Source organism: Flavobacterium saliperosum (assembly GCF_900100625.1).
GTDB lineage: Bacteria > Bacteroidota > Bacteroidia > Flavobacteriales > Flavobacteriaceae > Flavobacterium > Flavobacterium saliperosum.
In genome coordinates, this window is the sequence record NZ_FMTY01000001.1 from 519,045 (window position 1) to 576,715 (window position 57,671).

51 protein-coding genes, 2 tRNA genes and 1 riboswitch (2 of these 54 cut by a window edge) are annotated in these 57,671 nt (G+C 40.4%); of the genes, 30 read left to right on the forward strand and 23 right to left on the reverse strand.

Annotated features, from left to right (window positions below; all coding sequences use genetic code 11):
• Nucleotides 1-58, reverse strand: the 5' portion of a protein-coding gene (locus BLQ05_RS02460) for a (4Fe-4S)-binding protein (protein WP_023575546.1). 170 nt of this gene lie to the left of the window's left edge; 58 of the gene's 228 nt are visible here — the first part of the coding sequence; the start codon lies at nt 56-58; its stop codon lies off the left edge, out of view.
• A gap of 92 nt (nt 59-150) precedes the next feature.
• Here BLQ05_RS02460 and BLQ05_RS02465 point away from each other — a divergent pair, with 92 nt between their 5' ends.
• Entirely contained in the window at nt 151-1,560 is a 1,410-nt protein-coding gene (locus BLQ05_RS02465) for an APC family permease (RefSeq protein ID WP_023575547.1), read from the forward strand.
• A 48-nt stretch (nt 1,561-1,608) separates the two neighbouring features.
• Here the strand turns inward: BLQ05_RS02465 and BLQ05_RS02470 are convergent, their stop codons facing one another.
• The 11 genes from BLQ05_RS02470 to BLQ05_RS02520 form a co-directional block, all read right to left on the reverse strand.
• Entirely contained in the window at nt 1,609-2,127 is a 519-nt protein-coding gene (locus BLQ05_RS02470) for a MepB family protein (protein ID WP_023575548.1), read from the reverse strand.
• 185 nt (nt 2,128-2,312) lie between these two features.
• Entirely contained in the window at nt 2,313-2,717 is a 405-nt protein-coding gene (locus tag BLQ05_RS02475) for a putative quinol monooxygenase (protein WP_023575549.1), read from the reverse strand.
• 56 nt (nt 2,718-2,773) lie between these two features.
• Nucleotides 2,774-4,168: a TlpA family protein disulfide reductase gene (locus tag BLQ05_RS02480; RefSeq protein WP_035653939.1), complete on the reverse strand. Its 1,395-nt coding sequence runs from the start codon at nt 4,166-4,168 to the stop codon at nt 2,774-2,776.
• A gap of 63 nt (nt 4,169-4,231) precedes the next feature.
• Nucleotides 4,232-6,034, reverse strand: a complete 1,803-nt coding sequence (locus BLQ05_RS02485) for a cytochrome c oxidase subunit I (protein WP_023575551.1) — start codon at nt 6,032-6,034, stop codon at nt 4,232-4,234.
• 35 nt (nt 6,035-6,069) lie between these two features.
• Nucleotides 6,070-7,236, reverse strand: a complete 1,167-nt coding sequence (locus BLQ05_RS02490) for a cytochrome c oxidase subunit II (RefSeq protein WP_023575552.1) — start codon at nt 7,234-7,236, stop codon at nt 6,070-6,072.
• A gap of 20 nt (nt 7,237-7,256) precedes the next feature.
• Nucleotides 7,257-8,750 (reverse strand): cation-translocating P-type ATPase, encoded by a 1,494-nt coding sequence (locus BLQ05_RS02495; protein WP_035653941.1) that lies wholly within the window; start codon nt 8,748-8,750, stop codon nt 7,257-7,259.
• A 21-nt stretch (nt 8,751-8,771) separates the two neighbouring features.
• Entirely contained in the window at nt 8,772-9,323 is a 552-nt protein-coding gene (locus BLQ05_RS02500; protein WP_023575554.1) for a c-type cytochrome, read from the reverse strand.
• A gap of 8 nt (nt 9,324-9,331) precedes the next feature.
• The gene (locus tag BLQ05_RS02505; RefSeq protein ID WP_035653942.1) at nt 9,332-9,859 is read right to left on the reverse strand and encodes a DUF3341 domain-containing protein; all 528 of its coding nucleotides are present in this window, start codon (nt 9,857-9,859) and stop codon (nt 9,332-9,334) included.
• Between the two features lie 6 nt (nt 9,860-9,865).
• Nucleotides 9,866-11,272, reverse strand: a complete 1,407-nt coding sequence (gene nrfD, locus BLQ05_RS02510; protein WP_023575556.1) for an NrfD/PsrC family molybdoenzyme membrane anchor subunit — start codon at nt 11,270-11,272, stop codon at nt 9,866-9,868.
• 40 nt (nt 11,273-11,312) lie between these two features.
• The gene (locus BLQ05_RS02515) at nt 11,313-14,366 is read right to left on the reverse strand and encodes a TAT-variant-translocated molybdopterin oxidoreductase (RefSeq protein ID WP_023575557.1); all 3,054 of its coding nucleotides are present in this window, start codon (nt 14,364-14,366) and stop codon (nt 11,313-11,315) included.
• A gap of 31 nt (nt 14,367-14,397) precedes the next feature.
• Nucleotides 14,398-15,699, reverse strand: coding sequence for a c-type cytochrome (locus tag BLQ05_RS02520; RefSeq protein ID WP_035653943.1), 1,302 nt, complete (start codon nt 15,697-15,699; stop codon nt 14,398-14,400).
• Nucleotides 15,700-15,906: 207 nt separating this feature from the next.
• Between BLQ05_RS02520 and BLQ05_RS02525 the strand changes: the two genes are divergently transcribed.
• The gene (locus tag BLQ05_RS02525; protein WP_023575559.1) at nt 15,907-16,296 is read left to right on the forward strand and encodes a hypothetical protein; all 390 of its coding nucleotides are present in this window, start codon (nt 15,907-15,909) and stop codon (nt 16,294-16,296) included.
• A 159-nt stretch (nt 16,297-16,455) separates the two neighbouring features.
• Nucleotides 16,456-18,654 (forward strand): TonB-dependent receptor plug domain-containing protein, encoded by a 2,199-nt coding sequence (locus BLQ05_RS02530; RefSeq protein ID WP_035653945.1) that lies wholly within the window; start codon nt 16,456-16,458, stop codon nt 18,652-18,654.
• Between the two features lie 41 nt (nt 18,655-18,695).
• Here the strand turns inward: BLQ05_RS02530 and BLQ05_RS02535 are convergent, their stop codons facing one another.
• The 6 genes from BLQ05_RS02535 to rimP form a co-directional block, all read right to left on the reverse strand.
• Nucleotides 18,696-19,508 (reverse strand): hypothetical protein, encoded by an 813-nt coding sequence (locus BLQ05_RS02535; protein ID WP_023575561.1) that lies wholly within the window; start codon nt 19,506-19,508, stop codon nt 18,696-18,698.
• Between the two features lie 237 nt (nt 19,509-19,745).
• Nucleotides 19,746-20,432 carry a T9SS type A sorting domain-containing protein gene (locus BLQ05_RS02540; RefSeq protein ID WP_023575563.1) on the reverse strand — a complete coding sequence of 229 codons (687 nt, stop codon included), beginning with the start codon at nt 20,430-20,432 and terminating at the stop codon, nt 19,746-19,748.
• A gap of 9 nt (nt 20,433-20,441) precedes the next feature.
• Nucleotides 20,442-21,029: a phage tail protein gene (locus tag BLQ05_RS02545; RefSeq protein ID WP_023575564.1), complete on the reverse strand. Its 588-nt coding sequence runs from the start codon at nt 21,027-21,029 to the stop codon at nt 20,442-20,444.
• A 144-nt stretch (nt 21,030-21,173) separates the two neighbouring features.
• Nucleotides 21,174-24,062, reverse strand: a complete 2,889-nt coding sequence (gene infB, locus BLQ05_RS02550; protein WP_035653946.1) for a translation initiation factor IF-2 — start codon at nt 24,060-24,062, stop codon at nt 21,174-21,176.
• A gap of 49 nt (nt 24,063-24,111) precedes the next feature.
• A complete protein-coding gene (gene nusA, locus BLQ05_RS02555; RefSeq protein WP_023575566.1) occupies nt 24,112-25,356 on the reverse strand; it encodes a transcription termination factor NusA in 1,245 nt (414 codons plus the stop codon).
• Between the two features lie 13 nt (nt 25,357-25,369).
• Nucleotides 25,370-25,834 (reverse strand): ribosome assembly cofactor RimP, encoded by a 465-nt coding sequence (gene rimP / locus BLQ05_RS02560; RefSeq protein WP_035654074.1) that lies wholly within the window; start codon nt 25,832-25,834, stop codon nt 25,370-25,372.
• Between the two features lie 168 nt (nt 25,835-26,002).
• On the opposite strand from rimP, the gene BLQ05_RS02565 reads away from it, so the two are divergent.
• The gene (locus BLQ05_RS02565; protein WP_023575569.1) at nt 26,003-26,827 is read left to right on the forward strand and encodes a universal stress protein; all 825 of its coding nucleotides are present in this window, start codon (nt 26,003-26,005) and stop codon (nt 26,825-26,827) included.
• 106 nt (nt 26,828-26,933) lie between these two features.
• On the opposite strand, the gene BLQ05_RS02570 is transcribed toward BLQ05_RS02565, so the two are convergent.
• Both BLQ05_RS02570 and BLQ05_RS02575 read right to left on the reverse strand, forming a co-directional pair.
• A tRNA-Gln gene (locus tag BLQ05_RS02570) sits at nt 26,934-27,004 on the reverse strand.
• Between the two features lie 129 nt (nt 27,005-27,133).
• Nucleotides 27,134-27,204, reverse strand: a tRNA-Gln gene (locus BLQ05_RS02575).
• A 165-nt stretch (nt 27,205-27,369) separates the two neighbouring features.
• Between BLQ05_RS02575 and BLQ05_RS02580 the strand changes: the two genes are divergently transcribed.
• Nucleotides 27,370-30,582, forward strand: coding sequence for a glycosyltransferase family 117 protein (locus tag BLQ05_RS02580; protein ID WP_023575570.1), 3,213 nt, complete (start codon nt 27,370-27,372; stop codon nt 30,580-30,582).
• A gap of 68 nt (nt 30,583-30,650) precedes the next feature.
• Nucleotides 30,651-31,307: a polysaccharide deacetylase family protein gene (locus BLQ05_RS02585; protein ID WP_023575571.1), complete on the forward strand. Its 657-nt coding sequence runs from the start codon at nt 30,651-30,653 to the stop codon at nt 31,305-31,307.
• Here the strand turns inward: BLQ05_RS02585 and BLQ05_RS02590 are convergent.
• Nucleotides 31,304-31,600, reverse strand: coding sequence for a thioredoxin family protein (locus tag BLQ05_RS02590; protein WP_023570572.1), 297 nt, complete (start codon nt 31,598-31,600; stop codon nt 31,304-31,306). The two genes, BLQ05_RS02585 and BLQ05_RS02590, sit on opposite strands and share 4 nt — an antisense overlap.
• 74 nt (nt 31,601-31,674) lie before the next feature.
• Complete coding sequence (locus BLQ05_RS02595; RefSeq protein ID WP_023575572.1) at nt 31,675-32,904, reverse strand: metallophosphoesterase; 1,230 nt, start codon at nt 32,902-32,904, stop codon at nt 31,675-31,677.
• A 156-nt stretch (nt 32,905-33,060) separates the two neighbouring features.
• Between BLQ05_RS02595 and polA the strand changes: the two genes are divergently transcribed.
• The 7 genes from polA (at nt 33,061) to BLQ05_RS02630 (ending at nt 40,827) form a co-directional block, all read left to right on the forward strand.
• Nucleotides 33,061-35,904 (forward strand): DNA polymerase I, encoded by a 2,844-nt coding sequence (gene polA / locus BLQ05_RS02600; protein ID WP_023575573.1) that lies wholly within the window; start codon nt 33,061-33,063, stop codon nt 35,902-35,904.
• Between the two features lie 36 nt (nt 35,905-35,940).
• Nucleotides 35,941-37,245: a serine hydrolase domain-containing protein gene (locus BLQ05_RS02605; RefSeq protein WP_023575574.1), complete on the forward strand. Its 1,305-nt coding sequence runs from the start codon at nt 35,941-35,943 to the stop codon at nt 37,243-37,245.
• Between the two features lie 147 nt (nt 37,246-37,392).
• Nucleotides 37,393-37,848, forward strand: a complete 456-nt coding sequence (gene rplM / locus BLQ05_RS02610) for a 50S ribosomal protein L13 (RefSeq protein ID WP_023575575.1) — start codon at nt 37,393-37,395, stop codon at nt 37,846-37,848.
• On the forward strand, nt 37,848-38,234 hold the full coding sequence (gene rpsI, locus BLQ05_RS02615; RefSeq protein ID WP_035117710.1) for a 30S ribosomal protein S9: 387 nt from the start codon (nt 37,848-37,850) through the stop codon (nt 38,232-38,234). The genes rplM and rpsI overlap by 1 nt, the downstream gene beginning before the upstream one ends.
• A gap of 156 nt (nt 38,235-38,390) precedes the next feature.
• Nucleotides 38,391-39,158, forward strand: a complete 768-nt coding sequence (rpsB, locus tag BLQ05_RS02620; RefSeq protein WP_035654075.1) for a 30S ribosomal protein S2 — start codon at nt 38,391-38,393, stop codon at nt 39,156-39,158.
• Nucleotides 39,159-39,261: 103 nt separating this feature from the next.
• Nucleotides 39,262-40,083, forward strand: a complete 822-nt coding sequence (tsf, locus tag BLQ05_RS02625) for a translation elongation factor Ts (RefSeq protein WP_023575577.1) — start codon at nt 39,262-39,264, stop codon at nt 40,081-40,083.
• Nucleotides 40,084-40,176: 93 nt separating this feature from the next.
• On the forward strand, nt 40,177-40,827 hold the full coding sequence (locus tag BLQ05_RS02630; protein WP_023575578.1) for a queuosine precursor transporter: 651 nt from the start codon (nt 40,177-40,179) through the stop codon (nt 40,825-40,827).
• Between the two features lie 35 nt (nt 40,828-40,862).
• Here BLQ05_RS02630 and BLQ05_RS02635 read toward each other — a convergent pair whose 3' ends face one another.
• Nucleotides 40,863-41,225: a helix-turn-helix domain-containing protein gene (locus tag BLQ05_RS02635; RefSeq protein WP_051365718.1), complete on the reverse strand. Its 363-nt coding sequence runs from the start codon at nt 41,223-41,225 to the stop codon at nt 40,863-40,865.
• Nucleotides 41,226-41,323: 98 nt separating this feature from the next.
• On the opposite strand from BLQ05_RS02635, the gene BLQ05_RS02640 reads away from it, so the two are divergent.
• From BLQ05_RS02640 to BLQ05_RS02720, 17 genes are all read left to right on the forward strand, one after another.
• Nucleotides 41,324-41,551 carry a hypothetical protein gene (locus BLQ05_RS02640; protein WP_035653949.1) on the forward strand — a complete coding sequence of 76 codons (228 nt, stop codon included), beginning with the start codon at nt 41,324-41,326 and terminating at the stop codon, nt 41,549-41,551.
• Between the two features lie 32 nt (nt 41,552-41,583).
• Complete coding sequence (locus BLQ05_RS02645) at nt 41,584-41,802, forward strand: hypothetical protein (RefSeq protein ID WP_023575581.1); 219 nt, start codon at nt 41,584-41,586, stop codon at nt 41,800-41,802.
• Between the two features lie 139 nt (nt 41,803-41,941).
• Nucleotides 41,942-43,123 (forward strand): zinc metalloprotease, encoded by a 1,182-nt coding sequence (locus BLQ05_RS02650; protein WP_143000893.1) that lies wholly within the window; start codon nt 41,942-41,944, stop codon nt 43,121-43,123.
• Nucleotides 43,098-44,426 (forward strand): radical SAM/SPASM domain-containing protein, encoded by a 1,329-nt coding sequence (locus tag BLQ05_RS02655; protein ID WP_023575582.1) that lies wholly within the window; start codon nt 43,098-43,100, stop codon nt 44,424-44,426. Before BLQ05_RS02650 ends, BLQ05_RS02655 begins: the two co-directional genes overlap by 26 nt.
• Nucleotides 44,419-46,386, forward strand: coding sequence for a hypothetical protein (locus tag BLQ05_RS02660; protein ID WP_035653955.1), 1,968 nt, complete (start codon nt 44,419-44,421; stop codon nt 46,384-46,386). Before BLQ05_RS02655 ends, BLQ05_RS02660 begins: the two co-directional genes overlap by 8 nt.
• On the forward strand, nt 46,364-46,609 hold the full coding sequence (locus BLQ05_RS02665) for a hypothetical protein (RefSeq protein ID WP_035653957.1): 246 nt from the start codon (nt 46,364-46,366) through the stop codon (nt 46,607-46,609). The genes BLQ05_RS02660 and BLQ05_RS02665 overlap by 23 nt, the downstream gene beginning before the upstream one ends.
• A 19-nt stretch (nt 46,610-46,628) precedes the next feature.
• Nucleotides 46,629-49,067 carry a TonB-dependent receptor gene (locus BLQ05_RS02670; RefSeq protein WP_074460082.1) on the forward strand — a complete coding sequence of 813 codons (2,439 nt, stop codon included), beginning with the start codon at nt 46,629-46,631 and terminating at the stop codon, nt 49,065-49,067.
• Nucleotides 49,068-49,075: 8 nt separating this feature from the next.
• The gene (locus BLQ05_RS02675; protein WP_023575585.1) at nt 49,076-49,639 is read left to right on the forward strand and encodes a DNA-3-methyladenine glycosylase I; all 564 of its coding nucleotides are present in this window, start codon (nt 49,076-49,078) and stop codon (nt 49,637-49,639) included.
• A gap of 113 nt (nt 49,640-49,752) precedes the next feature.
• Nucleotides 49,753-49,849, forward strand: a riboswitch (TPP riboswitch).
• A gap of 67 nt (nt 49,850-49,916) precedes the next feature.
• Nucleotides 49,917-50,123, forward strand: a complete 207-nt coding sequence (thiS, locus tag BLQ05_RS02680) for a sulfur carrier protein ThiS (protein WP_023575586.1) — start codon at nt 49,917-49,919, stop codon at nt 50,121-50,123.
• 300 nt (nt 50,124-50,423) lie between these two features.
• A complete protein-coding gene (thiC, locus tag BLQ05_RS02685) occupies nt 50,424-52,247 on the forward strand; it encodes a phosphomethylpyrimidine synthase ThiC (protein ID WP_023575587.1) in 1,824 nt (607 codons plus the stop codon).
• 122 nt (nt 52,248-52,369) lie between these two features.
• Nucleotides 52,370-52,948 carry a thiamine phosphate synthase gene (locus tag BLQ05_RS02690; protein ID WP_023575588.1) on the forward strand — a complete coding sequence of 193 codons (579 nt, stop codon included), beginning with the start codon at nt 52,370-52,372 and terminating at the stop codon, nt 52,946-52,948.
• Nucleotides 52,921-53,676, forward strand: a complete 756-nt coding sequence (locus tag BLQ05_RS02695; RefSeq protein ID WP_035653960.1) for a hydroxymethylpyrimidine/phosphomethylpyrimidine kinase — start codon at nt 52,921-52,923, stop codon at nt 53,674-53,676. Before BLQ05_RS02690 ends, BLQ05_RS02695 begins: the two co-directional genes overlap by 28 nt.
• Nucleotides 53,669-54,292: a thiamine phosphate synthase gene (locus BLQ05_RS02700; protein WP_035653962.1), complete on the forward strand. Its 624-nt coding sequence runs from the start codon at nt 53,669-53,671 to the stop codon at nt 54,290-54,292. The genes BLQ05_RS02695 and BLQ05_RS02700 overlap by 8 nt, the downstream gene beginning before the upstream one ends.
• Complete coding sequence (locus tag BLQ05_RS02705) at nt 54,279-55,049, forward strand: thiazole synthase (protein WP_035653964.1); 771 nt, start codon at nt 54,279-54,281, stop codon at nt 55,047-55,049. Before BLQ05_RS02700 ends, BLQ05_RS02705 begins: the two co-directional genes overlap by 14 nt.
• A gap of 122 nt (nt 55,050-55,171) precedes the next feature.
• Complete coding sequence (thiH, locus tag BLQ05_RS02710) at nt 55,172-56,287, forward strand: 2-iminoacetate synthase ThiH (RefSeq protein WP_023575592.1); 1,116 nt, start codon at nt 55,172-55,174, stop codon at nt 56,285-56,287.
• 1 nt (nt 56,288) lies between these two features.
• Nucleotides 56,289-56,999 (forward strand): HesA/MoeB/ThiF family protein, encoded by a 711-nt coding sequence (locus BLQ05_RS02715; protein WP_023575593.1) that lies wholly within the window; start codon nt 56,289-56,291, stop codon nt 56,997-56,999.
• Between the two features lie 45 nt (nt 57,000-57,044).
• Nucleotides 57,045-57,671 carry the 5' portion of a YoaK family protein gene (locus tag BLQ05_RS02720; RefSeq protein ID WP_023575594.1) on the forward strand. Its footprint extends 114 nt past the window's final position, so only the first 627 of its 741 coding nucleotides appear in the window; it begins with the start codon at nt 57,045-57,047; its stop codon lies beyond the right edge, outside the window.

Genomic DNA, 57,671 nt, shown 5'->3' on the forward strand with positions numbered 1-57,671 from the left:
AATGCTGTTTCCAAACCACAGTAATTTCACCGTTGGTGTATTCTTTTTCACTATCCATAATCGTAAGAATTTAGCTTTATGAAAGTTACAAAAAAAGTAGCAGTAAAAAGTTATGTTTTTATATCTTTAGCAAGATTTAACACAAATTATATGCAAGACGAAAACCAACATTTAAAACGGGAATTGGGATTATTGGACGGCACCATGCTGGTGGTGGGTTCCATGATTGGCTCCGGAATTTTTATTGTAAGTGCCGATATTGCCCGACAAGTGGGCTCGACTGCCTGGTTATTACTGATCTGGCTGTTGTCCGGACTGATTACGATTATAGCCGCGGTGAGTTATGGCGAATTGAGTGCCATGTTCCCCAAAGCCGGAGGACAATATGTTTATTTGAAAGAAGCTTATAACAAATTAATCGCGTTTTTATACGGATGGAGTTTCTTCGGCGTGATTCAAACCGGTACGATAGCAGCCGTTGGTGTTGCTTTTTCGAAATTCGCCGCCTATCTGGTTCCTTTTGTAAGTGATGAAAATATCTTGTATGAAATCGGTTCCTTTAAATTGAATGCGGCACAGTTTGTTTCCATTTTTACGATTATTCTTTTAACGTATATCAACAGTCGTGGGGTGAAAAACAGCAAAATGCTGCAAACGGTTTTGACGATTATTAAAATTGCTTCGCTGGTTGGACTGATTGTTTTCGGTTTGACATTAGGAGCCAAAGCGGAAATCTGGAATGCGAACTGGACGGACGTTTGGGCTACGAAAACCTTTAATGCTGAAACCGGAACGTGGTTACCTATTTCAGGAACGGCTTTGATTACCGGAATTTCCGCAGCGATGGTAGGCTCTTTGTTTTCGAGTGATGCCTGGAACGGCGTTACCTTTATTGCCGGCGAGATTAAAAATCCGCAACGTAATGTGGGGCTGAGTTTGTTTTTGGGGACCTTTATCGTAACGATTATTTATGTTTTGGCTAATGTGATGTATGTGGCTGTGGTGCCTTTGGAAGATATTGCTTTTGCCAAATCCGACCGGGTGGCGGTAGTAGCGGCGAATAACATCTTCGGCAACATCGGCACCCTGATAATTGCGGTCATGATTATGATTTCCACTTTTGCCTGCAACAACGGACTGATTATGGCGGGAGCACGCGTATACTATACGATGGCAAAAGATGGCTTATTCTTCAAGAAAGCGGCGCATCTGAACGAATTCAGCGTTCCGGCTTGGGCACTTTGGGCGCAGTGCGTTTGGGCTTCGGCATTATGCCTTACCGGGAAGTATGGTGACCTTTTGGACTTCGTGGTTATCATCGTATTGATTTTTTACATCCTGACCATTTACGGCATCTTTATACTACGCAAAAAACAACCCGATGCGGAACGACCGTACAAAGCGTTTGGCTATCCTTACCTGCCCTTATTTTATATCGTGGTGGCTTCGGCAATCAGCATTTCCCTTTTAATCACCAAGTTCTCCACTTGTGGCTGGGGCGTATTGATTATGCTGGCGGGTATTCCGGTCTATTATTTAACCAAAGGAAAAGAGCAATAAGCACTCACTATAAGACAAAAAACCCGCAGCAAGATGTTGCGGGTTTTTTTATTCGTTAGCACCATATAAAGATTGGGCACGACTGACATCTACCGAACCATCGCAAGGAAGATTCAAGAAGTACTGCAATTGCCACCGCTGTGTTTTTTGAGCCTGCTTGCTGAGCGTTACATCCCAAGGCGGATAGACCCGAATCGCCCGTTTTCCAACTTTTAGTTCAGACGTAAGGACCCCCTGCTTCAAAAGCACCTCCTTTGGAAACACAAACTGTCCCAATCCATTGTCGGTTTCCACATTGACCACAAAAAGATCCACCGCATCCGAAAAATCAAAGGGCTGAATTGGGCCGCTTCCGATTCGTTTCCATAAGGTAACAAACTGACCGATTTTGGTTGGTGTTATTTTAGCGGTTCGGAATACTACATTCCAGTTATTCAGTTGAAATTGGTGGGCGTTGTAATCGACACTTTCCTTTTCCGGGAATGAATTTCGAAGCACAAAGCCACATTTGTCGAACAGGAGTTCTTTTAGTTCGATTAAGCTATTGGGCAAATTGATTTCATTCATTCATCTATTCATCTATAGTCCCCCGGCTTAATGCTTTGGCGGTTTCCCGCTCACGGAACTTCACAAATATATCGAAAAGAGTGAAAGAAAAACGTGAATTTTTATATAAGAAGTGCGAGCACAAACTTTCCCAAAAAATCCCAAGCCCCATCATGGGATACAACCGTTGATAGCCGCTGGCAAATTTACTTAAACTCTTTTTCAACTTTCCAAAAGGATATTTCTGGCGGTCCTGCCAGGAAGTTTTTTGAATCTCCAATAAATTTTTGCAGATGATTTGTCTGCATATGTTTTGAATTATAATATAACTCGTCATTCCATTGTTCGTAAAGTAGAATATTAGTTCTGTCTTTTGGATCAATATGAAGCTTAATATTTACGAAGTGAGGTTCTTTCTTAACATTTTCTATTAAGCTAATTAAAGCTAAAATCGTTTCATTCTCTTTTGAAGGTTGCGTTTTATATTTGACCAACACAACAATGCTTTTCGTATTATCGATTTCTGTCTTATTTTTTAAACCCCAGCCTACAAAAAGTAAAGTGGTAAGAATAAGAATTGATTTCAAAAACAATCTATTTTCAGTTTTCATATCTTAAAATATTTATGTTAATAATCAAATTTACGCACAATTTTGGTTGGTTGCTGCTATCTGTTTAAAAGTTGTACTATTTCAGCTTTACACTTGACTTCCTTTGGTCCGGATGCATCTGCATTAACAAGTTTACCTTCTTTATCAAACAGCATATACCTTGGAATGGAATTCAGCTTTATCTTTCGGATGAATTCGGAAGCCTTTGGATTGATCAGATAAAAACTACTTGACTCTGAAAGGTTCTCTTTAGTAGTCGCTTTCATCCAGATGTCAAAATTATCATCGGTAGAAATAAACAGAAAAACGACATCATTTCCTTTCAACTCTTGCTGCAGCTTAAGAGAATATGGAAAGGAGGCCCGGCAAGGCGCACACCAGCTTGCCCAAAAATCCACATAAACCACTTTTCCTTTGTGTTTGGCAACGAATTCCTTGAGAGATGTTTTTCTCTTCATGGAGTCTAAAAGAAGTACTTCCTTTTCTTCTTTCTTAAGCACATTTAAGTCGAGCAAATAGCTATCCTTAATCCATTGACTCAGTTCGTTTCCGTTTTCGAACGCTTGAAACTTTTCGAAGTATACTGGCAATAGCTCTTTATCTTTGGAATTGGCTATATTATTCAGAAACAGAAACAAGAGATATTCCTTTGTCTTATACGAAAGTTTACTATCCGACAGAGCAGCATCAAAGGCCTGTTTGAAATCATAATCAAAATCATTCACTTTTCCCACTTTGTACTTTCCGATAATATAATTCTCAAGAAAGTATTTATATGTTTTTACCGGCAATAAATTATCGAGAGCTAAATCAGATTCAGGCACTGTACCAAAGGAATAATTCGCTTTGCTCAGATTGATTTTCAAGAACTTATTTCTTGCTTTGTGGATCGTATAAATAGTTGACGAAAGTAACTTTTCATGAAACAATACGTCGAGTTTTTCATCTCTGGCTACAAAATAATCGTTCAATTCTTTTTCATACATCAGATTTTCTTCCTTAGAACGCGGTCTTTTGTTATCCAATCTAAAAACCGATGGTTCCGATGGTCGTTTGATGGCTTTGAAATCGTCTTCAAAATTGAGATCATGTTTTAAAACAGGTCTCTTATTGGATAACGAAACTCTGGGCAACCCGTTTTTATAATCCAACTTAACCGTGTCCCCCTTATGAAACTCGTAGATATAATTCGCACCTAAACTAAAGACATGAGTCAGCACCACTGTGCTTTCAATACCATTGATAACTAAAGTGTCATTAGTACTCTTCGGACAAATAAAATGGTTTCTGAAATCATTCGCTTTGGAATAGTAGATATCACTCTCCATTCCAGAGGGGCTTTTAACATATCCATCAAAAACCAACACCACCTTGTTACCACTTAAAGGCTGAGCAATAACGACCGCGCCATCAATCAAAAAAAGGGAAACGGAAAGAAAAATTGTACGCATTTAAAAAAAGTTACAAAAAAGCCTCTCCAAAAGGAAAGGCTTCTTCTATGTGAATTTATAATCTTAGTGATGAAGTTGTTCTTCGCCGTCTTTATATGGAACGGTTTGCGGAACGAAGTCCTCGTCATGACCCGGCTTACTGTAATCGTAAGGCCAACGGTATACGTGAGGGATTTCACCCGGCCAGTTGCCATGCATGTGTTCTACAGGAGCGGTCCATTCCAATGTATTTGATCTCCAAGGGTTCATCGGTGCTCTCTTACCGTAGAAAATACTGTAGAAGAAATTCCAGATAAACACTAATTGGAAAGCGGCACCCACTAAAGCGAATACGGTAATCAATACGTTAACATCGGCTAAATCGTCGAATAACGGGAATGCGGTGTTTGTGTAATAACGTCTTGGTAAACCAGCCATACCGATGAAGTGCATTGGAAAGAAAACTCCGTAAGCACAAACTGCAGTCACCCAGAAGTGAATGTAACCTAAGTTTTTATTCATCATTCTTCCGAACATTTTAGGGAACCAGTGGTAAACACCCGCGAAGAATCCGTAAAGTGCAGAGATACCCATTACCAAGTGGAAGTGTGCCACTACGAAATACGTATCGTGAACGTTGATATCCAAAGTAGAGTCTCCAAGAATGATTCCCGTTAAACCTCCAGTGATGAAGGTAGACACCAATCCGATAGAGAACAACATTGCAGGGTTTAACTGTAGGTTACCTTTCCATAATGTTGTAATATAGTTGAATGCTTTTACCGCTGAAGGAATCGCAATCAATAAGGTTGTAAATGTAAATACCGATCCTAGGAATGGGTTCATACCAGAGATAAACATGTGGTGACCCCAAACAATCGTCGATAAGAAAGCAATTGCTAAAATAGATGCAATCATCGCACGGTAACCAAAAATTGGTTTACGGGAATTGGTTGCAATAATTTCAGAGGTGATACCTAATGCAGGTAACAATACGATGTAAACTTCAGGGTGTCCTAAGAACCAGAACAAGTGTTCGAACAATACTGGTGACCCCCCTTGGTAATGTAAAACTTCACCTGAAATAAAGATATCGGATAAGAAGAACGACGTACCGAAACTTCTATCGAAAATTAACAATAAAGCAGCAGACAATAAAACCGGGAACGAAACGATACCGATAATTGCCGTTACGAAGAACGCCCAGATTGTTAATGGCAATCTTGTCATGGACATTCCTTTTGTTCTCAGGTTGATAACCGTTACGACGTAGTTCAATGAACCCATCAAAGACGAAGCGATGAAAATAGCCATAGACACTAACCATAGCGTCATACCTGTTCCTGAACCCGGAATTGCCTGAGGCAAGGCGCTTAACGGCGGATAAATTGTCCATCCTGCCGAAGCCGGTCCTGATTCAACAAATAAAGAGCACAACATGATTACGGTAGAGATGAAAAACATCCAATATGAAATCATGTTCATGAAACCGGATGCCATATCACGGGCTCCGATTTGTAATGGTATCAACAAGTTACTGAAAGTTCCACTTAAACCTGCTGTTAATACGAAGAATACCATGATGGTACCGTGAATCGTAACTAACGCAAGATAAATATCATTACGCATTACTCCTCCAGGAGCAAATTTTTCACCTAAAAGAAACTTAAAGATTCCGAAAGATTCTTCCGGCCAAGCGATTTGCATACGGAATAACAACGACATCGCAACCCCAACAATACCCATGATTAAACCAGTAATCAAGTATTGTTTTGCAATCATCTTATGATCAATACTAAAGATGTATTTAGTAATGAAAGTATCCTTGTGGTGGTGTTCGTGATCGTGTCCGTGATCGTGACTTAAATCGTGTCCTACTGCTGACATATTTTTTTAATTTGAATAGTATTAAAAAACAATAATTATTTAACTTGAGCTAAAGCTTTGGTAGAATCTACTTTTACAGTTTCAGGCTTTACAGCAGGAACCGTCGCTTCAGCAGCGGGAGCTTCAGCCGCTTTTGCTTCCTTAATCACTCTGCTTGCTGTTGGTTGAACGCTTAACCATTTTTTGAAATCGGCTTCGCTTTCCACAACAATTTTCATTTGCATGTTATAGTGAGAAGGACCACAGATTTTATTACATAATAATAAATAATCAAAAGTATAGGAATCCAATGCAGCCTGACCCTTAGCGACTAATTCTGCACTTTTCTTAGCTCTGATCTTGTTGATTCTGGCCACTTTCTCCACCATATCAGGAGTGTTACGCATTTCGTCGGTAGTCATGGTAGGGGTGAAAGCAAATTGCGTCACCATACCCGGAACACAGTTCATCTGTGCTCTGAAGTGAGGCATGTAAGCTGAATGCAATACATCCTGAGAACGCATTTTGAAAACGATTTTCTTACCTACAGGCAAATGCAATTCAGCAACCTGTTTGTCATCCTGTGCGTTTGGATCTGACAAATCAATACCCAGTGTATTAACACCTTCGATATAACGGATATTCGCTTTTCCTAATGAATTGTCTTTACCGGCATAACGTGCTTCCCAACTAAATTGTTTCGCATACAATTCCACATACATAACATCTTCTTCCTCATCCACAAACATAATGTTTGTCCAAGCGTACAATCCATAAAGGATTAAACCTGCCAAAACGATTACCGGAATGATGGTCCAAATGAACTCCAATTTATCATTATCGGCAAAATACAACGCTTTATTTCCCTCTTTACCACGGTATTTGAACGCGAAGAAGTGCAATAACGCTTGGGTGATGGTCTGTACAATGAAAATCAAAATCATGGAAATCCACATCAATTGATCCACATCCTTACCATGTTCTGAAGCGGAACCGCTCATCAATGGCAAATCACCAAATTTCACAACACAATAAATAGTAGTAAGATAAATGAAGACCAAGAAGCCAAACATTAAATATCCATTTACATTATTATCGTTATCGTTGGCAATTTCAGAATTATCATTCTTTGCCCCAATCTGCGTTAAATCGAATATCTTAGTCAATTGCCAAACAGCAATTCCTAATAAAACTACAACTATAAGTACCAATAAACTTGTCATTTGTTTATTACTTTAAAATATTAATAATGGAAATGTTTACTTTCTTCGATTAACGGGTTGCGTTTTGCCAATAACGGAGCTTTCGTTAAAGCGGTAAACACTACAAAGATGAATAATCCGAAGAAGAATAACAATGAACTGATTTCTGATACCCCAATGAACCATTGGTCACCAACTGTAGCCGGCATAATCATATTGAAGAAATCGATATAGTGTCCGGTTAAGATAATGATTCCGGCCATAACTACAATCCAAGTCAGACGTTTGAAATCGGTATTGATTAAGATTAAAATCGGCAACACAAAGTTCATTACAACCATACCGAAAAACGGTAAATTATAATTCTCAATTCGTGTTACGAAATAAGTAACCTCTTCCGGAATATTGGAATACCACATCAACATGAATTGAGAGAACCACAAATACGTCCAGAAAACGGAGATACCGAACATGAATTTCGCTAAGTCATGGATATGACTTGTGTTCACATATTCCAAATATCCTTTTGATTTTAAATATAAAGTAACGAATGCAATTGTTGTAATACCACTTACGAAGAAGCTGGCAAAAACATACCATCCGAACAATGTACTGTACCAGTGCGGATCAACAGACATAATCCAGTCCCAAGAAGCAATCGATTCGGAAACGATAAAGAAGGCTAAGAAAGCAGCTGCTATCTTGAAATTCTTTTTGTAGAACGAATCATCAGAAGCATTGTCTTGCGCTAATGAGTTTTTTCTTGAGAAATAACGGTAGATATTCCATCCCGCTAAGAAAACTAAAGCTCTGATTAGGAAGAAAGGAACATTAAGGAAACCTGATTTACCAGCAATAATGGCATCATAGTTTTCACTTTTAGGATCCGTAACCCCTTCGGCCATCCATGTAAACAAATGGTTCATGTGCATACCGGATAAAACCAATAAAAGGAAAAAGATAATAGATCCCGGTAACAAATACGCAGTGATACCTTCCATAACACGGAACAATACCGGAGACCATCCTGCCTGTGCAGCCCATTGGATAGCGTAAAATGTTAATACACCCACCGAAATCAACAAAAAGAAGATACAGGCAACATACATTGCAGCCCAAGGTTTGTTTTGCAATTGGTGTAACACGTGCTCTAAATGTGCTTCGTGCTCCTTGTGAGCATCCGCTTCATGCGTATCCGCTTTAGCAGCGTGAGCGTCGTGGTGATTTTCCTCTACTACAGGAGCCACTTCCGCTTTCATTGTGTCTTTTTCAACAGTATTTACAGTATCATTAGCAACTGCCTCATGAGTTTCCGTTTTAGGGGCTTCATGGTGAGCTTCTGCAGGAGCAGCAACAGCGTGAGCGTCGTGCGCAGGAGCAGCGGCATGATGACCGTCATGATGACTTTCGGCTAATATTTTTTCTACGTCTGCAGTAGTTTTTGGTGCAGTTAAAAAACCATATGCAATTCCCAATAACCCAAGAGCCATAAGAACGAATGCAAAAGTTTTTAATTTGTTTGAAAATGTGTACATATTTAAACTTTCAAATGATTTTTACTTACTTAATTCACCTTTTAATTTCATCACGTGATCCGTAACCATCCAACGCTCTTGTTGAGTCAATTGATTTGCGTGAGAACCCATAGAGTTTAATCCATAAGTAATTACGTGAAAAACACTTCCTTCTGTAATCTCTCTGTCAGCATAATTAGGAACCCCCAAGAACTTCTCTCTTTTCACAAGAGTACCCTGACCATCTCCTTTTTCACCGTGACAAACCGCACAATAAATATTGTATAATTCGGCACCCTTTTCAGGATTAACGGACAATGAATCCAAAGGCGATTTTAATTCCGCTTTCGCTTGCATGTATCCTGCCGGAGTATTTTCATAACCGTAAGGTTCAAATCCTCTTTTTATACTTCCTTTAGCCGGTAACTGACCTTCCTTACCGCTGTTGAAAGCATCCGATTCGGAATACGTCTCGTAGGCTACTGATTCATACATGTTAGGAAAGAACTGATAGTTAGGCTTCGACTTGTCAAAGCAAGAAGTCGCCGCGATCGACACACCTACTAATGCTACTATTTTATATAAGGCTTTCATATCTTCTATTAATGCTTATCAATTACTTTAACTTCTACAGCGCCTGTATTTTTAAAGAAAGAAATCATCTCTTCTTCATTTCCGCTCACTGCAACTTCCATTAAAAAGTGGTCGTCTGTAGTGCGTACATCGGGGTTTTCAGCCTGTTTGAATGGCCATAATTTACTTCTTAAGTAAAAAGTGATTACCATTAAGTGCGCCGCAAAAAACACGGTTAACTCGAACAAAACCGGAACGAAAGCAGGCAAGTTCTGATAGAATGCAAAACTTGGTTTCCCTCCGATATCCTGAGGCCAGTCAACAATCATAATGTAATTCAGCAAATTAGCCGCAACGGTTAATCCCACAACCCCATAAAGGAAGGAAGCGATAGCAATTCGTGTTGGTGCCAAACCCATTGCTTTGTCCAATCCGTGAACTGGGAAAGGCGTGTAAATTTCTTCGATATGATGATGAGCAGCTCTTGATGCTTTTACGGCATCCATTAAGATATCATCATCAGTATATATAGCATGTATAACTTTATTCGTACTCATGATCTATTAATGATTATGTGAATGATGTCCTTCTTTTTCTCTTTCTCTTTTGTAGTTGTCCCCAGAAGTTTTCAAAATTGTTTTAACCTCTGCCTGAGCAATTACCGGGAAGCTTCTTGAATATAATAAGAATAATACGAAGAAGAAACCAATGGTACCGATATAAATACCCGCATCTACGAATGTTGGCTGGAACATTGTCCATGATGACGGTAAGTAATCTCTGTGTAATGAGGTAACGATGATTACGAAACGCTCGAACCACATACCGATGTTTACCACAATCGAGATAATGAAAGAGAACATGATGCTTGTTCTTAATTTCTTGAACCACATGAACTGTGGAGAGAACACGTTACACGTCATCATCAACCAGTACGACCACCAGTAAGGACCTGTAGCACGGTTTAAGAACGCATATTGTTCGTATTCCACACCGGAGTACCACGCCACGAATAATTCCGTGATATAGGCACATCCTACGATGGAACCCGTAATCATGATTACGATATTCATCAATTCGATATGTTGAACGGTGATATAGTCTTCTAAGTTAGACACTTTTCTCATAATGATAAGCAAGGTATTTACCATCGCGAATCCGGAGAAAATCGCACCTGCAACGAAGTACGGAGGAAGAATTGTGGTATGCCATCCCGGAATAACGGAAGTAGCAAAGTCAAAGGATACAATCGTGTGTACGGAAAGTACCAATGGAGTAGCCAAACCTGCCAATACAAGAGATACCTCTTCAAAACGTTGCCAGTCTTTTGCTCTACCCGACCATCCGAAAGAAAGGATGGAATAAATTCTTTTGTTGAAAGGCGTTACCGCTCTGTCACGGATCATAGCGAAATCCGGTAATAATCCAGTCCACCAGAAAACCAATGATACCGAAAGATACGTTGAAATCGCGAATACGTCCCAAAGTAATGGTGAGTTAAAGTTTACCCAAAGCGAACCGAATTGATTCGGAATCGGTAATACCCAGTACCCTAACCATGGACGACCCATGTGAATGATTGGGAACAAACCTGCCTGAACAACCGAGAAAATGGTCATTGCTTCCGCAGAACGGTTAATCGCCATTCTCCATTTTTGACGGAATAATAATAGTACGGCAGAAATTAGTGTTCCGGCGTGCCCGATACCAACCCACCAAACGAAGTTAGTGATATCCCAGGCCCAGCCAACTGTTTTGTTTAATCCCCAAGTTCCGATACCTGTAGTAATGGTGTATACCATACATCCTGCTCCCCAAAGGAAGGCTGCTAATGCAATGGAGAAAACGGTCCACCATAGTTTGCTTGCTTTACCTTCTACCGGTCTAGCTACATCTACTGTTACATCGTGATAAGATTTATCACCTATAACTAAAGGTTTTCTAATGGGTGCTTCGTAGTGAGACGACATAATCCTTTATATTGTTTCTTAATTAATATTTTTATTACTCTTAAGTATTTCTAACTTTTACGTGATAGAATACATTTGGTTTTGTTCCGATGTGCTCCAATAAATGATACATTCTTTCGTCTTCGGCTAACTTAGCTACCTGACCTTCTTTATCATTTACGTCTCCAAAGACCATTGCGCCGCTTGTACAAGCTGCAGAACAAGCCGTTTGGAATTCACCATCCTTAATTTCACGTCCTTCACGTTTCGCTTTAAGAATCGTAGACTGTGTCATTTGGATACACATTGAACATTTTTCCATAACCCCACGAGAACGAACGTTTACATCCGGGTTCAATACCATACGACCCAAATCATCATTCATGTGATAATCGAACTCGCTGTTTTTGCTGTATAAGAACCAGTTGAAACGACGTACTTTATACGGACAGTTGTTTGCACAGTAACGCGTACCCACACAACGGTTGTAAGCCATTTGGTTTTGCCCCTGACGACCGTGAGATGTTGCCGCTACCGGACATACTGTTTCACAAGGTGCGTGATTACAGTGCTGACACATTACCGGTTGGAAAGCTACCTGAGGGTTTTCAGAAGGATCTTCCATACCTGTTAGGGTAGTGATTGAATTCGTTAAACCTTTTGCGGTATTTTTCAACACAACGTCTTTGTCGAATGTTTCTTCAGAAGAATAGTATCTGTCAATACGCAACCAGTGCATATCACGGCTTCTTCTCACTTCCGATTTACCAACTACCGGAACATTGTTTTCAGCGTGACAAGCGATAACACATGCGCCACATCCCGTACAAGCATTTAGGTCAATTGACAAATTAAAGTGGTGACCGATGGAACGGTCAAAAGAATCCCAAAGATCCACTTCCGTAGCTGGAGTAGCTTTGTGATCTAAAGATACCATCGGAACAATGTTCCACTCCGCAGCATCCTTAGTATTGAATATTTCCAAGGTAGTTTCTTTGATGATATCACCTCTACCCATTAATGTTTTCTGTAACTGAACGCAAGCGAATTCATGATCTCCTGCGGTTTTGGTCACTTTAGCCACCTGATTTGCAACTTGGTTGGCATACAATTTATACGCATTAACCCCAACCTGCATTTCCTCTTTCATTCCTTCTTTACGACCGTATCCCAAAGCCAATCCGATAGTTCCGACAGCCTGACCCGGTTGAATAATTACTGGAACGTTTTCTAATTTGGTACCGGCGACTTCAATAGTAGTATAACTTCCGTTAAGACCACCGTTAGCCACGTTAAAGTTTTCCAATCCTAAACGCTCTGCATCTTTTTTGGAAACCGTAACGTAGTTATCCCAAGAAGCTCTTGTGATCGGATCCGGAAACTCTTGCAACCAAGGGTTGTTAGCCTGTTGACCGTCCCCCATTCCTGTTTTAGTGTACAATACCAATTCCAAACCTCCTTCATTTTTAGCTTTCGCCAAAGTAGAAGCCGCGGTAGCAAAATCAGCAGCACCACCAGTAACCGGAGCCACTTCAGAAGTATACACTCCATCGTGAACCAATTTATTCCAAGTTGTTCCTGTAGCAATTGAAGAACCAACTGCTTTTAAGAAATCATAGTAAGAAGCAGTATTACCAGTCCAAGCCATCAAGGCTTCCTGGAATTGTTTAGTATCAAACAACGGACGAATCGTCGGCTGCATGATGGCATAATGTCCTTTTGTAATCATTACGTCACCCCACGATTCCAAATAATGAGGTGCCGGAGCAGCGATAGTAGCTTTAACAGCCGTTTCATCTTCTCTTAAAGAGAATACAACAGATGTTTTAACTTTTTTCAAACCTTCGGCGAAATCGTAACTGTTTGCTAAGGTATACATCGGATTAACACCGTTCATAATTAAAGTATGAACCGAGCCCGCTTTCATATCAGCAACCAATTGCGCCACAGCTTTACTGTCACCTTTACGGATTAAACGCGCAGCCGAAGGATTGAATGCTTCTGAACTTAACGCTTTGTTAATTGCCAATACCAATAATTGTGCGTTAACATCATCCAAACCGGAAACCAAAACTCCTTTTCCGCCTGCCGCTTTTAACTGCTGCGCCGCTTTTGTCACCGCTTCATCGTACTTACCTAAATTGGCAGCACCCGCTGAAGCACCAGTAACGATACTGTATATTTTAACTAAAGCTTGTTTTTGTTCTGTAACCGTAAGCGGAATACGTTTGTCGGCATTGGCACCGGCCAAAGACATATTTGCTTCGATTTGGATATGCTTGGACATTTTTCCATTTTTAGGAACACGTCCTTTGGAATATCCTGCATCATATCCTCCTCCTTGCCAATCACCTAAGATATCCGCGCCAACCGACACGATAACATCCGCTTTTGCGAAATCGTAATCCGCTAAAGCTCTTTCACCGTATACCATTTGGAAGGCATCCAAAGCCGTGGAAGAAGAAACCGCATCATAAACAACGTGTTTTGCAGTTGGATTCTTCGCGATAAAATCAGCGATCAATCGATCGGTTGAAGGACTTGCCATTGTATTGGTTAACAATACCACCTGACCGCCTTTTGCTTTGGCTTCCGCTAAACTTTTTGCAACTGAAGCATTAACATCAGCCCAAGAAGCATCTTTACCGGAAATTTTCGGTTGTTTTAAACGCATGCTGTCATACAACGACAATACCGAAGCATGAACTCTTGCGTTAGCACCAAACTTAGCGTTTGGCAAATTATTATTTTCAACTTTAATAGGACGACCTTCGCGGGTTTTGACCAAGATATTTGCAAAATCAAATCCATCCATCATGGTTGTTGCGTAATAATCAGCAACACCAGGAATGATCTCTTCAGGTTGAACTACATAAGGTATAGACTTTACAACCGGACCTTCACACGCAGCTAAAGAAGCAGCTGCAGTAGAGAATCCAACGTATTTCAAAAAGTCACGACGAGTTGTTGATGTAGCAGACAAAGTAGCCGCGTCACCCAGGAATTCATCCGTAGGGATTTCTTCAACAAATTCATTGTTTCTTAGCGTCTCAACAATAGAGCTATTTTGGTCTAGCTCCTCAACACTTTTCCAGTATTTTTTGTTTGATGCCATTGTATATAAATATTAGCTTCTTAATTTATTATTAATAGTGACACTTACCACATTCTAAACCTCCCATTTGAGCCGCCGTCAATTTGTCGACACCATATTTCTTAGAAAGTTCATCGTGAATTTTGGCATAATAAGCGTTTCCTTCCACTTTTACGTTTGTTTCTCTGTGACAGTTCACACACCATCCCATCGTTAAAGGAGAATGCTGTCTCATCACTTCCATAGTCTCTACAGGACCGTGACATGTCTGACACTCCACACCTGCTACAGTAACGTGCTGAGAGTGGTTAAAATACGCGAAGTCAGGCAGATTATGAATTCTAACCCATTTCACAGGCTTCACTTTACCGGTGTACGACATCGTGTTTTTATCCCATCCAACGGCATCGTATAATTTTTGGATCTCAGCAGTGTAAAATTCTTTTGAATACTCTACATAAGTAGAATCTTTATCACCCTGGAATTCGGAAATATTCTTATGACAGTTCATACAAACATTCAATGAAGGAATACCCGCATTCTTACTGACTCTGGCAGAAGAGTGACAATACTTACACTCAATTTTGTTGTCACCCGCGTGAATTTTATGCGAATAATGGATTGGCTGAATTGGCTCATAGTTCTGATCCACTCCAATCTGCATTAAGTATCCGTAGATAAAATACATCCCGATTAAAATCATCATAATGGATGACACTAACACTAAAAACTGATTTTTAGCGAACGCTTTCCAAATTGGCAATGATTTTTCTTTGACAGGAAGCGCCACCCCGTTTGCAGATGCGATTTTCCCAAGTATGTTTTTAACAAAAAACAACATGGCAATCAACATTGTCAAAACAACCGCAAGCACTCCCAGAATAAGGTTATTGGAAACCCCTCCTTCTTGAGCAGCAGTTGCTCCAGCAGCAGCAGTTGGAGTTGGAGCAGGCTGTTCGATAGGCGCTGATGTATAAGCAAGGATATTATCAATGTCTTCATTTGACAATTGAGGGAAAGCCGTCATCGGTACTTTACCGTTTGCCTCGAAGACTTTAATCGCCTCAGCATCACCTGATTTTATTAATTCAGCACTGTTCTTAATCCATTTGTACAACCATTCTTTGTCGTATTTATCCGCAACACCACGCAAGGCAGGCCCCGTGGCTTTTGCATCAAGTTTATGACAAGCTGCACAATTTGTGTTAAAAATAGCTTTCCCTTTAGCAGGATCACCTGCACCGGCGGCTGGCGCCGCATCTTGGGCTAAAGAACTCAGCGACAACGACAATACCATCGCAAGGCTGAATATTAATTTTTTTGAAAACGAATTATGGTTACCCACTTTTTTCATAATTAAAATGATTATCAAGTAAATTTGGCACAGTTTTTACGTGAAATAAGAACAGACCTTATTTATAAACTCGGACAAAAATACGACTTATGTGTTATTATCAAAACCTTAAATTTATCTTAAATTGTAATTTATACCAATTCTAAATAAATTAAGGTTTTCAGATTCTTTTTTTTAATTGTATTTTTGTTTCAAACATACTTCATTATGAGAATTTTAAGAGCCAGCTCCCTTTTTACTTTACTTTTCCTGTGCGTTTTTTCAGGTCAGAAAACCTATTCACAGCCCTCAAAAATTAACATTATTCAGAATCCGAAATTCGAAATGTTGCTGAGTGAAAAAAGAAAAATCAACTCTTCCATCACGGTTAACGACCGATACAAAGTGCAGATCTTCTATGGAACCAATGAAGAAGCAAAGAAAACACTGTCTGTTTTCAAAAAGGAGTTCAGGCAGCTGGATGGCACCATTATTTACTCTAATCCGAACTATAAAGTTTGGGTTGGCACTTTCAAAACCAGGATTGAAGCAGAAAAAAACTACAAAGAAATTCTGAAAAAATACCCAACCGCTTTATTGATTCGACCTAACAAATAGATGAGAACCAAGAAAAACAATAATTGCAATTTTCGCATTAATTCAATGTATTCAAAATCACACTCACAAAACACATATCACCCACCGTGCTATTTTGAATTGACAACGCAAATTTCGATTTAAAAAATCGCAACACAATTCAATTTGATTCACCTAAACATGAAACCATACCTATATATAGTGTCACTACTGACAATAACGACTTATGCCCAAACCCAAAAAGACACCACTAAGGTGAAACATTTGGAAGAGGTCGTAATTGCCACCCAAAAATATCTAAAACCTAAAAAAGAGATTCCGCAACAAGTGGAATCGATTTCGAGAAAGGAAATCGAGTTTCAGAATTTTCAAAACACGGCTGACATTCTGGCCAGCTCCGGAAATGCCGCCGTTCAAAAGTCACAACAAGGAGGCGGAAGCCCTGTAATCAGGGGATTTGAAGCCAGCAGAATCCTATTGCTGGTAGACGGAATCCGAATGAACAACCTTATTTTCAGAGCCGGACATTTGCAAAACATCCTTACGGTGGACAAAAACAGTATCGAAAACATGGATATTTTTTTCGGACCTTCCTCTACCGTTTTCGGAAGTGATGCCTTGGGTGGCGCAATCAACATGGAAACAAAAAAAGCAAAACTGTTCTCGGATACCAAGAAGGCATTTTCCGGAAATGCCTTAACCCGATATTCAACGGTAAACGAAGAAAAATCGATCTATTTTGATTTGAACTATGCCAAAGAAAACTGGGCTTCCTTGACTTCCGTATCCTTCAATGAATTCGGGGATTTGAAGATGGGTAAAAACAGAAACCGCAACAATCCCTTTTTCGGAGAAAGAGAGCAGTATATTGAAACCGTCAACGGAGTGGACACGTATGTAACCAACGCGGATAAGTATGTTCAGAAATTTTCTGGATATACACAGTACAACCTTATGCAGAAGTTGGTTTACAAACAATCCAACGGCAACCTGCATGATCTGAATTTTCAATTCTCCACCACATCCGACATACCGCGTTATGACCGTTTAACAGACTCCAATGCGACAGGATTGCGAAATGCGGAATGGTTTTACGGTCCGCAAAAAAGAATACTGGCCGCTTACACTTTCAATAGAGACAAGGCTATTTTGGGAAGTGACCTGAAATTTACGGCGAGTTTTCAAAACGGAGAAGAAAGCAGACACAACAGACGTTTCGGAAATTACGAGCTGCAAAACCGCATCGAAAAAACAAATGCGTTTGCAATTGATCTCGACCTGAAAAAGAAATTCACAAACAGTGAATTAATGTACGGGTTTGAAAGCTATTATGATTATGTGAACTCTACAGCCTATTCCAACAATATTCAGACCGGAGAAACGACACCCTTGGATACGCGTTACCCTAATGGCAACAACAACATGACCCGTAACGACGCGTATCTTACCTATTCCGGGAAAGTAAATACCAAAACCAGTTGGAATTCGGGAGTACGAATCGGGTACACCACTTTGAAAAGCACCATTAAAGACAATTCGTTCTTCCCATTACCGTTCAATTCGATATCACAAAACAATGTTACTTACAGCGGCACTTTGGGAATCATTCATAATCCGGGCAAAAACGTGCGGTTGGTAGCCAACATAGGATCCGGCTACCGGGCGCCCAACATTGATGATCTGGCAAAAATTTTCGAATCGGGCAACAACATGGTTATTGTTCCCAATGAAGATCTGGAACCGGAAAAAACGATAACCGCAGACTTAGGATTTACCATCAAAAGCAAGAACAAGCGTTTCCAGTTAGATCATACCTATTTTTACACGCGCTTTATTGACGCCATAGTAACCGGCGCTTTTGAGTACAACGGATCTGCAACCATTGACTATAACGGTTCGACGAGCCAGGTTATGGCAAATCAGAACAAAGGAAAAGCCTTTGTGACTGGATTTTCAACCAATTTAAAGACCTATATCATTGACAATGTCTTATTCACAGCAAACTTTAATTACACCTTGGGAAGAGTTGTAAATGAAGACGACACCTACAGTCCGCTAGATCACATTGCTCCTTATTACGGGAAAATCGGAATAGCATACGACAACAAATACATTATTCTTGAAGGCTATATCCTTTATAACGGAAAAAAAGACCTGAAAGATTACTTACTTAACGGTGAAGATAACGAACAATACGCACCAAAAGGAGGTATGCCGGCTTGGGAAACGTATAATTTAAAAGCATCCAGCAGACCGATTTACGGAGCAACCGTATATGCAGGAATCGAGAACATATTGGACACACAATACCGCACATTTGCTTCCGGAATCAATGCGCCGGGAAGAAACATTTACGGCGGTTTAAAATACAGTTTTTAACATGCGTCCAGCTACGCAAAACCGGCTCCGGCCGGTTTTTTTTATCTCCATCCGAATTCCCGTTTGGCTTTTTCTGCAAAAAAGGCATTTTGAACCGGTACAGCTGTCAACTCCGAAGTGTCATTAATTGACTTGAATAAGGGAATCATATCGGAAGTTACAAGTCCGTATTTCTGATAACCGAAATACTTAAAAGTAAAGCCGTCGTAATTTCTGAAAGCAGCATAATCCATCTCATTTCTTAAATATGATTTTTTAATGTATGGCTCAAAAAGCAACCAAGTACGCTCAATATTCTCTTTAATTTGAAAATTCTGATACAATCCATTACTGAAAAAGGGATGTACAACCGCAAAATTCTTAGCTGTCGGATAGTAATCATTTTTTCTGCAAAAAGAGTACACTGTGGAAACATTACTGAAAAGAACCTCACTCAATTTCGAATCAACTGCGGCCATCTGCACGGAATCCAACGATTGGATTTCATTAATCTTCGACACCAACGCAGTCACTGTCTGGTTTTTCAATTCCATATCGTAAAACTTACGCTGATCGATTTGTTTTTCGAAGTTACTCTCAAGCCAAATGAAATGCTTCTTAAGATACATGGCTTTAAACCAAGACGAAAGCTCCCCGTTTAAAATGGCCTCATAATAAGATTCCAAACCTTTCATAAAAGCAACCGTAAATCCGTGATTTTCCACCAGAACCTCCAATTGCTCCTTAAAAAAATCCAAATCCTTATGATAATAACTGTAGGTCAAAAGGGTAAGTTTCAGATCCGCCTCATAACCAAACTGTTCCTCCAGAGCCAAAATTGCCCCCTTGACCTTTAGATAGTACTCTTTATCCATCCTGGCCTTTTGAAGAGAAGGATAAACATTATCGTGTATGACTGTATCCCGATAATTTTGCGAAAAAGCAGAATTGAAAACAAAGAAAAAAATCAAAACCAGCCTGCACTTGAATATATTCATTTCTAAAGAATTTGTGTACAAATACAAAACGAAATTAACTGCAATTATTGTATTCGCCACTTACTTAAAATAAAATATCCCGACGAATCGGGATATTTTATTTTATGGAGCAATCTATTTTTTGATGAAGTTCAGCACCTGAACTCCTTCATTAGTATTCAGACGAATAAAATAAACACCTCGCTGCAACATGGTGATATCGGCAACATTACTGCTCTTAACCTTCATAACCATTTGGCCTTGCATAGTGAAAACCGAGAAACTGTCAAGAGGCTCTTTCGTGACAAGAGTAATCATATCCTCTGCCGGGTTAGGATATAAAACGATACCCTTGGCGGCTCCTAGAAAACTGTCTACACCTAAGACCGTACTTTGAACGGAACCCGATAAAGAAGCATTTCCAGTCGTTAAATTCCCACCACAATCGGAACTGGTAACTGCGGTATGCTCTACCCACGTTCCTAAAGTCAAATCCGGTGGATTGGGCGTTGAAGCGCTAGTATTATAATAAATCAAATGTGGATTCACAAAATCGCCATTCCCACTATCGGCAATAAACTCCCAACGGGAATTAGCGGCACTCCACAAAATCTTGAACTCACAAGTTCCCAATCCGCCACAGCTTTGATTTCCGTCAACAGGAGCTGTGCTGTAAACATTTCTTCCGGAAGCATCCGTTGTTTCCAGAGTAAAAATATAATCCTGATTTTCAAACAAAGTATGGCACCCGTTAAAGGTAACTGTTTGTGCTTCTACAGTAAAAAATACAATTACTGCTAAAAATAAAAATAACTTTTTCATATTATATACTTAGGGTCTTGACGGCCAAATTCCTTGTGTAGCGATTATATAAGTAAGCGTTGTATAAGGCTGCATGTTATTAACCGGCTGACTCCCTCCGCTAACGCCAATCATTGAAGGACTCATCGTGGTATTTGCCGCACTTGCAGTATATTCTTTATCCAAGCCTTTAGTGTTCGCTGGAATATTGCCCGTTGGCAGGTTCTGATCTCCATCAACCGTAGAAGCATTTACACTATGACTGTGCATCGGCATTTGGGCAATGGTTAAAGTATTGGTTTCCGAACCACTCATCTCTCCCAAAACTCGCGGTGTAAGACCGGAACCGGTACCATCCCCCATAGGAACACGTCCTCTCAAATCCGGCAAACGGAATGTCGTAACACCATCGCCGCCATAAGTTGTTCCCAACAATGCAAAAAGAGCTTGGTTTTGCTGAATTGACATTAACTGACCTTCACATTTTGCCCAACCTTGCGGCGCATAATTAAATGCCACTACAGCGATTTGACCAATAAATGGCTCCGATTGGGCACTTGTCTTATTCACAGCGAATAAAGACGTTAGCATAACAAATAAAATTGTAATTTTTTTCATTGTATAATAATATTTTTTTGCAAAAATACCAGAAATATTCTTACACGAAAAAAATAAAGATTAAAATACCGTTAAGTTTAAAAAAAATCGTTTAAACGCAAAAAATCCCGACGAATCGGGATTTTTTAATTTATAGAGCAACTGTTATTTCAGTTTCTTTTTCACTTCCACTTCGTGGAAACATTCAATTAAATCGTACTCCTTAAGGTCGTTGTAGTTTTTAATCTGCATACCACAGTCATATCCTTTGGAAACTTCTTTCACGTCGTCTTTGAAACGTTTCAACGCTACTAATTCTCCTGTGAAAATCACAACTCCCTCACGAATTAAACGGATTCTTGCATTTCTGAGGATCTTACCTTCTGTAACCATACATCCGGCAATGGTTCCCACTTTGGAAATCTTGAACAACTCACGTACTTCTGCGGTACCGGTGATTTCTTCTTTCATTTCCGGAGACAACATGCCTTCCATTGCATCCTTCAAATCATCGATGGCATCATAGATAATCGAATAGTGACGAATATCGATTTCTTCCTTATCAGCCAATTGTTTCGCATTTCCTTGCGGACGAACGTTGAATCCGATAATAATCGCATCCGAAGCCGAAGCTAACAATACATCCGATTCGGTAATCGCTCCTACTCCTTTATGAATGATTTTGATCTGAATTTCTTCCGTAGACAATTTGGAGAAGGAATCCGATAACGCTTCCACCGAACCGTCCACGTCTCCTTTAAGGATAATGTTCAATTCTTTAAACTGACCCAATGCGATACGACGACCGATTTCGGCAAGTGTAATGTGTTTTTGTGTACGAACCGATTGCTCACGTAACAACTGCATACGTTTGGCTGCAATTTGTTTCGCTTCTCTTTCGTCTTCAAACACGTTGAATTTATCTCCAGCGGTTGGCGCTCCGTCCAAACCTAGAATCGAAATTGGAGTTGATGGTCCCGCTTCTTTTACTAAGTTACCACGTTCGTCATACATCGCTTTTACTTTACCGTGGTTTTTACCAGCCAATACGTAATCACCGATTTTCAACGTTCCGGCCTGTACCAAAATAGTGGATACATAACCACGACCTTTATCTAATTGTGCTTCAACCACTGTACCAACAGCTGGTTTATTCGGATTTGCTTTCAGGTCTAAAATTTCAGCCTCAAGCAATACTTTTTCTAATAATTCTTTAACACCTAACCCTGTTTTAGCGGAGATATCGTGCGATTGGTATTTACCACCCCAGTCTTCCACCAACAAGTTCATGGCTGCTAAACGCTCTTTGATTTTCTCCGGATTCGCATTGGGCTTATCCACTTTATTGATAGCGAAAATCAACGGTACGTTAGCTGCTTGTGCGTGACTGATTGCCTCTTTGGTTTGTGGCATGATGTCATCATCCGCTGCAATTACGATAATCGCAATATCGGTTACCTGAGCTCCACGTGCACGCATCGCGGTAAACGCCTCGTGACCCGGTGTATCCAGGAAGGCAATTTCTTGACCGTTCTCCAACTCCACTCCGTATGCCCCGATGTGCTGTGTAATACCTCCGGACTCTCCTGCAATTACATTCGCTTTACGGATGTAATCCAACAAGGATGTTTTACCGTGGTCCACGTGACCCATTACCGTTACGATTGGCGCTCTGTGCACCAAATCTTCCGGACGGTCTTCCACTACTTCGATGGCTTCTTCGATATCGGTTGTAATAAACTCTACTTCATAACCGAATTCGTCAGCCACAATAGATAAGGTTTCGGCATCCAAACGTTGGTTCATGGTTACCATGATTCCAAGTGACATACACGTACCGATTACTTTCGTGATAGGCACATCCATCATGGTTGCAATTTCCCCTACGGTAACGAATTCCGTTACTTTAATGGTCTTGCTTCCCTCTTCAATCGCTCTTTGCTCATCATCCGATTTCTGACGGTGCGAATCACGTTTGTCTCTTCGGTATTTCGCCGCTTTAGATTTTCCTCCTTTCCCTTGAAGTCTTTCTAAAGTTTCTTTAATCTGGTTTTTAACTTCTTCCTCGGTTGGCTCCACTTTCGCTACGATAGCCGGACGGTTTCCTTTTTGGAATCCTGCACCTCCACCAGGCTTATTCGGGCCAAATTTTCCAGCACCACCCGGTCTGTTAGCACCGCCTTGAGCGTTACCACCCTGACCCGGAGTTCCGGTACCCGGCGCACCTGGTTTTCCTGGAATACGTTTTCTTTTATTCTTATTCGCATTGTTTTGACCTTGGGCTGCCGCACTTCCGGGAGCGTTCGGTTTGATCGCTGCGTCTTTTTTGAACTCTTCTTTCTTTTTCTTAGGCTTGTTGAACTGTGACAAATCAATTGTCTGACCGGTAAAGGTGGCACCTGTCAGTTTCTGATACTGTGTTTCAATCTTCTCGTCCTCCGCTGATTCCGCTTTTGGTGCTTCTTCGGCAACAGGAGCTACAGGTTGTTTCTCAACTTTAGCGACTTTTTCTACAGTTTCTTCCTTTACGGCTTTTTCAGCTTTTTCGATTTTTTCAACAGTTTTTTTCGGTTCATCAGCAACTGGAGCTGCAACTTCAATTGGTTTCTCAACTACTTTTTCAGCAGTGGGTTCAATTGCTTTTTCGATTTTCTCTGAAGATGGTTTTTCAGCAACAACTTCCGGTTTTTTGGGATCAAGGTCTATTTTACCGACAGCTTTAGGCCCCGAAAGGGTAGCTTTGGCTTTAATTATCTCCTGACGTTGTCTTTCCTCGTCTTGTTTGCGTTTGTCTTCAATCTCTTTTTCGCGTTCGATACGCAGTGCTTCTTTTTCTTTTTTCTTTTCTTCACTTACCTCAAGAGAAGCCACTTTTTTTCCTTTATCAGCAGAGAATTGACCGCACAAGATAGAGTATTCCTCATTAGAAATTTTGGCGTTAGGACTTGATTCGATGGTATGACCCTTATCTTTCAAATAGTCCACAGCCCTATCTAGAGAAATATTTAATTCCCTTAAAACCTTGTTTATTCTTATTACTCTTTCTTCAGACATATAATCTTTATTATTAATACCTTTAATGCGTGTTGTGTTGCGTTATTGCTTATTCTTCAAATTCGTTTTTCAGAATGCGCATAACATCCAAAATAGTTTCTTCTTCCAGGTCTGTTCTTCTCACTAAATCGGCAACATCTTGTTTCAGCACGCTTCTTGCTGTATCCAAACCAATTTTCGCGAATTCTTCGATAACCCATCCGTCAATTTCGTCTGAGAACTCTGTTAATTCAACATCGTCCTCTTCTTCAGCAATATTTCCTTCACGGATAACATCCAATTCGTAACCGGTCAACAAACCAGCCAATTTGATGTTGTGTCCGCCACGTCCAATTGCTTTAGATACCTCTTCCAATTTCAGGAACACTTCGGCTGTTTTTTTGTCTTCATCGATTTTCACCGAAGACACTTTTGCAGGGCTCAATGCTCTTGTAATGTATAGTTGTGTGTTGGTGGTATAATTGATAACATCAATATTTTCGTTTCCTAACTCACGAACAATACCGTGAATACGGGAACCTTTCATACCAACACAAGCTCCGACAGGGTCAATCCTGTCATCATAAGAATCTACGGCTACTTTTGCTTTTTCACCCGGAATTCTCACTACTTTTTTAACCGTAATCAAACCGTCAAATACTTCAGGAATTTCCTGCTCAAACAATTTTTCCAAGAATTTCTCTGAAGTTCTTGACATTAAAATTTGAGGTTTGTTCCCTTTTAATTCAACGCTTTCAATGATTCCTCGTACGTTATCTCCTTTACGGAAGAAGTCGGACGGAATTTGTTTTTCTTTCGGCAATACGATTTCGTTTCCTTCATCATCTACCAAAATTACAGCTTTTGGACGTACATGGTGCACTTCCGCGGTATAAATATCGCCAATTAAATCTTTAAATTGTTTGTAAAGATTTGTATTATCATGCTCGTGGATTTTAGAAATCAGGTTCTGACGCAGTGCCAAAATCGCTCTTCTACCCAATTGTATTAATTTCACTTCTTCAGAAACATCCTCTCCCACTTCAAAATCGGGTTCGATTTTGCGGGCTTCCGACAACGAAATTTCAGAATTTTCATCTTCCACTTCACCATCTGCCACCACCACACGATTTCTCCAGATTTCCATATCTCCCTTGTCCGGATTGATAATGATATCGAAGTTATCATCTGAACCGTATTTCTTCTTCAATGCATTTCTAAACACATCTTCTAAAATTGCCATTAAGGTAACTCTATCGATAAGTTTATCGTCTTTAAACTCTGAAAACGACTCGATTAATGCAATATTTTCCATGCCAACTCTTTATTTAAAATGTTATTATAACAATTGCTTCTTTAATATCTTCGTATTTTATTTCTGCTCTTTTTTGAACAGTCTCTTTTCCTTTTCCAACTTGTTTCGGTTCTCTGGCAGACCATTCCAAAACAATAAACGCGTCGTTTGCTTCGGTGAGTTCCGCTTCAATTTTTTCTGTTGCGGTAGTCACTTTCAGTTTTCTTCCGATATTTTTCTTAAACTGTCTCGGCATTTTCAAAGGCGAGGTTGCCCCGGCCGAAGCCACTTCCATCGAAAAATCCTGCTCTTCCCGATCCAGATTACTTTCAATGGCTCTGCTGACATCAATACAATCCTGAAGTATAACCCCATTATCACCATCTAAAGTTACGATAATTTTGTATGCGTCGGTAATGGTCAAATCAATCAAAAAAAGCGACGGCTTTTGCGCCAAAGCTTCATTAACAACGCCGCTAACTTTTTCTTTAAATGTCATATTTGTATAAAAAGAGGGAAGCAGCGCTTCCCTCATTACTTAGTTCGGTAATAAATAACGGTGCAAATATACAATTTTTTTTAAATATTGAAAATCATTGTTAATTCTAAATATATTTATATCTTTATGAAAAAGTATTTTAACACCAATTTCCCACATTTAACAGTTATGAAACGAATTTTAGTACCAACAGATTTTTCACAACACGCCGAATACGCACTTAAAGTAGCCGCTCAAATCGCTAAAAAAAACGACGGAGAGATTTTTTTACTACACATGTTGGAGCTCCCGCATGAAGGCAACGACGCCCAAGTACACGGACGTGAAATTCCGGAAATCATGTATTTCAAAAAGAGAGCCGAAGAAAAATTAGACGAAGTAAGCAACGCAAGCTATTTGGAAGGCGTGGAAGTTTCGGAAATCATCAAATTGGAATCTGCTTTCAGCGGAATTATTGATATCAGCAAAAAAAACAACATTGATTTGATCGTAATGGGATCCCATGGCGCCAACGGTTTTAAGGAAATGATCATTGGATCAAACACCGAAAAAGTAGTTAGAACTTCGGACATCCCGGTTTTGGTAATCAAAAAAGAAACCAACGATTTCAGCGTTAACAAATTCGTATTCGCTTCCGACTTCTCCGACGAAGTATCCAAAACATTTGAAAACGCAGTGGAGTTCTCCAACAAATTCGGAGCCCACTTACATTTGGTATCCATCAACACTCCAAACAACTTCAAATCAACGGCAGTGGCCGAAAAAATCATGAGTGATTTTGTTTCGAAATTCAAAATCGATAATTTCACGACTCATATTTACAATGACGTAAATGTAGAAAAAGGAATTTTAAATTTTGCCAACAGCATCGATGCCGATTTAATCGGAATGAGCACACACGGAAGAAGAGGTCTTGCCCACTTCTTTAACGGCAGTATCAGCGAAGACCTGGTAAACCATTCCGTAAGACCGGTTGTCACTTTTAAAATCTAACCACAAGACATACAAACAAAAAAGCCCGCTCAATGAGCGGGCTTTTTTATGTTTTAATTTAGTTGCAGATGTAAAATAAAAAACCTCTCAGACGAGAGGTTCTATGTTGGCCCACAAGGACTCGAACCTTGAATGACGGTACCAAAAACCGGAGTGTTACCATTACACCATGGGCCAATAACCAAAACCATCTTACGACAGCGGGTACAAATATACTACATTTTTACGCAAAACAAAATCAGAGCCGCTTTTCTCGAATCGAAAAGCCTAAAATAAAAAAACTCCTCAATTAAGAGGAGTTTTTTGTTGGCCCACAAGGACTCGAACCTTGAATGACGGTACCAAAAACCGGAGTGTTACCATTACACCATGGGCCAATAACCAGCGCTATCATTGTGATTGCGGGTGCAAATGTAATATATATTTTTTTCAAACCAAATTTTTCCATAAAAAAATATTAAAAAAATAAATTGCGCGTTTCCATATGCAAAAAAAGAGTTTCTTTGTAGTAGAATTCAACCTGAAAAACCGACGTATTATATATGATTACTTTTAACTTTAATAAGTGGAATACCATTTTAGGATGGCTGACATTTGCAATTGCTTTAGTAACTTACACACTGACTGTTGAACCATCCTTAAGTTTTTGGGATTGCGGGGAATACATTGCCACAGCAGCAAAACTGGAAGTGGGACACCCTCCCGGAGCCCCTCTTTTTCAAATGATTGGTGCCTTTTTCGCGATGTTTGCGCCTGACGCCGAAAAAGTAGCACTAATGGTTAACATGACATCGGTTTTTTCCAGCGCCTTCACGATTCTGTTCATGTTCTGGTCCATGACCATTATTTTACGAAAAGTAGTTTCCTCCTTTTCAGAATTCAACAAAGAGAATGCAATCGTAGTTTTAGGAAGTGCTTTTGTAGGATCGTTAGCCTTTACGTTCACAGACAGTTTCTGGTTCAGCGCTACCGAAGCAGAGGTATACGCCATGGCTTCCTTATTCATCGCCTTGTTGCTTTGGATGGGACTACGTTGGGAAGAGGAAATGCACTCTCCAAAAGGAAACAAGTGGTTGCTGCTGATTTCATTGGTTATCGGATTGTCATTCGGAGTTCACTTCATGGCCTTACTTACAATTCCTTCTTTAGGATTATTATACTACTTTAAGAATTACGAAAAAATCACCATCAAAAACTTCATCATTGCCAATGTGGTTATGGTTGCGGTTTTGTTCTTCGTCTTCAAATTCCTTTTGCCATACACCTTAGGATTCTTCGGTAAGATGGAGATTTTCATGGTAAACAGCATCGGATTACCTTTTAATTCCGGTACCGTTTTCGCACTCCTTTTAATTATCGCCTTCTTTTATTTCGGGTTGCAATACACCAAAAAGAAAGAATTGCCTTTTTACAACACCATTTTACTTTGCGTACTTTTCGTTTTAATCGGTTTCTCAACCTGGCTGATGCTTCCAATCAGAGCCAATGCCAATGTGGTCATCAATGAAAACAAGCCTTCGGATGCCGCAGAGGTTTTAGCCTATTATAATCGTGAACAATATGGTGAACAGAAAACTTTCTACGGACCGTTATTTTCTGAAACCTATGCCGGTTTGGATGAAGACAAGCCTTACGAAGACGACAAACCCAACTACGAAAGAGATCATAAATCCGGAAAATACGTTATCGTAAACAATTATGTGAACGCCAAAAGTAATGGAGACGACAAACACAATGGTGTTTTGCCAAGAATGTGGTACGGCGACAGCTCTGATGCCCGCATTAACTACATGACCTTTACAAAACCATTGGACTTTACCATCAATCCCGAATATTCCCACGAAGACGAATTGGTGCAAATCGTTTCCGAATTCAGAAGCGCGTTCGCAGCCGGAAAAATCGACCTGGACGGCTATGACAAATTCTTAAAATCTTACGGTGATTACCTTATTATCGAAAAACCTTCTTTTGGAGACAACATGAAGTTCATGTTCGAATACCAATTTGGCTACATGTACTGGAGGTATCTGATGTGGAACTTTGTAGGACGTCAAAACGACATTCAGGGCAAATACGATTCCCAAAACGGAAACTGGCTGAGTGGCATTGACTTTATTGACGAGATTCGTTTGGGCTCCCAGAAAAACCTTCCGCCGGATATTGAAAACAACAAAGCAAGAAACACCTATTATTTCTTACCTTTTATTTTAGCGATAATCGGAATGGTATTCCATGCTAAAAAAGACCTGAAAAGTTTCTACGTTTTGCTGGCGTTATTCTTATTCACAAGTTTTGCGTTGAAAATCTTCTTAAACGAGCGTCCTTTCGAACCTAGAGAGCGTGATTACGCCGTTGTTGGCTCCTTCTATGTTTTTGCCATGTGGTTAGGTTTTGGGGTATATGCCATTTATGATGCCGCGAAGAAATATTTACAACCAAAAGTAGCCGGCCCGGTTGTTATTGCCGTTGCATTATTAGCAGCACCGGTATTGATGGCAAAAGAAAACTGGGACGACCACAACCGTTCGGGAAGATACACAGCAATTGCCATGGCAAAAGCCTATCTGGATTCCTGCGAACCGAATGCTATCCTGTTTACCATTGGCGACAACGACACGTTCCCTTTATGGTATGCACAGGAAATTGAAGGCTACAGAACCGACGTACGTATTGTAAACACACAGCTTTTCGCAACCGACTGGTACATTGACCAAATGAAAGCCAAAGCCTACAAATCGGAACCGATTCCTATCCGATTCACACACGATCAATATGTGTCCGGAACCCGTGATTATGTTATCCACAGAGAAATAACCAAAGAACGCATTCCTATTGAACAGTTCATGAAATTCATTGAATCGGAAGATGAAAGAACAATCGAAACGATGCCGAATGGTCAAAAAGTACAGTTTTATCCAACCGATAAAATCAGCATTCCGGTAGACAAAAATGCGGTTATCCGAAACAAAGTGGTTCCTTCGTACCTGAACGACTCCATCGTTTCAAGCATGGACATTGACATTAAAGGCGGCGTTATCTACAAAAACCGATTAATGATGCTGGATGTGGTGGCCAACAACAACTGGGAACGCCCTATTTATTTCTCACCAGGAAGTTTTGACGACGAGGATTATATCTGGATGAAAGAATACCTTCAGATGGAAGGCATGGTATATCGTTTGGTTCCCGTAAAAACACCAAAAGGCGAAGAAGGGAATCAGTTTGAAATGGGTTATATCGACACGGAACGAATGTACAAAAACGTAATGTCTTGGGACTGGGGCAACAGCGAAAGTCCGGACATCTATCACGATCCGGAAACCCGTAAAAACAGTATTTCTTACCGAACCAATCTGGCGCGTTTGATGGAAGCCTTAATCAACGAAGGCAAAAAAGATAAAGCCAAGAAAGTAATCGATTTGGCAATGACCAAAATGCCGGTGGAATACTTTGACTATTATCGTTTTGTAGATCCGTTTGCCGGTGGCTATTATGAAGTGGGTGAAAAAGTGAAAGCAAGAACGGTTCTATCACAACTGATGAAAAAATATCAGGAAAACCTAATATATTACAGCACGCTGAAACCATCAGAACAAAACGATCTGTATGTGGATATCGTAACGGATATTGAAAGCTACCGTGGCTTACTGCAAATCATGAAAGAGCGTGGCGACGAAGAATTCTATAATCAGAACAAAGTCAAATTCAACGGGTACAACAAATTGTTTTCCCGCTTTGAACGCGATATGGAATAATTGAATTTTAACACAATTTCAGATAAGGCTTTTAAGGTTTATAACTTTGAAAGCCTTATTTTTAGGGTATGGATTTCTATTGGATAAAAACGAATAAACTCATCAAGCGATTGTTCTCCAATCAGGTTTGGGACATACCTAATGCCGAGAAGAAAATCTATCTTACCTTTGACGACGGCCCCACTCCGGAAGTAACGGAATGGGTTTTATCCGTTTTGAAACAGCATGACATCAAAGCCACGTTTTTCTGCATTGGCGACAACATCCGAAAACATCCGGAACTCTTCCAAAAAGTAATTTCTGAAGGACATCATATTGGGAACCACACCTACAACCATTTACAGGGGTGGAAAACGTCCGACAAGGCCTATCTGGAAAATATAAATTCTTGCGAAGATGTAATCAGAAAGAAAATGACAGATGACAGACATCAGTCAGCAAACTGCGGACTGTTCCGCCCTCCATACGGCAAAATCCGACCATCGCAATCTGCACGACTTCGAAAAAAAGGGTATAAAATAATAATGTGGGATGTTTTGAGTGCCGATTTTGACCTTCGGATCACTCCGGAAAAATGCCTGAGCAATGTGATTAAGAATACCACACAAGGCAGTATCATCGTATTTCACGACAGCAGGAAAGCCTTCAAGAATCTTGAATACACTTTACCTAGAACGATTGAAATTCTGAAAGAAAAGGGATTTTTGTTCGATACTATCGATTAAGAATTCTCCTGAACCAAACCAATAATAGTATTGGCATCCAACTCACCCGATTGTCTCCAGACCATCTGACCTTCTTTATAAATCATAAGCGTTGGCAAACCTTTAATCCGTAAGGCTTCGGCCAATTCCTGATTTTTATCGACGTCAATTTTAATCACTTTGGCTCGGTCGCCAAGGGCTGCAGCCACATCTCTGATTACGGGATGCATGGAAACAGAGGACTCGTTCCAATCGGTATAAAAATCGATTAAAACAGGCACCTGTGTGTTGATTAGTTCTCCAAATTTTGACATAAGCGAGAAAATTAGATTAATTAAAAACTTTTGTTCTTAAAAAAATAGTATACAAATATAGCATTTTTGCGCATTTATGCTATTCTTTCCCCTTTTTTTAGTTGAATTACCGTTATTTCCGGCCAAATACCAACCCGCCCCGGATAAGCGTGAAATCCGAAGCCGCGGTTCACATAAATATAGCGACCTAAATTCTCATACATTCCGGCCCATTGTTTGTAAACATACTGTACTGGACTCCAACGGATAAGCCCCGGAATCTCAATGCCAAACTGCAATCCGTGCGTATGTCCTGACAATGTCAGATGGTAATTGTTCTCATGATGCTGCACCTCGGCATCCCAGTGCGAAGGATCGTGACTCATCAGGATCTTAAAATCTTCTTTCTTCAATCCCTGAGACGCCTTCACTAAATCACCGGCCTGTTTGAACTTAACACCCCAATTCTCCACGCCAATCAAGGCAATCTCCTCTTCTCCGTGTTTGATTTTCACATGCTCATTCATCAATAGCTTGAAATCTATCTGACGGTGCAAATCTTTAATGTCTTCAAAATTCTGATCTTTGGCTGCCTTTGAAGGCCATTCCACATACTCCCCATAATCGTGATTTCCTAAAACCGAATATTTCCCGAATTTCGGTGTTTCAATTTTACGAAAGGTATCAATCCATGGGTGCATCTCCGTAGCATGCGTATTCACAATGTCTCCGGTAAAAAGCACCAGATCTGATTTTTGTTGGTTCACCAAATCAATCGCATATTCAATTCGTTCGGGATTATCAAAACTACCGCTGTGCACATCCGAAATCTGCGTAATGGTCATGCCGTCAAAACTATCCGGTAAATCGGCAAAGAACAGAGTCTGACGAATCACCTTAAAATTGTATTTCCCTTTGGTCATGCCGTACAACAGCGACGTTAGCGGAATCGCCGCAATACCCAAAGCAATCTGACTGATGAATTTGCGCCTTCCCGGAATCGACTCGGCGATACTGTCGGTTTGTGTGAAATAATTGATGATGGTCGCAAACATTCGGAAAAAATCTTCTCCCAAAAGAATCACGGCAATCAGCAACTTCGGAACCAACATCAGCAACAACAACCCAATCGTATACAGGGAATGGGCATTCTGCCCCACCTTCCGGTCAAACTGACTGAAACCGTATAAAATGTATGCGAAAGCCAGAAAACTGACAACCTGATATGCAATCAGAATCCATCGTTCCCGGGTGATGGTTTTCACCGCCTGAAAAGCATACAATTCTATTAAAAGAAGAATCACTCCTATAAATACTAAACGCATGGTTGTATTTGTTTTTGATGTAACAAAGTAACGAAGAATGAAGTGCTTAGCGAATGTAATTTAGATTAATTTTAACGTAACGGTTGATTTGCAACTCAAGTTGCATCATAATCTTTTCAGTTTTACGTATTTTTACGTGCTAAATTTTTTTTAATCATGTCACAACAAAAACGCCTTTTCCTCTTAGATGCCTATGCCTTAATCTTCCGAGGATACTATGCTTTCATCAAAAATCCACGAATCAATTCCAAAGGAGTCGACACTTCGGCTGTATTGGGATTCATGAATTCGCTGATTGATGTTATCAAACGTGAAAAACCGGATCATTTGGCAGTAGCCTTCGATAATGGCGGAAGTGACATTCGAAACGAAATGTTCCCGGAATACAAAGCCAATCGCGATGCCACTCCGGAAGCCATAAAAATTGCCGTACCCTACATTCAGGAAATCCTGAAGGCGATGCACATTCCGATTATTGAAGAACGTGGGTACGAAGCCGACGATTTGATCGGAACCTTGGCGAAACAAGCCGAAAAAGAGGGCTATCAGGTGTTCATGGTAACTCCCGATAAAGATTTCGGACAATTGGTTTCCGAAAATATCTTCATGTACCGCCCGGCGCGTATGGGGAACGATATCGAAATTTGGGGCATCCCTGAAGTACAGGCGAAATTTGAAGTCGAACATCCATTGCAGGTTATTGACTTTTTAGGCATGATGGGCGATGCGGTCGATAACATTCCGGGATTACCGGGCGTGGGCGAAAAAACCGCAAAGAAATTGTTGGCCGAATTTGGTTCGATGGAAAATCTGTTGGCCAACACCGACAAACTGAAAGGCGCTTTAAAGGAGAAAATCGAAGCCAACAAAGAGCAAGGGATTTTATCTAAAAAACTGGCTACCATCCTACTCGACTGTCCGGTAACATTCAACGAAACCGATTATGAATTATCGAAACCCGATATTGAAAAAACCGACGCGCTGTTCATGGAACTGGAATTCCGTCAGATGAAAACCCAGTTCGACAAATTATTCAGCGGCGGTAAGGAGTACGACGAAGTCAACACCAGCAATGGCTACGAAACACCCAAACCGGCAGCAAAGAAAACCGTCAAAAACGAAGACCAGTTTTCGCTTTTTGACAGTGGCGACAGTGAAACACCGGAAGGCCATCACAGTTATTACAATACGCTGGAAAACACCAACCACCATTATGAAATTATTCAGGGAAATTTAGGGGTTCAGTTGTTCATGCAAACGTTATTGCAACAGAAATCGGTTTGTTTTGATACCGAAACCACCGGAATTGACGCTCTGAATGCCGAATTGGTTGGCATGTCGTTCTCCTGGGAAAAAGGGAAAGCGTTTTACATTCCGTTTCCGGAAAACCAGGACGAAGCCAAGGCTTTATTGGAAAAAATAGTGCCGTTTTTTGAAAATGAAGGAATTGAAAAAATCGGTCAGAACATCAAATACGACCTGAAAATATTAGCCAATTACGGTGTTTCGGTAAAAGGGAAACTTTTTGACACCATGATTGCGCATTATCTGATTAACCCCGACATGCGTCACAACATGGACGTGTTGGCGGAAACCTATCTGAAATATTCGCCGAAATCCATCGAAACGTTAATCGGTAAAAAAGGAAAAAACCAAAAATCGATGCGCGATGTGGCTTTGGAAGACATTAAGGAATATGCCGCCGAGGATGCCGATATCACTTTACAACTGAAAGAAGTTTTTGATGAAAAACTAGACAAAACCGGTACCAAAAAACTGTTTGAGGAAATCGAAATTCCGTTAATTGAAGTTCTGGCTGCCATGGAGCGCGAAGGAATTCGTCTCGATGTGGATTATCTGAAGTCGATGTCGAAAGATATGGATGTAGAAATCAAAACGCTGGAACAACAGATTTACGAAACGGCGGGTGAGAAATTCAACCTGGCTTCTCCGAAACAATTGGGCGAAGTGCTTTTCGACAGAATGAAAATCGGCGGAGCCAAACAAAAGAAAACCAAAACCGGACAATATGCTACCGGCGAAGAAGTGCTCAGTTATTTGGCCAACGAACACGAAATCGTACGCCAAATTCTCGATTGGCGCCAGATGGTAAAATTACAAAGCACCTATATTATCGCTTTACCGGAACAAGTCGATCCGAAAACCCAACGCGTGCACACCGATTACATGCAAACCGTAGCCGCAACGGGACGTTTGAGTTCGAATAACCCGAATTTACAGAACATTCCAATCCGTACCGAAAGAGGCCGATTGATCCGAAAAGCGTTTATCGCCAAAGATGAAAACTACACGCTATTGTCTGCCGATTACTCGCAAATTGAATTGCGCGTGATTGCTGCGATGAGTGGTGAAGAAAACATGATAAAAGCATTTCAGCACGGCGAAGACATTCACCGTAGTACCGCTGCCAAAGTATTCAACGTGCCTTTAGAAGAAGTTACCAAAGAACAACGTAGTCATGCCAAAACCGTGAACTTCGGAATCATATACGGGGTGTCGGCTTTCGGGTTGAGCAACCAAACGAATTTATCCCGCAGCGAAAGTGCCGCGTTGATTGAGGCCTACTACAAAACCTATCCGAGATTGCGTGACTACATTCAGGAACAGATTGAATTTGCCAGAAATCACGGGTACGTGCAAACCGTTTCCGGACGTCGTCGTTATCTGAAAGACATCAATTCCGCCAATGCCGTGGTTCGTGGTGCTGCCGAACGAAATGCCGTGAACGCTCCGATTCAGGGAAGTGCGGCCGACATCATTAAAATCGCGATGATCAACATCCATAAAAAGCTGACCTCCGAAAACTGGCAATCAAAAATGTTGCTTCAGGTACACGATGAATTGGTTTTTGACGTTCATAATAGTGAGCTGGAGAAAATCCAACCGATGATTAAACACGAAATGGAAAATGCGTTCAAGCTAAATGTCCCTTTGGATGTGGACATGGGTATTGGAAGAAATTGGCTGGAAGCGCATTAATTATTGCAGTTGACAGTAATGACAAAATATAAACTTATGAAAAAAACACTCTTTTTATTCGTATTCCTTTTATCGCTGACGATTTCCGCGCAGGAAAGCACGCGTTTCCGAAAAATGGACAGTTTGCTCACCTATCTGAATACCAATAACCGTTTTATGGGACAGTTAAGCATCCGCGAAGGCGACAATGTAGTTTTTTCACGCGCCTACGGTATCCCCAAAAGCAAACAACAGCCCGATGGCTATACCAAATACAAAATCGGATCGATTACCAAAACTTTTACGGCGGTAATGATTATGCAGTTGGTGGAAGAAAAAAGACTAAAACTCGAGGAAAAACTTTCCAAGTTCTACCCAAAAATACCCAATGCCGATAAAATCACGATCAACGATTTGTTGCGTCACCGAACCGGAATTCCCGATTACGTGAACGCCGATAGTACGGCAAACATGACACTGGCAATCGGTAAAAAAGAAATGCTGGCAAAAATCGCTGCCTACCAACCGGTTTTCGAGCCCAACACCAAAGCCGAGTACAGCAATTCCAACTATTATTTATTAGGTTGTATAATCGAAGACCTTACTAAAACACCCTACAAAACGAATCTGAAAAACAGAATCGTTAACAAACTGAAACTGAAAAACACCTACATGGTGGACAAAACAGAGGCAGAACGAAATGAAGTGGTGTCCTATACCTATAATGGAGAACAATGGGAAGCGATTCCGGAATGGGACATGTCATTACCTTTTGCCGCAGGGGCAATTTCTTCAACAGCCAATGACTTAACCGCTTTCATGCGCGCCATCTTCAGCGGAAAATTATTAAAACCCTCTTCTGTAGACGAAATGACACAGCTTAGAGAAAGTTACGGCATCGGATTGGTGACTTTCCCTTTCGGAGAACGCAAATTTTTCGGTCACACCGGAGGCATTGAAGGCTTCAAATCGGTGGTGGGTTACTATCCGGCCGAAAAACTGGGCATTTCTTTAATCGTGAATGGCGATAACTTCAACAGAAACGACATCATGATTGGCATCCTTAGCATTTATTACAAAATGCCGTTCGCGTTTCCGAATGTGAAATCGGTTAAAGTGGATGAAACGGTACTGAAATCCTACGAAGGCACTTATTCTTCGAAGGAAATTCCACTGAAAATCAACATCAAAGCGGACAAAGGACAGATCATCGCGCAGGCAACCGGCCAGGGCGCCTTCCCTTTAAACCCGGTTAGTGAAACCGAATTTGTATTTGATCCGGCGGGCGTAAACATGACTTTTGGGGAGAAAACCATGCTGTTAAAACAGGGCGGAATGGAAATTAAGTTCGTGAAAGAATAATTTTTACCCCTTACAAACCTCAGAATCAACTACTCGTCTGACAATCAACTAATAAATTTATGCGTCGGGTATTTGCATTATAAATAAATAATTGTACTTTTGCACTCCCTTTATTGGGGATGGAATGTTTAATTAAAATAAAAAAACGTGGACAATTTAAGCTACAAGACAGTATCAGCAAACAAAGCGACTGCTCAGAAAGAGTGGATCGTGGTGGATGCTGAAGGTCATAACTTAGGTCGTTTTGCTTCTAAAGTTGCGATGCTTTTAAGAGGTAAATACAAGACAAGTTATACACCGCATGTGGACTGTGGAGATAACGTAATCGTTATTAACGCAGAGAAAATCAACCTTACAGGTAACAAGTTGGATGACAAAACGTACATCCGTCACACAGGTTACCCAGGTGGACAAAGAAGTTTAACTGCTAAAGTAATGCAACAAAAAAACCCTGCATTATTAGTAGAAAAAGCTGTAAAAGGAATGTTACCTAAAAACAAATTAGGTGCTGAGTTATTCCGAAATTTAAATGTAAATGTTGGTTCTGAGCACAAACATGAGGCTCAAAAACCAAAAACTGTAAACTTAAACGATCTTAAGTAATGGGAGTTATTCACAAAATCGGTAGAAGAAAATGTGCCGTGGCACGTGTTTATGTTTCAGAAGGAACAGGAAAAATCACCGTAAACAAAAAAGAATTTACAACTTACTTCCCAACAGCTACATTACAGTACAAAGTGATGCAACCAATGTCGATGACAGAAAATGCAACTAACTTTGACGTAAAAGTTAATGTATACGGTGGTGGTACTACAGGACAAGCGGAAGCGGTTCGTATGGCTATCGCAAGAGCTATGTGTGAAGTTGAAGTTGAAAACAGAGCAATCTTAAAACCAGAAGGTTTACTTACACGTGACCCTCGTATGGTTGAACGTAAGAAATTCGGTCAGAAGAAAGCTCGTAAGAGATTCCAGTTCTCTAAACGTTAATATTTATTATTATTTAAAAACACTAAGTTTTTGTTGCTCTCCTACTGAGGTAGGAATTAGTTTAGCATCCAAATGCAGTCCAAAGTCTCAAGGCGAATGTCCGAAAGCGAAAAAGGTGACGCATTGCTAATACACAAGAACGTAAACTATTACAAAATGGCAAACAAAGTAGAAGTTAAAGAATTACTAGAAGCAGGTGTTCACTTCGGACACATGACTAGAAAATGGGATCCAAACATGGCTCCTTACATCTATATGGAGCGTAATGGTATTCACATTATCAATCTATATAAAACTGCAGCTAAAATTGAAGAAGCGAATGAAGCTTTGAAAAAAATCGCTGCATCTGGTAGAAAAGTACTTTTCGTAGCTACCAAAAAACAAGCAAAAGATATCGTTGCAGAAAAAGCTGCAGCAGCTAACATGCCTTACATCACTGAAAGATGGCCAGGCGGTATGTTAACTAACTTCGTTACAATCCGTAAAGCTGTTAAGAAAATGGCTTCTATCGACAAAATGAAGAAAGACGGTACTTTCATGACTTTATCTAAAAAAGAGCGTTTACAAGTTGATCGTTTACGTGCGAAATTAGAGAAGAACTTAGGTTCTATTGCAGACATGACAAGACTTCCGGCTGCGTTATTCGTTGTAGATATCAAAGCAGAACACATCGCTGTTAAAGAAGCTCAAAAATTAAACATTCCAGTTTTCGCTATGGTGGACACCAACTCTGACCCACGTCAGGTTGATTTCGTTATCCCGGCAAACGATGATGCTTCAAAATCAATCGACAAAGTTTTATCTTTAGTATCGGGCGCCATCATTGAAGGACTTTCTGATAGAAAATCTGACAAAGATGAACAACCGGCTGGAGAAGTTGCAGCTGCAGAAGTAGAAGCAACAACACCTTCAACTGAAGAATAAAAATAACATTATGATAAAGTCGTTATGCTGATGGATGTTTACTTTCGTATTCTCTGTCATTATGACGACTTTATAATTTTAACCTTATAAATTTTATACAAAAATGGCAACAATAACTGCTGCAGACGTAAATAAATTAAGAACCATCACCGGAGCAGGTATGATGGATTGTAAAAAAGCATTAGTGGAAGCTGATGGGGATTTCGATTTAGCAATCGAAAACTTACGTAAAAAAGGTCAAAAAGTAGCTGCAAACCGTTCTGACAGAGAATCTACAGAAGGTGCTGCAATTGCTGTTGTAAATGCTGACAAAACTGCTGGTGTAGCTATCACATTAAACTGTGAGACTGACTTCGTAGGTAAAAATGAAGGTTTCGTGAAATTGGCTACCGATTTAGCTAACCAAGCGTTAAACTACACTGATAAAGACGCTTTCTTAGCTTCTGACTTCGGTGGCATCACTGTTGCAGAGAAATTAATCGAGCAAACAGGAGTTATCGGTGAAAAAATTGAAGTAGCTCAGTTCGAACGTTTAGAAGGTGCTTTCGTTGGCTCCTACGTTCACGCTGGAAAAATCGCTACTTTGGTGGCATTATCCGCTAACGTTGCTGGTGCTGATGAGGCTGCTAAAAACGTGGCTATGCAAGCTGCTGCCATGAACCCAATTGCTTTAGACGAAGCGGGTGTTGATGCTGCAACTATCGAAAAAGAAATCGAAATCGCGAAAGATTTGTTACGTCAGGAAGGGAAACCGGAAGCTATGATTGATAACATCGCTAAAGGAAAACTAGGACGTTTCTTCAAAGACAACACTTTGGTAAACCAAGACTTCATCAAAGACGGATCTATGAGCGTTGCCGCTTATATCAAATCGGTTGACGGTGGTTTAACGGTTACAGGTTTCAAACGTGTGGCTTTAGGATAATCATTCTAAACATAAATATCGAAAACCTCAGTCCGCAAGATTGGGGTTTTTTTATTCTCCGAAATAATGTAATTTTGAGTTTAAACCTTTTTTATGTTCAAGACGAAGAAAGACATTGTTTACATTATTTTAGCCGGTATTTTCATTACCAATGCCATTGTAGCCGAATTAACCGGGGGCAAACTCATTCAGATCGGCCCGTTCATCATGAGCATCGGGATCCTGCCTTGGCCCATCGTCTTCATCACGACCGACATCATTAACGAACATTTCGGTCGCGACGGCGTAAAAAAACTGTCTTTCATTACCGCAGGCCTTATCGCCTATTGCATCCTGATTTTGTTCATCGGCACTAAAATACCCGCTTTTGTTACCGGCGACACCGTAAACGACGAACAGTTTTATGCGGTTTTCGGGCAAGGATTGTTTATTATGATGGCGAGCATTGTTGCCTTTTTGGTTTCCCAATTAATCGACGTTAGCATCTTCTGGTTCCTCCGAAACAAAACCGGCAAAAAAATGATCTGGCTCCGAAGCACCGGCTCTACCGTTATTTCCCAACTGATTGACAGCTTTATCGTTTCCGGTATCGCTTTCTGGATGACCGGTAAAATCACAACAAGCCAATACCTGAACATGTCGTTCACCGGTTATACCTTCAAATTGATTTTAGCTGTAGTACTAACACCGCTCATTTACTTAGGCCATTACCTGATTGAAAAATACCTTGCAGCAGAAGAATAAAAAAACCGTTAAATCTTAAAAACAGCAACCAACCTTTATATTGAATTTTTAGTCTCCACCAAATCTCTCAAGCGCGCCATCTCATCCTTCAATTCGGAAAGTTTCTCTTCCAAAACCCTTAGTAAGTTTTCCTGAAAAGCAGTACTCAAGTCGCTTCCGATACAATTCACATTAGCGCTATTGGATAACCTAGGTGTATCATAAACAATCAAATCCACAGGGGTCATCCCAAACAAGTGAGAAATCTTCTCGATTCGATGCCAGTCCAACTTGGTCTGGTTATTCTCTATTTTACTGTATGCGCGTTGTGAAATTCCAAGCTGAATAGCAACATAGTCTTGCGTATACCCCCTTAATTCCCTAACCTTTCTGACATTACTATACAAATTGTCTTTCATAAAATCTCTCAATTCAGCACTAAAAAATCACTATTTAGCACTAATAAAGCTACAAATTTAATAACAAAATAAATATTTTTGCGATAAAATATAACAAAATGAAAAAAACAAAAATAGATGTATTCGAAATTGAAGAGCTTGAAGAAAGACTAGAACTGAAATCTTGGGCAGGAGATGGCGGCAGTGGCGGAAATGGTGGCGATTCCTGCTGCAACAACGGCAGTTGCGATTGTGTCTGCGGTGACGGCAGCACAGGTGGCTCTGGAGGATCTGGAGGATCCGGAGGGACAGGGGGAGACACAACCATAGGTACCAATAACGGCTAATAAAAAATTATTAATTATTAAATACAAACAAAATGAAAACAATTAAAGTACAGGAACTTGAAGAAAGACTAGAGCTTAAAAACTGGGTCGGCGGTGGTGACGGAGGTGACGGCGCAACAGGTGGAGATGGCGGCACAGGAACCGGTGGAAATGGCGGAAATGGCGGTGACGGCGGAGACAGCACCATCGGCATTGATGTTAACACCGGCGGCGGCGGAACTACCGGAACCGGAACCTCTGGCGGTAACTAAATTAAAAACCTCCCTAGGGAGGTTTATTATTTCCAATGCATAATTACCTTTATCCGCTGGTTTGCATTCCAAACATGTAAAAAAAGCCCACGGATCCGAAATAAAAAATCATCACAACCTGCTTCAGGAAAAAGAATGTATGTCACAAATTCCCAAATTAAGATACAAATACTCTTGTATTGAAAAAGAAAGCGATGCAATCCTCTTAATAATTGAGCACGAAACAAGCAACTCGTACTTGCATTGTAGTAGCGAAGTTATAGACATTATTGAACTAATTGACGGAAAAAAGAACATTAAGGAAATTAACGACATTCTAAACAAAAAAAACATCCTCCTCACAGAGGAAGAATTATCTGATATCATAAACAACAGACTTAGGCGGTTGACCAGTCTAAAACAATCCGACGATAAAAAACCCGTTCACTACCTGTATTTTAATTTCACCATTATCAATAAGAAACATGTAAAAAAAATAGCCACTATTCTGGCTTTTATTTTTAAGAACCAAAACTTTGTCCTCTTTTCGTTTATACTGTTTATCGTGTTATCGGCAACACTTTTATACAGTTATACGCAGACATTTACAATTACTTCGCAAAGTATTTTCACGATTCCGTTGATACTGTTAGTAACGTTGTTTTTTCACGAAATAGGGCATGCCACCGCCTGCTATTCATATGGTGCTGAAAATGGAGACATAGGCTTTGGATTTTACCTGCTAACGCCGGTAATGTATGCAGATGTAACAGATGTATGGAAGTTACCCCGAAAAGAAAGATTTATAGTGGATATCGCGGGCCTTTATATGGAAGGCCTGATTGTAACACTTTTATCTATTGTTTATTGGCTGACAAAATCTGAAATACTTATCTATACCACTATTGTCATTATAATCAACACATTTATCAATCTCAATCCGTTTTTACGCTTTGACGGCTATTGGATGTTATCAGACATCACTAATATTTACAATTTGAAATCGGTTTCAAACAAGCGATTAATGGAACTTGTCCGATTGCAAAATCTGAAACTAAAAGCAAGAGACCTGTTCCTGATTCTATACGCATCGTTGAGCCTATTGTTCCTTTTGTGGTTCATCTTCTATGTTTCATATTACCGGTTTATGGATCTCATCCATTTCCCGGAAAACTGCTACACCTTCATAAGCGAATGGATAGTAAACCAAAAAAGCAATGTCAGTTTTTGGCAGATTTCCATCCCTATTGGTTTTTATTATTTAATAATTAACAAATCGAAACTCTTAATCAAATTATTGCAATCAAAATTATCTCATGAAAAATTCAAGTCAGCCATATAAAGTTTCCAAGTACATTGTCGTAACTCCAATAGGAAACAAAACAATAATTTTCTCTACAAGAACAGGCAAATTAACCCGCCTGTCCAAAGAGTTATGGATTAGTTTAACAACATCGGAAATTCATCATTTACCTGAAAAAATCATTACTCATTTAGAAGAGTTAAAAATAATAATCCCAAATGAAACGGAAGAATTTGAGACCATAGTGGCCGAAAACAAAACGCGAAGCAACTCGGATACTCTTTATGAAGTGATTCAGCCTTCTGCTGATTGCCAAATGGGTTGTTTTTACTGTGGTCAAAATCATGAAAACAAAAAAATTGATTCTGATACAATTGATAAGATAATCAATTCAATACATTCAAAATTAACAAACGGCAACTACAAAAGACTTCACATAGGATGGTTTGGCGGTGAACCCTTAATCGGGCTAAATCAAATAAGAAGTATTTCAAGAAGAGTAAAACAAATCTGCATCGAAAACAATGTTGAATATTCCGCCAAAATAGTAACAAACGGATTGCTTTTATCATGGGAGACCTACAAAGAACTATGCAATGAACTGAACATTTCACTTATAGAAATTACAATCGACGGAATCGATACCGACCACAATAAACGAAGAAATCTAAAGGCCGGAACTAAAGGGACTTTTGAGAAAATACTAAAGAACTTAAAGAAAATAACACAAGAGGAGTCCCGACCTAAAGCCACAATAAATATCCGTTGCAATGTTGATCGTGAAAATAAAAATTCCGTAATTCCTTTGATTGATTATCTTTATGCGGAGGGAATTTTACAAAAAATCAATTTTTACACCGCAAAAATTCACGAATGGGGAGAAAAAGACAACAAAGAAAGTCTTGAAGGATTTGACTATGCAAAAGAAGAGGTGTCGTGGATAACCCATCTGATGGAACGCAAACACGTTCACTCTCTTTTACCAAAAAGAAACTACACTACCTGCATGGCTACAAACAGTGCTTCCTATGTTTATGATGCTTATGGAAATGTCTTCAACTGCACTGAAGTTTCATACACAAAAAACTTTTCCGAATCGGAATTCTATCTTGGGTCAATTGAAGCCCCGAACCAGGAATTGAAAAGCGATTTTAACAGCAAATGGTTAACGGAAATACGAAATAAGAAAACGCATTGTTATGATTGTAACCTATACCCGGTTTGTGGGGGCTCCTGCCCGAAATCATGGGCCGAAGGCAACATTCCGTGTCCGTCTTTCAAATTTAACCTCACCACAAAAATTAAAATGCACTACCAGTTAAAATACGGAACCAATGATTAAGGAACAGAAAATAAGCTCCCTCTTAAGTCTCTTAAAAAAGGAAACTGTAGAATCGGGAAATTTGAATGTGAATTACATCTTGAATCAATTCAGAAAGAATCCCGCATTTTATCTTTTTTACCCGTTCTTATTCAAAGATTATTTTGAAATCGAGAACGAATCGGATGTGGATAATGTCTCGGTTGCGGGCTTTCTCTTTTATTTAAGCCTATTGCATACCGATTACCTTACTGACACTAAGAATGTTTCTACTGAGAGTAAAACAGACAAGCTTTTTCTGATTCAAAATCTAACGGAACAATCCATCAAAATTTTGACGACCGTGTTTCCAAAGCAGTCCGAATTATGGAAATTATGGGCCGTAAGACAACGGGAACAACATAACAGCAAAGAAATTGAGCAGAACCTCCTTTCGGAAACCTTCACAAAAGAGCAGTACGAAAAATTAGCGGATTACAAATCGTCATTTGGTAAAGCAGCCATCGATTGCTGTTATGTGCTTTCCAGTGATAAAAACAAATTTGCCTACGATAAGTTACTTACATCTCACAAATATTTTTCAGTTGCTTTTCAAATTTTAGATGATTTATCCGATATTAGAACCGATCTTAAAAACGGGCAGTTCAACTATGCTGTCCATATTGGAAAAAAAAACAATCACTTTACCGAAAAGAACAAAATAACCCAACAAATAGAGGCCTTTTACAAAACGGCGCTTCCTATAAAAATAATGGAAGAAGCCTTAGCTTATTTAAATAAAGCGGAAGCATGTTTGGATGGGTTACCCACAAACAGTCAATGGGAACAAGTCATTCGGCAAAAGAAAAACGACAGTAGCGAGAAAATGGAATCCATAGCCATTTTTTTCAAAGTAAACCATGAACTTTCACAACAATCCCAAACCAAATTATTCAAAAAAAGAAATCATACCGACACCGATTTGGAAAACGCTATTCAAAACGGCCTGGACTATATCCTGAAGAAATTCAACGATAACCATTGGGAAGACTACGTAACACAAGGCGGAATAAGCAACGGTTGGGCAACATCTTTCATTGGATATCACTTACGCCCTTTCGAATCCGACAGACGCATCGCCACGGCTCTTGATAAATCCGAAAAATACTTACACCGATTTGAAGAAAACTTCTCTTATAATGAAAAATGGCAAATGGAAGATGCCGATTCACTCAATTTCGCTTTTCTTTTCATTAAAAATCCGGATACCAAATCCAAAATTCTTGAACGCCTGCTAAAATTTCAAAATAACGATGGAGGATTCGCCACCTACAATAACCCCGGTTTATTGAAGCAGTTCTTTTCTTTTGAAAATTTCCCACATTTTGACGGCTGGTGTCAATCGCATCCGTGTGTAAGTGCCGTAAGCCTGCATGCACTATACGAAAACAGGGAACTGTACCCTCAGGAATGGAACAACTTAACCCGATACTGCATATCCCAAATCACTAACAATGAGGCAAAAGCATACTGGTGGACCAACCCGGTGTATTCCATGTATTTTTATTCTGAAATTTTAGACTATATTTGTAAGAAAAATGAATCTTTATCCGAATTTTCAACAGCTTTCATCAATCAAGTCTGCGAAATGCAAAATAAGGACGGGAGTTTCTCGGATACATTTGGTAAAAATTTATTTTACACAGGATATGGCTTAAAAACAATGTTAACCGGCAATACCTTAAATTCAGATTTGGTTGAAAAATCCGCCCATTACATCATCAGGAACCAATTTTCAGATGGTTCATGGACAAACAGTGCAGCCATGAGAATCCCAAATCCGGACAATATCATCCCTGAAGACGAATCGTTTGCCAAAATAAAAACTTTCGGAACGGACTGCAGGCAATTGGAATTCAACCGCCTCTTTACAACCTCTGTTTGTGTGAATGCTTTATTAACGTATCAAAATTTTAAAAATGAAAATAAAAACCAATATTAAAATATCAGAATTAGAAGACCGCCTGGAAATGGGATCATGGTCAATCTCAAGTGCAGCCGACGGAGAAGACGGAAAAAAAGGTGAAGACGGCACAAAAGAAAAAAACGGTGAAAACGGAAAAAATGGTGAAAATGGCAAATCAAGCATAAACGGAGTAAGTATTGACAATTCCGATTCAAAAACAATAAAACCCGAAAACAACAATACCGAAAACAAACAATAAACACCTTTAATACAAAGTTTTGAGATTTTTTTTAAAAACAATAACAATCCTTCTCCTGTCCATATACCATATAAACGCACAGGAGGTCGTTCAAATTAAAGGCGTGATTCTTTTTAACGGTTCCCCAATACCGGAAGCGACAATTGCTATTGTTAACAAAAACCTCCAAAAACAAACCCTTTCAGATGCCTCTGGAAATTACAATTTCGCCAATGTTCCAAAAAACGGGGAAAAAGTAATTATGACGATAAAACATCTCCAATATGAAACGTTGACCCAAGAGTTCTTTTTGAATCAGGACCAAACCATAGTCTCTCATTTTAAAGAAACAAAAAACAATGCCCTGAATGAAATTGTCATTACCGGTATTAAAAAAAAATTCATAAAGCATGAAGCTGACAGAACAACCGTTCTTGTGGAAAACAATGATGTACTAAATAGCGGAAGCACATTTGAAGCAATAACCAAACTTCCGGGCGTTATCCTTACTTCGGACGGTCTGGTTGGTCAAAACGGGAAACTCTCCTCTATTTTTATGGACGGGGAGCCTACCGGAATTTCAGGAGACAACCTTACTCATTTTCTCAATAATCTTCCGGCAAACAGTATTGAAAAAATCGAACTAATACCAAATCCCGGCGCGAAATACCCGGCTTCATTCTCTGGGGGGATAATAAACATTATCACTAAAAACCTGAAAACCAAGGGATATACCATTTCTTTAAACAATAACAACAGAATCAATCACAATTTCAAGACCGGAAACGCCGTTCAACTCCTAGCCAAGATAAACCGACTTAACTGGAATCTTTTTGCCGGAAACAACCATAATGTTTCAAACCAGCAGGAAACTTTTAAAAATGTGTTTGAGAATCAATCGGGAAGACCGGTATTTACAGAGGAAAGAAACCCGCTTTTTAAACATGAAGGATATTATCTCCGAAATGGATTCCGTTACAATTCCTCAAAAAAATCTGCTTTACTATTCGACTACAACCTCAACACCAATAACAATAATAATCTGCATACCACGCGGAATTATTCCGAAAATCTGTCCCAAAACATCAATACGAACTCAACAAACATCCAAAAAAACGGCAACTACAACAACGAAATCATCCTGAAATACAAACAAAAACTTGACACTTTAGGCTCACAACTTGATTTGTCTCTGAACACCAATTTCTACACCCAAAAAAAAAGCAACAAACTCTCTGAGTTAGGCGAAAACAACCGATATACATATACAAAACAAAACCTAAACACACAAAATCTCGTTTTTAATTTAGACGTGGAGATACCTTATAGAAAATATCATTTCCTTCTGAATTTCGGCACCCGCTTAGGCTTGTTTAAAGCTCAAAACACCGGTTATTACACTCTAAACAACACCTCTGAACACATTTTTGACAATTCAGATTTCGACAGCACGCTACCGTTTCTGTTTGAGAACAAAACCTTCGCCTCGTATTGTACAATCAATAAAAAAATCAAATTACTGAGTCTGTCAACGGGTTTGCGCTATGAGAATATCTATTATAAAAGTTATCTCAAAGATGACATCACTTTAAGCACGAAAAACTTCAGCAACCTGTTCCCAACGGTAAACTTATTGTACAAACTTAACCCAACTATTTTCATAAGTACAGGGTATTCCAAAAAAATAAATTTACCAAGCTATGCCAACTTTGACCCAAACAGCAACATTAACAGTTTTTATTTAAGCAACACAGGAAACCCATATTTAGAACCCGATAAAACCGACAACTTCAACACCAAACTTACTTTTTTTGACTATGCCTACTTATCGTTTTCACATACCAATCAAAAAACCAGGAATACCCTTTTTTATAGAAACGACAACACGTCGTTAAGCATCACGCAATCTGTAATCAGTTTGAAAAATGTCCAAACCACTTCCATTAACGTGGGACTACCGATCCCTTTCGGTATAATTACCGAAGGAACTGCTTTTCTTAACAAGAGAAATAATATAGACCAAAATGCAATTAGTTACCTCTTCGCTGATTTGAGTTACAATAAAACAAAATTTAACAACGACCTGTACAACAATTTTGAAAAAGGAACTTTCATGTTATACCTATATTCCCAAATTATCCTAAAAGACGAATACAAAATGTTTGTCAACTATAATTTCACGTCAAAAGGAAGTACTGATATTTATAATCTGAACGAACCCATACAAAATCTAGACCTGCATCTTTCAACAAAATACCTCAACAAAAAACTTAGGGTTCTCCTTGGCATTCAAAATATTTTAAACACATCGGGTTTTAATGCTAACTTTAACGGAATGAATTTAAGTTCTTCCTACAATCGCATTAACGAAACCCGAATGGCGAGGGTTGCACTAACCTATACCTTTGGAAATTTCAAATCGATTGCCGATGAAGATTTTTCAAAAAACGAACAGAACCTGATAAAACCGGTAAATTAATTAAGAAAATGGATTCTAAAACCCGCTGCGCCTGGTGCGAAAAAGACGATTTATACCGCAACTACCACGATTTGGAATGGGGTGTTCCCGTATATGACGACCAGAAAATATTCGAATTTCTGATACTGGAAACCTTTCAGGCTGGTTTGAGCTGGTATACCGTTTTGGCGAAAAGGGAAAATTTCCGGAACGCCTTTGATCATTTCGACTACCGGAAAGTCGCCACGTATTCCGAAACCAAAATCGAAGCACTAAAACAAGAAGCCGGCATCATTCGCAACGGATTGAAAATCAAAGCGGCCGTTACCAATGCCATCGCTTTTATGGAAGTCCAGAAAGAATTCGGCACGTTCTCCCACTACATTTGGGGCTTCGTGAACGGCAAACCCCTCGACAACAACTGCAAAACCCTCAAAGATGTTCCCGCCACCTCCGAAATCTCCGATGCCTTGAGTAAAGACCTAAAAAAGCGCGGCTTCAAATTCGTAGGTTCCACCGTGGTGTATGCTCACATGCAGGCCACCGGAATGGTGAACGATCATGTGGAAGACTGCTGGACGAGAAATCAGTAAACCGTAATCAGAATTCAGATTGCAGTTAATGACAAATTCATAATTCATAATTCATAATTCATAATTCATAATTCATAATTCATAATTCATAATTCATAATTTTTAATATATTTGCCGCACTTTAGGGGTGTCTGCACAACGCAGGCTGAGATTTTACCCTCTGAACCTGATCTGGTTAATACCAGCGTAGGGAAAAGTAAGATGACTTCATTCCAGTGCTTTCACGCACGTATTGCAGCCATTCCTAAAGTATTCTGATATACTAAACACAACAGGAATGGAACTAAAAATCAATAACCGACACAAACAATTCGACCGCGAAACCCTTTCCGCGCAGGCGTTGCTTGACCTCGAATTTCCCAACAGACAAAACGGCATCGCGCTTGCCGTGAACAATACCGTCATTCCTAAAATCCATTGGGAAACCACACTCCTCAACGAAACCGACGACATTTTAATCATAACAGCCACACAAGGCGGATAATCAGGCTGCACGACCAGGCTTCCCGATAGCTATCGGGACGTTGCAAGTCCGCAGTCAAAAGCTAAAAAACATAGCCCTGCAAGCAGCTTCCGTTGGTCGCCACTTCCAGTACTTGTTTTTAAAAGTTTTTGCCTTTACGGGCTTTTCACTCCCATCCCTGGCAGAAAAAGAGAAATCAGAAGTTAGAATTCAGAAAATAAATCTGTGAAAATCTGCGTGAAAAAATCAAAGAAAACAGAAACAAGAGACAAGAATCTTACAAATCTCAACAAAAAAACAAAACCTTAGTAACTCAAAAAAATGACCTACGAAGAAAAAATATCCAGACAACCCTTCCCCAATTCCACAAAAGTCTACATCGACGGAAAAATCCACCCCATTAAAGTCGCCATGCGCGAAATCCAACTTTCCGACACCAGATTATCCAACGGAGGCATCGAAAAAAATCCGCCCGTAACCGTTTACGATACTTCCGGACCGTACACCGATCCGAATATCGAAATCGATGTTAGAAAAGGCTTACCAAGAATCCGCGAACAATGGATCTTAGACCGAAACGACGTGGAAGCATTAACTGAAATCTCCTCCGACTACGGCAAACAACGTCTGAACGATGAAAAACTAAACCCCCTGCGTTTCGAATACCTGCACAAACCAATGCGTGCCAAAAAAGGTGCAAATGTCTCACAATTACATTACGCAAAAAAAGGCATCATCACACCCGAAATGGAATACATCGCCATCCGTGAAAACCAACGCATCGAGCAATTGGAAACGGCACAAAAAGCGATGCAATGTCAGCATGCCGGTCAAAGTTTCGGCGCCAACACCCCAAAAAGCAAGATTACTCCGGAATTTGTTCGGAGTGAAGTCGCCGCCGGACGCGCTATCATCCCGAACAACATCAACCACCCGGAAAGCGAACCGATGATTGTGGGCCGCAATTTCCTGGTAAAAATCAACGCCAACATCGGGAACAGTGCCGTAACCTCCAGCATCGAAGAAGAAGTGGAAAAAGCCGTTTGGGCTTGTCGTTGGGGCGCCGACACCATCATGGATTTGTCCACCGGAAAAAACATCCACGAAACCCGCGAATGGATTATCCGAAACTCCCCCGTACCCATCGGAACCGTACCAATCTACCAGGCCTTGGAAAAAGTCAAAGGCGTAGCCGAAGACTTAACCTGGGAAATTTTCCGCGACACCCTAATCGAACAGGCCGAACAGGGAGTTTCGTATTTCACGATTCACGCCGGCGTATTATTACGATACATTCATTTAACTGCCAATCGCGTTACCGGAATTGTTTCCCGAGGTGGCTCGATTATGGCCAAATGGTGCTTGTTTCATCACAAGGAAAATTTCTTATATACTCATTTTGAAGAAATCTGCGAAATCATGAAACAGTACGACGTGGCATTTTCACTAGGTGACGGCTTACGTCCTGGTTCCATAGCCGATGCCAACGACGCCGCACAATTCGCCGAACTGGAAACTTTAGGTGAACTGACCAAAATTGCCTGGAAACACGATGTTCAGGTTTTTATCGAAGGCCCAGGACACGTCCCGATGCACATGATCAAAGAAAACATGGACAAGCAATTGGAACATTGCTCCGAGGCACCTTTCTATACTTTAGGACCGTTAACTACCGACATCGCACCGGGTTACGACCACATCACTTCCGCCATCGGAGCGGCCATGATTGGTTGGTACGGCTGCGCGATGTTGTGTTATGTAACGCCAAAGGAACACTTAGGTTTACCAAACAAAAAAGATGTAAAAGATGGCGTTATCACGTATAAAATAGCCGCCCATGCCGCCGATTTGGCCAAAGGACATCCGGGAGCGCAATACCGTGACAACGCTTTAAGCAAAGCGCGTTTCGAATTCCGCTGGGAAGACCAGTTTAACTTGGCTTTGGATCCGGACACCGCACGGGAATTCCACGACGAAACCCTTCCGGCTGACGGCGCAAAAGTGGCACATTTCTGTTCGATGTGCGGACCGAAATTCTGTTCCATGAAAATCTCACAGGAAATCCGCGATGTGGCCGAAGCCGAAAAAGAGATGAAAGCCAAATCGGAAGAATTTGTGGAAAGCGGGAAGGAAATTTATTTGTAAAAGTTAAAAGAAGCAAGGGAAAAGGGGCAAGGGAAAAGATATCTAATTAATAAAAAAAACATAGTTTTCTTCAAATCCGAAGCTTGCCACTTATCCCTTCTAACTAATCCCTAAACCAAAATATGATAGTAATCACCAATCCGATAGCCGTTGCAAACGAGATCAGCCTTATCCATTCGCTTTTCGCGGAAGGCTTGTCGTTGCTACATATTCGCAAACCCGATTTTTCGGAGGCAGAAATGAAGACGTTTCTTTCGGCAATCGGTTGGGAAGTTGCAAACCGTTTGGTGCTGCACAGCCATCATCATCTGGGAAACGAATACGGCATCAACCGATTTCATCTGTCCAAAGCGCAAAGAAACACCACATTTATAAAATCAGACGGCATTTATTCCGCCTCGACGCACAGCATAAAGGAATTCAACGATTTAAACCAAAATTTTCAACATGCCTTTTTAAGCCCCATCTACAAAAGCATATCCAAAACTGACTATGATTCGAAAATCAATCACTTCCAAACCCTTGAACAACGAACCAATTTCGCAACAAAACTTGTGGCCTTGGGAGGCCTTTCATCAGAAAACATCCAAGAAACATTAGAAAACGGCTTTGACGAAATCGCGTTGTTGGGAACCGTTTGGAACAGTAAAAACCCATTAGAAAATTTTAAAAAATGTCAGCAAATCGTCCATTCGTTTTAACCGTCGCAGGGCATGATCCTTCCGGCGGTGCCGGTATCCTATCCGATATCAAAACATTCGAACAACATCAGGTGTATGGTTTAGCCATTGCAACAGGAAACACCATCCAGACGGAAAACGAATTCCACGACATCCAATGGACCGATCTGGATTTTGTACTGGATTCGTTAAAAACCCTTTTCCGGACTTACGATATTAAAGCCGTAAAAATCGGAATCGTTCCTTCGTTGGTTTATTTGAAAGAAATCGTAAGTGTCATAGAAAAGCGTTCCCCGAAAACAAAAATCGTTTGGGATACGGTATTGAAATCAACCACTGAATTTGAATTCACAACCGTCGAAAACCAATCGGAACTGATTGGAATCTTACAGCAAATCGATTTGATTACACCAAATTACAACGAGATTCTGAAGCTTTCCGACACCAAAGATGCTGCCGAAGAAATGGCGCAAAATCTTTCGAAACATTGTGCCGTTTTACTGAAGGGCGGACATAATCCCAATCAAAAAGGGGTGGATTATCTTTATGTCGATACGGAATGTGCAAAGCTGGTCGGTGCCCTTGCCGTTACTTCCGACAAACACGGATCGGGTTGTGTTTTATCCTCCGCTATTGCAGCGAATATTGCTTTAGGACACGACATCCTTTTAGCCTCTTTGAAAGCCAAAAACTATATCGAAAAATACCTGAATTCCAACACCACGTTATTAGGATACCATCATGTTTAGTAAATTACAGTACATTTCTCAGGGAACTACGATTGAAGAGCAATTGTACAACATCCATCAGGCACTCGACAACGGTTGTGACTGGGTACAGTTACGCTTCAAAAACGGAAATTCGCTGGAACTTTTCACTTTGGCAGAAGCCGTAAAAACACTTTGCGAAGAGTACTTGGCGACGTTCATTATTAACGACAAAGTCGATTTGGCACTTCAAATCAATGCCGATGGGGTGCATTTGGGTCTGAACGACATGAGAATCAAAGATGCTCGAACTTTATTAGGCAATCATAAAATCATTGGAGGTACCGCAAACACCCTGGAAGATGTTCTGCAACGAACCGCTGAAAACTGTGATTACATCGGACTTGGTCCATTACGATTTACTACTACCAAAGAAAACCTGAGTCCGATTCTAGGCTTGGAAGGCTATCGGCACATCTTAAGCAAAATAGAGGAACAAAATATTCGGATTCCCGTTTATGCCATTGGCGGCATTGCATCGAATGATATTGAAAACCTTATCGATACAGGTCTCCACGGTATTGCCGTTTCCGGATTAATCACCGAAAACCCCCAACTGATTACACAACTCAACGAAAAACTATATGTCAACATTTAAAATAGCCGATAAAACCTTCACTTCCCGTTTGTTTTTGGGAACGGGAAAATTCGGTTCCAACCCGCAAATGGAAGAGGCGATTCTGGCCTCGGGAAGCGAATTGGTTACGGTAGCTTTAAAACGCCTCGATCTGGAAACCGAAACCGATGCGATTTTGTCGCACATCAACCATTCGCACATCTATTTATTACCGAATACTTCGGGGGCGCGCAATGCGAAAGAAGCTGTTTTTGCCGCACAATTGGCTCGGGAAGCCCTGGAAACGAATTGGCTGAAACTCGAAATTCATCCCGATCCCAAATACCTCCTTCCGGACCCGATTGAAACCCTGAAGGCCACAGAAGCACTGGCGAAACTCGGTTTCATCATCTTGCCATACATTCATGCCGATCCGGTGTTGTGCAAACGATTGGAAGAAGCGGGAACGGCAGCCGTAATGCCATTGGGCTCACCTATCGGAAGCAATAAAGGGTTAAAAACCGAAGATTTTCTCGAAATCATTATCGAACAGAGTAAAGTCCCCGTGATTGTGGATGCCGGAATTGGCGCACCATCACACGCGGCAAGAGCGATGGAAATGGGTGCCGATGCTGTTTTGGTGAACACCGCGATTGCCGTAGCCGGAAACCCGAAACTGATGGCAGAAGCTTTCAAAGAAGCGGTTATGGCCGGACGAAAAGCTTATGAAGCACAATTGGCACAAACCGTGAACAAGGCAGTGGCTTCAAGTCCGTTGACCGCCTTTCTTTATGAATAGTTGCTTTTTATTAACCGCAAGGTCCGCAAAGTTTTACACAAAATCCGCTAGGCTGTGTGTTTATAGATCAAAAAACTTTGCGAACCTTGCGAAAAACGCTGCGCTCTTTGCGGTTAGAAACTATGGATACTTTTAAATCGGTTTTTGAAAATTACGATTGGGACACCATTCAAAATAAAATATACCAGACTACGGAAACGGAAGTCCGTAACGCCTTGACAAAAACCAAAAGAAATCTGAACGACTTTCTGATTCTGATTTCCCCGGCCGCTAAACCTTTTCTGGAAGAAATGGCGCAACAGAGTCACGTGCTGACCAAAAAACGTTTCGGAAAAACCATCCAGATGTACGCCCCGATGTACCTGAGCAACGAATGCCAGAACATTTGTACGTATTGTGGTTTCAGCTTAGACAATAAAATCAAACGAAAAACGCTCACAGACAGTGAGATTGCACTCGAAGTCGCCGAACTTAAGAAAGCAGGATTCGATCATGTTTTGTTGGTTACCGGAGAAGCGAATTACACCGTAAACATCCATTATTTTCTGAACGCCGTAGCACAAATTAAGAACCATTTTTCTTCCATTTCGGTAGAAGTACAACCGTTATCCGAAGAAGAATACCAACAATTGCATGAAGCGGGCGTGCATACCGTTTTGGTGTATCAGGAAACGTATCATCGGGAAGTCTATAAAGAATACCATCCGAAAGGAAAAAAATCCAATTTCGATTACCGTTTGGAAACTCCGGACCGTGTGGGCAAAGCAGGAATCCATAAAATCGGGTTGGGTGTTTTACTGGGATTGGAAGACTGGCGTATCGACAGTTTCTTCAATGCCTTGCATCTCGATTACCTGCAGAAAACCTATTGGCGGAGCAAATATTCCGTTTCCTTTCCGCGATTGCGTCCGGCAGAAGGGATTATCGAACCCAATTTTATCATGGAAGACAGCGATTTGCTCCAGTTGATTTGCGCGTACCGCCTTTGGAACGAAGAGCTGGAAATATCCGTTTCAACCCGCGAAAACGAGAAATTCCGCGACAACATCATTCCGATTGGCGTAACAAGTATGAGTGCCGGATCAAAAACCAACCCGGGTGGTTATGTAGTGGATGTTGAATCTTTGGAGCAGTTTGAAACCAGTGATGAACGCTCGGCGGAAGTGATAGCCACTATGATTACAAGTAAAGGATACGAACCGGTTTGGAAAGACTGGGATAAAAGTTATACGATTTAAAATGATTACAATTCAGGATTATCTTCGCTATGGCAAACAAATGCTTTTACCGGAAATTGGAGAAAGTGGGCAATTAAAACTGAAAAAAGCCAAAGTTTTAGTGATTGGTGCCGGGGGATTAGGCTGCCCGATTCTCCAATATCTGGCCACTTCAGGAGTGGGAACCATCGGGATTGTTGATTTTGACAAAGTGGAACTGCACAATTTACACCGACAGGTTCTTTATACCGAAAAACACGTCGACACGCCGAAAGCCATCACAGCCCAAACCATTTTGGAAGCTTTGAATCCGACTATTGAAATCCAGGCCTTTGAAGAAAAACTAACCGTAGAAAACGCCGAACGCATCTTCAGTGCTTTTGATGTGATTGTAGATGGTTGCGATAATTTCACCACGCGTTATTTGGTAAATGACACTTGTGTCAAACTTGGAAAACCGTTGGTTTACGGAAGCATTCTGAAATTTGAGGGCCAAATGGCGGTTTTCAATCATAACGGTTCCAAAAATTTGCGGGATTTGTTTCCCGAGCCACCCAATCCGGAAGACGTGCCGAGTTGCAGTATTAATGGCGTATTGGGAAGCTTACCAGGAATTATCGGAACGATGATGGCGCACGAAACCTTAAAACTGATTATGGAGTTGCCAACCCTGAAAAATGAATTGGTGCTTTTTAATACCTTAGAATGGAACTACACCAAGTTGAAATTTTAACTATATTTATACATTGAAAGAAATCACAAAACCCTTCTTTTATCAATGTTTAGACACCAAGGCAAAAACAGGACATTCCGACACAACCTGCGTCTGGCTTCCAATCTGTCTTTGGTGGCCGGGATAGTGAATAGTGTGGGGGTTTTGGCCATCAGTACGCTAACCACGAACGTAACCGGTCATTTCGCCTATTTTGCCGAAGAAGTGATTGTCGGACAATATGCCAAAGCCATTCCGTACCTTCTTTACATCTTCTTTTTCTTTTTGGGTGCTTTCGTATCGAATTTTTTTATTGAAATCGCCGCCATTAACAAGAAGAAATACATCCACACCGCACCTATGTTTCTGGAACTGTTCCTTCTTGTATTGGTAGGTTTCTGGAACGATTGGAATTTTACCGATACCGGAAATGCGAACCAAATCGCCTACCTCCTTTTGTTTTCAATGGGTTTACAGAATGCTCTGGTAACCAAGATCTCGCAGTCGACAGTACGCACCACACATTTAACGGGACTTTTTACCGATTTGGGCATTGAAACCTCACAGTATTTTTTCTACAGAAACCATCCGAATGCTGTCAAACTGAAAAAAAACATTTTTCTGAAACTTTCCATAGTGGTTTTCTTCTTTACGGGATGTATTTCGGGTACGTTAATGTTCTATCAGATAGGA

Excerpts from the sequence above, each read along its gene's own strand:
- BLQ05_RS02465 (WP_023575547.1), top strand. The coding sequence starts at position 151 with ATGCAAGACGAAAACCAACATTTAAAACGGGAATTGGGATTATTGGAC.
- BLQ05_RS02470 (WP_023575548.1), bottom strand. The coding sequence starts at position 2,127 with ATGAATGAAATCAATTTGCCCAATAGCTTAATCGAACTAAAAGAACTC.
- BLQ05_RS02475 (WP_023575549.1), bottom strand. The coding sequence starts at position 2,717 with ATGAAAACTGAAAATAGATTGTTTTTGAAATCAATTCTTATTCTTACC.
- BLQ05_RS02480 (WP_035653939.1), bottom strand. The coding sequence starts at position 4,168 with ATGCGTACAATTTTTCTTTCCGTTTCCCTTTTTTTGATTGATGGCGCG.
- BLQ05_RS02485 (WP_023575551.1), bottom strand. The coding sequence starts at position 6,034 with ATGTCAGCAGTAGGACACGATTTAAGTCACGATCACGGACACGATCAC.
- BLQ05_RS02490 (WP_023575552.1), bottom strand. The coding sequence starts at position 7,236 with ATGACAAGTTTATTGGTACTTATAGTTGTAGTTTTATTAGGAATTGCT.
- BLQ05_RS02495 (WP_035653941.1), bottom strand. The coding sequence starts at position 8,750 with ATGTACACATTTTCAAACAAATTAAAAACTTTTGCATTCGTTCTTATG.
- BLQ05_RS02500 (WP_023575554.1), bottom strand. The coding sequence starts at position 9,323 with ATGAAAGCCTTATATAAAATAGTAGCATTAGTAGGTGTGTCGATCGCG.
- BLQ05_RS02505 (WP_035653942.1), bottom strand. The coding sequence starts at position 9,859 with ATGAGTACGAATAAAGTTATACATGCTATATATACTGATGATGATATC.
- nrfD (WP_023575556.1), bottom strand. The coding sequence starts at position 11,272 with ATGTCGTCTCACTACGAAGCACCCATTAGAAAACCTTTAGTTATAGGT.
- BLQ05_RS02515 (WP_023575557.1), bottom strand. The coding sequence starts at position 14,366 with ATGGCATCAAACAAAAAATACTGGAAAAGTGTTGAGGAGCTAGACCAA.
- BLQ05_RS02520 (WP_035653943.1), bottom strand. The coding sequence starts at position 15,699 with ATGAAAAAAGTGGGTAACCATAATTCGTTTTCAAAAAAATTAATATTC.
- BLQ05_RS02525 (WP_023575559.1), top strand. The coding sequence starts at position 15,907 with ATGAGAATTTTAAGAGCCAGCTCCCTTTTTACTTTACTTTTCCTGTGC.
- BLQ05_RS02530 (WP_035653945.1), top strand. The coding sequence starts at position 16,456 with ATGAAACCATACCTATATATAGTGTCACTACTGACAATAACGACTTAT.
- BLQ05_RS02535 (WP_023575561.1), bottom strand. The coding sequence starts at position 19,508 with ATGGATAAAGAGTACTATCTAAAGGTCAAGGGGGCAATTTTGGCTCTG.
- BLQ05_RS02540 (WP_023575563.1), bottom strand. The coding sequence starts at position 20,432 with ATGAAAAAGTTATTTTTATTTTTAGCAGTAATTGTATTTTTTACTGTA.
- BLQ05_RS02545 (WP_023575564.1), bottom strand. The coding sequence starts at position 21,029 with ATGAAAAAAATTACAATTTTATTTGTTATGCTAACGTCTTTATTCGCT.
- infB (WP_035653946.1), bottom strand. The coding sequence starts at position 24,062 with ATGTCTGAAGAAAGAGTAATAAGAATAAACAAGGTTTTAAGGGAATTA.
- nusA (WP_023575566.1), bottom strand. The coding sequence starts at position 25,356 with ATGGAAAATATTGCATTAATCGAGTCGTTTTCAGAGTTTAAAGACGAT.
- rimP (WP_035654074.1), bottom strand. The coding sequence starts at position 25,834 with ATGACATTTAAAGAAAAAGTTAGCGGCGTTGTTAATGAAGCTTTGGCG.
- BLQ05_RS02565 (WP_023575569.1), top strand. The coding sequence starts at position 26,003 with ATGAAACGAATTTTAGTACCAACAGATTTTTCACAACACGCCGAATAC.
- BLQ05_RS02580 (WP_023575570.1), top strand. The coding sequence starts at position 27,370 with ATGATTACTTTTAACTTTAATAAGTGGAATACCATTTTAGGATGGCTG.
- BLQ05_RS02585 (WP_023575571.1), top strand. The coding sequence starts at position 30,651 with ATGGATTTCTATTGGATAAAAACGAATAAACTCATCAAGCGATTGTTC.
- BLQ05_RS02590 (WP_023570572.1), bottom strand. The coding sequence starts at position 31,600 with ATGTCAAAATTTGGAGAACTAATCAACACACAGGTGCCTGTTTTAATC.
- BLQ05_RS02595 (WP_023575572.1), bottom strand. The coding sequence starts at position 32,904 with ATGCGTTTAGTATTTATAGGAGTGATTCTTCTTTTAATAGAATTGTAT.
- polA (WP_023575573.1), top strand. The coding sequence starts at position 33,061 with ATGTCACAACAAAAACGCCTTTTCCTCTTAGATGCCTATGCCTTAATC.
- BLQ05_RS02605 (WP_023575574.1), top strand. The coding sequence starts at position 35,941 with ATGAAAAAAACACTCTTTTTATTCGTATTCCTTTTATCGCTGACGATT.
- rpsI (WP_035117710.1), top strand. The coding sequence starts at position 37,848 with ATGGGAGTTATTCACAAAATCGGTAGAAGAAAATGTGCCGTGGCACGT.
- rpsB (WP_035654075.1), top strand. The coding sequence starts at position 38,391 with ATGGCAAACAAAGTAGAAGTTAAAGAATTACTAGAAGCAGGTGTTCAC.
- tsf (WP_023575577.1), top strand. The coding sequence starts at position 39,262 with ATGGCAACAATAACTGCTGCAGACGTAAATAAATTAAGAACCATCACC.
- BLQ05_RS02630 (WP_023575578.1), top strand. The coding sequence starts at position 40,177 with ATGTTCAAGACGAAGAAAGACATTGTTTACATTATTTTAGCCGGTATT.
- BLQ05_RS02635 (WP_051365718.1), bottom strand. The coding sequence starts at position 41,225 with ATGAAAGACAATTTGTATAGTAATGTCAGAAAGGTTAGGGAATTAAGG.
- BLQ05_RS02640 (WP_035653949.1), top strand. The coding sequence starts at position 41,324 with ATGAAAAAAACAAAAATAGATGTATTCGAAATTGAAGAGCTTGAAGAA.
- BLQ05_RS02645 (WP_023575581.1), top strand. The coding sequence starts at position 41,584 with ATGAAAACAATTAAAGTACAGGAACTTGAAGAAAGACTAGAGCTTAAA.
- BLQ05_RS02650 (WP_143000893.1), top strand. The coding sequence starts at position 41,942 with ATGTCACAAATTCCCAAATTAAGATACAAATACTCTTGTATTGAAAAA.
- BLQ05_RS02655 (WP_023575582.1), top strand. The coding sequence starts at position 43,098 with ATGAAAAATTCAAGTCAGCCATATAAAGTTTCCAAGTACATTGTCGTA.
- BLQ05_RS02660 (WP_035653955.1), top strand. The coding sequence starts at position 44,419 with ATGATTAAGGAACAGAAAATAAGCTCCCTCTTAAGTCTCTTAAAAAAG.
- BLQ05_RS02665 (WP_035653957.1), top strand. The coding sequence starts at position 46,364 with ATGAAAATAAAAACCAATATTAAAATATCAGAATTAGAAGACCGCCTG.
- BLQ05_RS02675 (WP_023575585.1), top strand. The coding sequence starts at position 49,076 with ATGGATTCTAAAACCCGCTGCGCCTGGTGCGAAAAAGACGATTTATAC.
- thiS (WP_023575586.1), top strand. The coding sequence starts at position 49,917 with ATGGAACTAAAAATCAATAACCGACACAAACAATTCGACCGCGAAACC.
- thiC (WP_023575587.1), top strand. The coding sequence starts at position 50,424 with ATGACCTACGAAGAAAAAATATCCAGACAACCCTTCCCCAATTCCACA.
- BLQ05_RS02690 (WP_023575588.1), top strand. The coding sequence starts at position 52,370 with ATGATAGTAATCACCAATCCGATAGCCGTTGCAAACGAGATCAGCCTT.
- BLQ05_RS02695 (WP_035653960.1), top strand. The coding sequence starts at position 52,921 with ATGTCAGCAAATCGTCCATTCGTTTTAACCGTCGCAGGGCATGATCCT.
- BLQ05_RS02700 (WP_035653962.1), top strand. The coding sequence starts at position 53,669 with ATGTTTAGTAAATTACAGTACATTTCTCAGGGAACTACGATTGAAGAG.
- BLQ05_RS02705 (WP_035653964.1), top strand. The coding sequence starts at position 54,279 with ATGTCAACATTTAAAATAGCCGATAAAACCTTCACTTCCCGTTTGTTT.
- thiH (WP_023575592.1), top strand. The coding sequence starts at position 55,172 with ATGGATACTTTTAAATCGGTTTTTGAAAATTACGATTGGGACACCATT.
- BLQ05_RS02715 (WP_023575593.1), top strand. The coding sequence starts at position 56,289 with ATGATTACAATTCAGGATTATCTTCGCTATGGCAAACAAATGCTTTTA.